Origin of the sequence: Extibacter sp. GGCC_0201 (assembly GCF_017566055.1) — a bacterium.
Taxonomy (GTDB): Bacteria; Bacillota; Clostridia; order Lachnospirales; family Lachnospiraceae; genus Extibacter.
In genome coordinates this window covers 57672-115342 of the sequence record NZ_JABFCH010000010.1, presented here as the reverse complement: position 1 = coordinate 115342, position 57671 = coordinate 57672, and the positions used below count along the sequence as shown (strand labels likewise).

General features: G+C 50.3%; 58 protein-coding genes (2 of these 58 cut by a window edge). 16 read left to right on the top strand and 42 right to left on the bottom strand.

The annotated features are described in order from the left end of the window. The 3 genes from HJV72_RS09060 to HJV72_RS09050 form a co-directional block, all read left to right on the top strand. On the top strand, positions 1-1111 hold the 3' portion of the coding sequence (locus HJV72_RS09060) for an ATP-binding protein (protein WP_208070394.1). The gene continues 158 nt to the left of window position 1, outside the view; only the last 1111 of its 1269 coding nucleotides appear in the window; its start codon lies beyond the left edge, outside the window; the stop codon is at positions 1109-1111. After that, complete coding sequence (locus tag HJV72_RS09055) at positions 1112-1966, top strand: DNA-binding domain-containing protein (RefSeq protein ID WP_208070393.1); 855 nt, start codon at positions 1112-1114, stop codon at positions 1964-1966. A gap of 198 nt (positions 1967-2164) precedes the next feature. Further along, the gene (locus HJV72_RS09050) at positions 2165-3214 is read left to right on the top strand and encodes a PTS sugar transporter subunit IIC (RefSeq protein ID WP_208070391.1); all 1050 of its coding nucleotides are present in this window, start codon (positions 2165-2167) and stop codon (positions 3212-3214) included. Positions 3215-3290: 76 nt separating this feature from the next. On the opposite strand, the gene HJV72_RS09045 is transcribed toward HJV72_RS09050, so the two are convergent. The 9 genes from HJV72_RS09045 to mtaB all read right to left on the bottom strand — a co-directional run bounded on the left by HJV72_RS09045 (position 3291) and on the right by mtaB (position 11048). After that, the gene (locus HJV72_RS09045; protein WP_208070388.1) at positions 3291-4442 is read right to left on the bottom strand and encodes a double-cubane-cluster-containing anaerobic reductase; all 1152 of its coding nucleotides are present in this window, start codon (positions 4440-4442) and stop codon (positions 3291-3293) included. A gap of 160 nt (positions 4443-4602) precedes the next feature. Next, positions 4603-5829, bottom strand: coding sequence for a peptidase U32 family protein (locus HJV72_RS09040; protein WP_208070386.1), 1227 nt, complete (start codon positions 5827-5829; stop codon positions 4603-4605). Next, complete coding sequence (locus tag HJV72_RS09035) at positions 5813-6481, bottom strand: O-methyltransferase (RefSeq protein WP_208070384.1); 669 nt, start codon at positions 6479-6481, stop codon at positions 5813-5815. Before HJV72_RS09035 ends, HJV72_RS09040 begins: the two co-directional genes overlap by 17 nt. Positions 6482-6571: 90 nt before the next feature. Next, positions 6572-8239, bottom strand: coding sequence for a ribonuclease J (locus HJV72_RS09030; protein WP_132274107.1), 1668 nt, complete (start codon positions 8237-8239; stop codon positions 6572-6574). A gap of 2 nt (positions 8240-8241) precedes the next feature. Continuing rightward, positions 8242-8721, bottom strand: a complete 480-nt coding sequence (locus HJV72_RS09025; protein ID WP_066577978.1) for a Fur family transcriptional regulator — start codon at positions 8719-8721, stop codon at positions 8242-8244. Positions 8722-8727: 6 nt separating this feature from the next. Further along, complete coding sequence (locus HJV72_RS09020) at positions 8728-8988, bottom strand: DUF1292 domain-containing protein (protein WP_066577981.1); 261 nt, start codon at positions 8986-8988, stop codon at positions 8728-8730. A gap of 18 nt (positions 8989-9006) precedes the next feature. After that, positions 9007-9438, bottom strand: a complete 432-nt coding sequence (ruvX, locus tag HJV72_RS09015; RefSeq protein ID WP_066581550.1) for a Holliday junction resolvase RuvX — start codon at positions 9436-9438, stop codon at positions 9007-9009. 5 nt (positions 9439-9443) lie between these two features. Then, the gene (locus HJV72_RS09010; protein WP_006442140.1) at positions 9444-9707 is read right to left on the bottom strand and encodes an IreB family regulatory phosphoprotein; all 264 of its coding nucleotides are present in this window, start codon (positions 9705-9707) and stop codon (positions 9444-9446) included. 57 nt (positions 9708-9764) lie between these two features. Beyond that, positions 9765-11048, bottom strand: a complete 1284-nt coding sequence (gene mtaB, locus HJV72_RS09005; RefSeq protein ID WP_208070382.1) for a tRNA (N(6)-L-threonylcarbamoyladenosine(37)-C(2))-methylthiotransferase MtaB — start codon at positions 11046-11048, stop codon at positions 9765-9767. A 198-nt stretch (positions 11049-11246) separates the two neighbouring features. On the opposite strand from mtaB, the gene HJV72_RS09000 reads away from it, so the two are divergent. Then, entirely contained in the window at positions 11247-11480 is a 234-nt protein-coding gene (locus tag HJV72_RS09000; RefSeq protein WP_049727516.1) for an HPr family phosphocarrier protein, read from the top strand. A gap of 147 nt (positions 11481-11627) precedes the next feature. Here HJV72_RS09000 and thiI read toward each other — a convergent pair whose 3' ends face one another. The 13 genes from thiI to HJV72_RS08935 all read right to left on the bottom strand — a co-directional run bounded on the left by thiI (position 11628) and on the right by HJV72_RS08935 (position 25912). Next, entirely contained in the window at positions 11628-12809 is a 1182-nt protein-coding gene (gene thiI, locus HJV72_RS08995; RefSeq protein WP_208070381.1) for a tRNA uracil 4-sulfurtransferase ThiI, read from the bottom strand. Positions 12810-12891: 82 nt separating this feature from the next. Further along, a complete protein-coding gene (locus HJV72_RS08990; protein WP_208070380.1) occupies positions 12892-14052 on the bottom strand; it encodes a cysteine desulfurase family protein in 1161 nt (386 codons plus the stop codon). Between the two features lie 43 nt (positions 14053-14095). Continuing rightward, complete coding sequence (locus HJV72_RS08985; RefSeq protein WP_208070379.1) at positions 14096-14833, bottom strand: 16S rRNA (uracil(1498)-N(3))-methyltransferase; 738 nt, start codon at positions 14831-14833, stop codon at positions 14096-14098. A 1-nt stretch (position 14834) separates the two neighbouring features. Further along, on the bottom strand, positions 14835-15797 hold the full coding sequence (gene prmA, locus HJV72_RS08980) for a 50S ribosomal protein L11 methyltransferase (RefSeq protein ID WP_208070378.1): 963 nt from the start codon (positions 15795-15797) through the stop codon (positions 14835-14837). Positions 15798-15807: 10 nt separating this feature from the next. Then, positions 15808-16374 carry a manganese efflux pump MntP gene (locus HJV72_RS08975; RefSeq protein ID WP_208070377.1) on the bottom strand — a complete coding sequence of 189 codons (567 nt, stop codon included), beginning with the start codon at positions 16372-16374 and terminating at the stop codon, positions 15808-15810. A gap of 329 nt (positions 16375-16703) precedes the next feature. After that, complete coding sequence (locus tag HJV72_RS08970; protein WP_243765594.1) at positions 16704-17585, bottom strand: glycoside hydrolase family 25 protein; 882 nt, start codon at positions 17583-17585, stop codon at positions 16704-16706. Then, positions 17578-19644, bottom strand: a complete 2067-nt coding sequence (locus HJV72_RS08965; RefSeq protein ID WP_208070375.1) for a GGDEF/HDGYP domain-containing response regulator — start codon at positions 19642-19644, stop codon at positions 17578-17580. Before HJV72_RS08965 ends, HJV72_RS08970 begins: the two co-directional genes overlap by 8 nt. A 71-nt stretch (positions 19645-19715) precedes the next feature. Further along, entirely contained in the window at positions 19716-21212 is a 1497-nt protein-coding gene (locus tag HJV72_RS08960) for an AAA family ATPase (RefSeq protein ID WP_208070366.1), read from the bottom strand. Continuing rightward, entirely contained in the window at positions 21209-22522 is a 1314-nt protein-coding gene (locus tag HJV72_RS08955) for a vWA domain-containing protein (protein ID WP_208070417.1), read from the bottom strand. Before HJV72_RS08955 ends, HJV72_RS08960 begins: the two co-directional genes overlap by 4 nt. A gap of 22 nt (positions 22523-22544) precedes the next feature. Continuing rightward, positions 22545-23516: a leucine-rich repeat protein gene (locus HJV72_RS08950; protein ID WP_208070365.1), complete on the bottom strand. Its 972-nt coding sequence runs from the start codon at positions 23514-23516 to the stop codon at positions 22545-22547. A gap of 123 nt (positions 23517-23639) precedes the next feature. After that, positions 23640-24455, bottom strand: a complete 816-nt coding sequence (locus HJV72_RS08945; protein ID WP_208070363.1) for an alpha/beta fold hydrolase — start codon at positions 24453-24455, stop codon at positions 23640-23642. A 73-nt stretch (positions 24456-24528) separates the two neighbouring features. Next, positions 24529-25134 (bottom strand): YdcF family protein, encoded by a 606-nt coding sequence (locus tag HJV72_RS08940; RefSeq protein WP_208070361.1) that lies wholly within the window; start codon positions 25132-25134, stop codon positions 24529-24531. After that, complete coding sequence (locus HJV72_RS08935) at positions 25121-25912, bottom strand: Cof-type HAD-IIB family hydrolase (RefSeq protein WP_208070359.1); 792 nt, start codon at positions 25910-25912, stop codon at positions 25121-25123. Before HJV72_RS08935 ends, HJV72_RS08940 begins: the two co-directional genes overlap by 14 nt. A gap of 210 nt (positions 25913-26122) precedes the next feature. Here HJV72_RS08935 and HJV72_RS08930 point away from each other — a divergent pair, with 210 nt between their 5' ends. After that, a complete protein-coding gene (locus tag HJV72_RS08930; RefSeq protein ID WP_208070358.1) occupies positions 26123-26746 on the top strand; it encodes a DedA family protein in 624 nt (207 codons plus the stop codon). 43 nt (positions 26747-26789) lie between these two features. Here the strand turns inward: HJV72_RS08930 and HJV72_RS08925 are convergent, their stop codons facing one another. Continuing rightward, positions 26790-27374, bottom strand: a complete 585-nt coding sequence (locus tag HJV72_RS08925; RefSeq protein ID WP_243765593.1) for a TetR/AcrR family transcriptional regulator — start codon at positions 27372-27374, stop codon at positions 26790-26792. Positions 27375-27559: 185 nt separating this feature from the next. Between HJV72_RS08925 and HJV72_RS08920 the strand changes: the two genes are divergently transcribed. After that, positions 27560-28585: an NAD-dependent epimerase/dehydratase family protein gene (locus HJV72_RS08920; protein WP_208070356.1), complete on the top strand. Its 1026-nt coding sequence runs from the start codon at positions 27560-27562 to the stop codon at positions 28583-28585. Here the strand turns inward: HJV72_RS08920 and HJV72_RS08915 are convergent. From HJV72_RS08915 to HJV72_RS08880, 8 genes are all read right to left on the bottom strand, one after another. Next, positions 28570-29703, bottom strand: a complete 1134-nt coding sequence (locus HJV72_RS08915; RefSeq protein ID WP_208070353.1) for a glycosyl hydrolase family 18 protein — start codon at positions 29701-29703, stop codon at positions 28570-28572. The two genes, HJV72_RS08920 and HJV72_RS08915, sit on opposite strands and share 16 nt — an antisense overlap. A 61-nt stretch (positions 29704-29764) precedes the next feature. Next, on the bottom strand, positions 29765-30346 hold the full coding sequence (locus HJV72_RS08910; protein WP_208070351.1) for a helix-turn-helix domain-containing protein: 582 nt from the start codon (positions 30344-30346) through the stop codon (positions 29765-29767). A 143-nt stretch (positions 30347-30489) separates the two neighbouring features. Further along, positions 30490-33483 (bottom strand): hybrid sensor histidine kinase/response regulator, encoded by a 2994-nt coding sequence (locus HJV72_RS08905; RefSeq protein WP_330618906.1) that lies wholly within the window; start codon positions 33481-33483, stop codon positions 30490-30492. Positions 33484-33503: 20 nt separating this feature from the next. After that, positions 33504-35924 (bottom strand): ATP-binding protein, encoded by a 2421-nt coding sequence (locus HJV72_RS08900; RefSeq protein WP_208070349.1) that lies wholly within the window; start codon positions 35922-35924, stop codon positions 33504-33506. 84 nt (positions 35925-36008) lie between these two features. Continuing rightward, on the bottom strand, positions 36009-36755 hold the full coding sequence (locus tag HJV72_RS08895; RefSeq protein ID WP_208070347.1) for an ATP-binding cassette domain-containing protein: 747 nt from the start codon (positions 36753-36755) through the stop codon (positions 36009-36011). Between the two features lie 9 nt (positions 36756-36764). Then, entirely contained in the window at positions 36765-38303 is a 1539-nt protein-coding gene (locus HJV72_RS08890; RefSeq protein ID WP_208070346.1) for an ABC transporter permease/substrate-binding protein, read from the bottom strand. After that, positions 38304-38915: a 4Fe-4S binding protein gene (locus tag HJV72_RS08885; RefSeq protein WP_208070344.1), complete on the bottom strand. Its 612-nt coding sequence runs from the start codon at positions 38913-38915 to the stop codon at positions 38304-38306. Positions 38916-38928: 13 nt separating this feature from the next. Next, the gene (locus HJV72_RS08880) at positions 38929-39774 is read right to left on the bottom strand and encodes an SIR2 family NAD-dependent protein deacylase (RefSeq protein ID WP_208070342.1); all 846 of its coding nucleotides are present in this window, start codon (positions 39772-39774) and stop codon (positions 38929-38931) included. A gap of 208 nt (positions 39775-39982) precedes the next feature. Between HJV72_RS08880 and HJV72_RS08875 the strand changes: the two genes are divergently transcribed. After that, positions 39983-40300: a winged helix-turn-helix transcriptional regulator gene (locus HJV72_RS08875; RefSeq protein WP_208070340.1), complete on the top strand. Its 318-nt coding sequence runs from the start codon at positions 39983-39985 to the stop codon at positions 40298-40300. Positions 40301-40386: 86 nt separating this feature from the next. Here the strand turns inward: HJV72_RS08875 and HJV72_RS08870 are convergent, their stop codons facing one another. Further along, the gene (locus tag HJV72_RS08870; protein ID WP_208070338.1) at positions 40387-40974 is read right to left on the bottom strand and encodes an NAD(P)H-dependent oxidoreductase; all 588 of its coding nucleotides are present in this window, start codon (positions 40972-40974) and stop codon (positions 40387-40389) included. Positions 40975-41136: 162 nt separating this feature from the next. On the opposite strand from HJV72_RS08870, the gene HJV72_RS08865 reads away from it, so the two are divergent. From HJV72_RS08865 to HJV72_RS08845, 5 genes are all read left to right on the top strand, one after another. Beyond that, positions 41137-41523, top strand: a complete 387-nt coding sequence (locus HJV72_RS08865; protein ID WP_208070336.1) for a BlaI/MecI/CopY family transcriptional regulator — start codon at positions 41137-41139, stop codon at positions 41521-41523. Between the two features lies 1 nt (position 41524). Beyond that, complete coding sequence (locus HJV72_RS08860) at positions 41525-43318, top strand: BlaR1 family beta-lactam sensor/signal transducer (protein ID WP_208070335.1); 1794 nt, start codon at positions 41525-41527, stop codon at positions 43316-43318. A 152-nt stretch (positions 43319-43470) separates the two neighbouring features. Continuing rightward, positions 43471-44025, top strand: coding sequence for a TetR/AcrR family transcriptional regulator (locus tag HJV72_RS08855; RefSeq protein ID WP_208070334.1), 555 nt, complete (start codon positions 43471-43473; stop codon positions 44023-44025). 65 nt (positions 44026-44090) lie between these two features. Further along, entirely contained in the window at positions 44091-44771 is a 681-nt protein-coding gene (locus HJV72_RS08850) for a hypothetical protein (RefSeq protein ID WP_208070333.1), read from the top strand. Continuing rightward, positions 44768-45196 carry a DUF2871 domain-containing protein gene (locus HJV72_RS08845; RefSeq protein ID WP_208070332.1) on the top strand — a complete coding sequence of 143 codons (429 nt, stop codon included), beginning with the start codon at positions 44768-44770 and terminating at the stop codon, positions 45194-45196. The genes HJV72_RS08850 and HJV72_RS08845 overlap by 4 nt, the downstream gene beginning before the upstream one ends. Before the next feature lie 8 nt (positions 45197-45204). Here HJV72_RS08845 and HJV72_RS08840 read toward each other — a convergent pair whose 3' ends face one another. Together HJV72_RS08840 and HJV72_RS08835 are read right to left on the bottom strand one after the other, a co-directional pair. Beyond that, a complete protein-coding gene (locus tag HJV72_RS08840; RefSeq protein WP_208070331.1) occupies positions 45205-46380 on the bottom strand; it encodes a DUF6070 family protein in 1176 nt (391 codons plus the stop codon). A 73-nt stretch (positions 46381-46453) separates the two neighbouring features. After that, on the bottom strand, positions 46454-48559 hold the full coding sequence (locus HJV72_RS08835) for a penicillin-binding transpeptidase domain-containing protein (protein WP_208070330.1): 2106 nt from the start codon (positions 48557-48559) through the stop codon (positions 46454-46456). A 176-nt stretch (positions 48560-48735) separates the two neighbouring features. On the opposite strand from HJV72_RS08835, the gene HJV72_RS08830 reads away from it, so the two are divergent. Then, on the top strand, positions 48736-49818 hold the full coding sequence (locus HJV72_RS08830; protein ID WP_208070329.1) for a GGDEF domain-containing protein: 1083 nt from the start codon (positions 48736-48738) through the stop codon (positions 49816-49818). A gap of 39 nt (positions 49819-49857) precedes the next feature. Here HJV72_RS08830 and HJV72_RS08825 read toward each other — a convergent pair whose 3' ends face one another. Next, complete coding sequence (locus tag HJV72_RS08825; RefSeq protein WP_208070327.1) at positions 49858-50850, bottom strand: DnaJ C-terminal domain-containing protein; 993 nt, start codon at positions 50848-50850, stop codon at positions 49858-49860. 177 nt (positions 50851-51027) lie between these two features. Here HJV72_RS08825 and HJV72_RS08820 point away from each other — a divergent pair, with 177 nt between their 5' ends. After that, the gene (locus tag HJV72_RS08820; protein ID WP_208070325.1) at positions 51028-51591 is read left to right on the top strand and encodes a YdeI/OmpD-associated family protein; all 564 of its coding nucleotides are present in this window, start codon (positions 51028-51030) and stop codon (positions 51589-51591) included. Between the two features lie 32 nt (positions 51592-51623). Here the strand turns inward: HJV72_RS08820 and HJV72_RS08815 are convergent, their stop codons facing one another. The 3 genes from HJV72_RS08815 to HJV72_RS08805 form a co-directional block, all read right to left on the bottom strand. Beyond that, on the bottom strand, positions 51624-52202 hold the full coding sequence (locus HJV72_RS08815; RefSeq protein ID WP_208070411.1) for a DNA-3-methyladenine glycosylase I: 579 nt from the start codon (positions 52200-52202) through the stop codon (positions 51624-51626). Positions 52203-52249: 47 nt separating this feature from the next. After that, on the bottom strand, positions 52250-53302 hold the full coding sequence (gene rsmH, locus HJV72_RS08810; protein ID WP_208070323.1) for a 16S rRNA (cytosine(1402)-N(4))-methyltransferase RsmH: 1053 nt from the start codon (positions 53300-53302) through the stop codon (positions 52250-52252). A gap of 97 nt (positions 53303-53399) precedes the next feature. Continuing rightward, complete coding sequence (locus HJV72_RS08805; protein WP_208070321.1) at positions 53400-53687, bottom strand: hypothetical protein; 288 nt, start codon at positions 53685-53687, stop codon at positions 53400-53402. Positions 53688-53950: 263 nt separating this feature from the next. Here HJV72_RS08805 and HJV72_RS08800 point away from each other — a divergent pair, with 263 nt between their 5' ends. After that, a complete protein-coding gene (locus HJV72_RS08800; protein ID WP_198146140.1) occupies positions 53951-54121 on the top strand; it encodes a hypothetical protein in 171 nt (56 codons plus the stop codon). 196 nt (positions 54122-54317) lie between these two features. Next, complete coding sequence (locus HJV72_RS08795) at positions 54318-55445, top strand: zinc-dependent alcohol dehydrogenase (RefSeq protein ID WP_208070319.1); 1128 nt, start codon at positions 54318-54320, stop codon at positions 55443-55445. Between the two features lie 123 nt (positions 55446-55568). On the opposite strand, the gene HJV72_RS08790 is transcribed toward HJV72_RS08795, so the two are convergent. The 4 genes in view from HJV72_RS08790 to HJV72_RS08775 are tightly spaced (at most 44 nt apart) and all read right to left on the bottom strand, a layout consistent with a single transcriptional unit that may run on beyond the window. After that, entirely contained in the window at positions 55569-56330 is a 762-nt protein-coding gene (locus HJV72_RS08790; protein ID WP_208070316.1) for an EFR1 family ferrodoxin, read from the bottom strand. Positions 56331-56346: 16 nt separating this feature from the next. Beyond that, positions 56347-56622: a DUF3795 domain-containing protein gene (locus HJV72_RS08785; protein ID WP_334299338.1), complete on the bottom strand. Its 276-nt coding sequence runs from the start codon at positions 56620-56622 to the stop codon at positions 56347-56349. 42 nt (positions 56623-56664) lie between these two features. After that, on the bottom strand, positions 56665-57072 hold the full coding sequence (locus HJV72_RS08780; protein ID WP_117771011.1) for a DUF3795 domain-containing protein: 408 nt from the start codon (positions 57070-57072) through the stop codon (positions 56665-56667). A 44-nt stretch (positions 57073-57116) separates the two neighbouring features. After that, positions 57117-57671, bottom strand: partial view of a class I SAM-dependent methyltransferase gene (locus HJV72_RS08775; protein WP_243765592.1) — the 3' portion only. Its footprint extends 57 nt past the window's final position; only the last 555 of its 612 coding nucleotides appear in the window; the start codon falls outside the window, past its right edge; the stop codon is at positions 57117-57119.

Genomic DNA, 57671 nt, shown 5'->3' with positions numbered 1-57671 from the left:
CGTAACCGTGTTCGGGGCCGCGGGAGTATTTGCATCCAGGCTGCTGCTCGTCTGGCTGCAGAATGGCCGCCTGTCAGGTGCGGTTCGGTCTTATTATCCGGAAGTCATCTTCTATCTCTGTTACGGGCTGGCATTCTATCTTTACACCCGCAGGCTCGGGGGCAGCCGTCTTGACCGGAACCGGGCTATCCTGCCGCTCTTTGTCATAGATTATGGTGCCAATCTGATAGAACTTCTGCTCCGCATCCGCCTCGAAGCATTTACACCGAAGGCTCAGGCAAGCATACTGCTGGCCGCCGCCGCACGCACTGCAGTCATATGGTGCGTCCTGACCGTGTTTGCGCATTACAGGCTGCTTCTGCTCAAGCAGGAGCATGAGGAACGCTACAAGCGGCTTGTCCTGCTTATCTCCAAGCTGGACGGCGAGGTCATGTGGATGAAGAAGAACACCACGCTTATCGAAGATACGATGAACACTTCCTACCGCCTTTACGAACGGTTAAAGGAGAGGGACGAAAGCAGTCCGCTTGCCAGATCTGCGCTTAAGGTAGCCAAAGACATCCACGAAGTCAAGAAGGAATATCTGCTCATCATGAGGGGCATATCAGAGGCGCTTGATGAAGAGCTGGAGGGAGACGGCATGTACCTGGATGAGCTGCTGGAACTTCTGAGGGATACGATGATTCGGTCTGCTGCGGAGCATGAGAAGAAGCTGACGTTGGAAACGGACTGCCGCGACCGTGTCTACACGAACCGGCACTATGCCCTTATGTCCATCTTCCGGAACCTGTTCGTCAATGCGCTGGAAGCGGCTGAAGAGGAGGAAGTACATATATATGTGAAGGAACAGGCAGAGGAGGACATGTTCGTCTTTACCGTTACGGATGACGGACCCGGCGTCCGTGAGGAAGACCAGTCTGAAATATTCAAGACCGGCTTTTCTACTAAGATAAACTTTTCTACTGGTGAAGTAAACCGGGGGCTTGGGCTGAATCTCGTCAAGGATCTGGTGGAAGGCCAGTTCGGTGGTACGCTTGCACTCTCATCCATTCCCGGAAGTACGACATTCACCATAAGAATTTCTCAAGAAAAAATGAAGGTGGTTGTATAGATGAAATTTTATTTGATTGATGATGACAGGAACATACTGAATATACTGAAGCTGATTATAGCCAACCGGAAGCTCGGCACCGTGTGCGGGACATCGTTAAGCGGCTATGATGCGCTGGAAGACGTGCGCCTGCTTGCCCCCGACATTATAATCGTGGATCTGCTCATGGCTGACATGGACGGTATCACTTTTGTCAGAAAAGCGAACGAATTCCTCTCAGAGACGGCTTTTATCATGCTGTCCCAGGTGTCTTCCAAAGATATGATAGGCTCGGCATATGAAGCAGGCATCGAATACTTCATACAGAAGCCGGTGAACAGCGTAGAAGTGGAAAATGTCATTGCAAAGGTGAGCCGGCAGCTTTCCATGCAGCGGACGATACAAAAGATGCAGAGCATATTTATGGATGAGATGACGTCCAACTCTCCTGAACCGGAACGGACGGCATCTTCTGCCGCTGCTTCGAGAACGGTGCTGACGAATATCCTTCAGCGGCTTGGCATCAGCGGAGATATCGGAAGCCGGGATATCATCATGGCGGTGGAATATCTGCTGGAACACGATGGACAGATCAACGACATGACGCTTGGGGAGCTGTGCAAAAGGTTCAGCGATTCGCCGAAGTCCATGGAACAGCGCATCCGCCGGGCGGCCAACACAGGGATGGTAAACCTTGCCCATCTTGGCATTGAGGATTATGGCAATGACATTTTTACTGAGTATTCCAATACGCTTTACAATTTTGAACAGGTGCGAAGAGAGATGGACTATATCCGGGGAAAGAGCGACCGGCATGGCAATGTCAAGATCAAGAACTTCTTGAATGCGCTTGTCGTATACAGCCAGAATCAGTAGGAAGAATCTATGGGCAGAATTAACAGTATCATTATGGCCATTTTGTGAATTATCACAAAATTCTGTGTGGTACTGTTTTTTTTATGTCAATTTTGATACCATCTGTAACTTTTTGAAACCCGGCTTGTATATTGGTTTCATCAATAAGAGAACGGAATTATAAATGAAATCATCATTACGAATTGAGAGGTAAAAAGTATGTTTACAATCGCATCGGGAATAGGTTTATTGCTCGTCACTCTTGCCGGTTTCTCGCTCTTCAGCCTGAAGATGCCTAAGGGGCAACTCGCCATGTCTGGCATGGCCAATGCCGCTATCGCCACGTTTCTCGTAGAAGCCGTACATAAATATATCACCGGCGATCTGCTCGGCCTGGACTTTTTCCGCAGCCTTGGAGAGACAGCCGGAGGGCTGGGCGGTGTCGCCGCTGCCGCTATGGTACCAATCTGCATGGGGGCCAATCCTGTGCTTGCTATCGTCGCCGGCGTTGCCGTCGGAGGATACGGCATCCTTCCTGGATTTATTGCGGGCTATATAATCGGACTCATAGCCCCGGTTATTGAAAAGAAGCTGCCGGAAGGGCTGAACCTTATCGGGGGCGCGCTCCTGATCGCACCTGCCGCCCGCCTCATCGTCATGGCCGTCAACCCTGCCGTCAACACAGTCCTTTCCACTATCGGCGGCACGATATCCGCCGCAACGGAACAGTCTCCCATCGTCATGGGATTCCTGCTTGGCGGCATCATTAAGATGATATGCACATCACCTCTGAGTTCCATGGCGCTGACTGCCATGCTCGGCCTTGACGGGCTGGCGATGGGCATAGCCGCCATTGCATGCGTAGGAGGCTCTTTCACCAACGGGCTTATCTTCTCCCGGCTGAAGCTTGGAGACAGGAGCAATGTCATAGCCGTCATGCTGGAACCGCTCACACAGGCAGATATCATAACATCCAATCCGCTTCCTATCTACTGCTCTAATTTCTTCGGCGGAGGATTCGCCGGGATATCAGCAGCAGTGTTCCATATTGTGAATAATGCACCAGGGACAGCATCCCCGATTCCGGGACTTTTAGCGCCGTTCGCATTCAATCCTGCTACACATGTCATCGGTGCTCTAGCATTCGCTGTCATCGGCGGATGTCTGGCCGGCATCGTCGGCAGCAGGGTCTTTCGTCAGAAAATAAAAGTCCCGGCTGTTCCTGCAAATGACGAAAGGGGTCAGACCCCTGTCGCCACAGGGGTCTGACCCCTTTCAAAATTCATACAATATTCAGACATTTTAAAAGACCGCCTGCGGGCGGTCTTTCCATTTCCTATCATGTCTACAGCATTTCGATAAATGCCGCGATTCTCGTATTCAGCTGGCCGATATCTGCCTGTGAATAGTCTGTCTCTACGCTGATATATGGTATGTTCTTCTTTTCATTTACGAACCTTCTGATGCCGAGCGTCTCTACATTGTATGTATGGCAGGCCTGGAGCACCATCTCCACCACGCCGTCGACTCTGTATTCATCGATGAGCCTTCCAAGGAGTTCCAGACGGTTTGGATTTGGCGTCATGACAGAGCATCCGATATTCAGATATCTTCTGGCCAGTGCATCGTAGATATCCGGATTGTCCTCGTCGACGAGCTTATCGATGGACTTCGCACCGGTACAGTTCTCATATGTCACTACGATTCCTCCGTTTTCCTCAATCGCCTTAATCACCTTTTCAGACGCGCCGCCTATCGGACATCCGGTCACGAGGATACGTGGCTTCTTCTCTTCCATCTTGCCTTCTGCGTATTCTTTATTGATTTTATCCACCAATGCGTCCACCTCGCCCGGAATGGCGGCGCGGTCGAACTTGAAGGTACTGCCGTACAGGACCTTGAACAAGTCCTGGCCTTTTATGGGAGCAGGATCGTTCTTCATCACTTCATAGAGCTTCTTCAGAGAACGCCTTCCGGCGTTGTTCACCTTCACCGCATCCCGAATCTGCTCTTCTGTTATCTCTGTCTCGAACTTCGCTTCCAGATATTCTTTGAACCGGACAATCTCGCTTTTCCACAGCTTAAGCGCTTCCTCCCCCTGGGTATTTGGCAGTTCCATCAAGAACACGTCCTTGAATTCTTTCATGTATTCATACATTTTCTTCTTGCCGTCGCACGTCGTCTCACCAACGACTACATCAGAGAAGTAAAAGAAGGGACATTTATCCGTCTTCGCAAATCCATAGCTGGACTTGATGAGCGGACATAAGTTCTTCGGCAGGTCCTTCTCCGCCTCTGGTATCGTCTCATCTGACGTGGAGCACAGGCCCACGGTTGCAGCCCCCATCGCCATGGCGATTTCCTGTGGAAAATATGTACAATAGGCGCCTACGATCGGCACGCCTTTATCCTTCAGCTCCTTCACACCCAGGAAAGAATTTTTACGCTGTTCGGCAAATTCCTCAAATACTTCCGGCAATTCCTTGATTATCTCCATCTTGTCCTCCTATGGTTCTCACTCGATTTTAATCAGAATGTAAATGCATCCTACAGTTATCCTATCACCGCACGTCAAATGCCGCCAATAAAAAAGGTAAATAAAAAGCCCGTCTTATAGGGAATCCCTATAAGACGGGCCGGCGATACAGATTTACTTCTTATGGTTCTGCTCTTCTTAATATGTCATACATATCTGCTCTGCTTCCCAAGTCCACGTACAGCACCTGTTTGGGATGCGGCGCACTTTCCTGTTCATTTCCCTCTTCATCTACAAGCCGCCTGACCGTTACCTCCACATTTTCCCCGTTCGGCTTCATAATCTCAACCACCTCGCCTACAGAGAATTTGTTCCGCTGCTCAATACGGTACATCCCGTCCTTCCCGCCGCTGATGATGCCAAGATACGTATATTCCTTCACATAAGTGTTGCTGTCGTATATCTGGCTCTCATCGCCCGGTTTGCCGAAATAGAACCCGGTCGTAAACTGCCGGTACGTGCAGTTGGATATCTGGTCAAGATACCATGGCATGTTTTTCCGGTACAGCTTAGGATCCTCCGCATAATCGTCGAGCGCTTTCCGGTAGGTCCGGGCTACCGTGGCAACATACAGCGCTGTTTTCATCCGGCCTTCTATCTTAAGGCTGTCGATGCCGGCATCGATCAATTCCGGGATATGTTCAATCATGCACAGATCTTTGGAATTGAAAATGTACGTGCCCCGCTCATTTTCATACACAGGCATATACTCGCCCGGACGCGTCTCCTCCACGATAGAATATTTCCACCGGCACGGATGTGTACAGGCTCCCCTGTTGGCGTCCCGCCCTGTAAAATAATTACTCAGAAGGCAGCGGCCGGAATAAGAGATGCACATTGCCCCGTGCACGAAGCTCTCTATCTCCATCTCTTCTGGGATATGTTCCCGTATCTCTTTGATTTCAGCCAGGGATAGCTCTCGTGCCGACACGACACGCTTCGCCCCCTGTTTCCACCAGAACAGATACGTGCCGTAATTCGTGTTGTTCGCCTGCGTACTTATATGCCGCTCAATCTCAGGACATATCTCGCCTGCGATTTCAAAGACCGCAGGGTCGGCGATAATGAATGCATCCGGACCTATTTCCTTCAGTTCTTTAAAATATTCCCGCACTCCGGGCAGATCCTCATTATGTGCGAGTATATTAGCCGTCACGTATACTTTTACATCGTGGGCGTGGGCGAAACAGATTCCCTCTCTCATGTCTTCCATGGAGAAATTCTTTGCCTTGGCCCTGAGTCCAAAGGCTTCACCTCCGATGTACACCGCATCCGCTCCAAATATTACTGCTGTCTTCAACACTTCCAGGCTGCTCGCCGGAATCAACAATTCAGGATGTCTGGCCATCTTTCTTCTCTCCTCGTTTTATGCTCAGCGCCACACCGTCCCCAAGAGGGAGGATTGATGTGAGCAAATCTTCTCTATGTTTTAATTCATATAAATATTCCCGCATGCGGCTGTGAATCGTACGGTTGCGCCTCTCCACCGCGAACCGCGACTCGATGATATCGCCGTCCTGCAATACATTATCGGACATCAGGACTCCCCCGTCTGTAAGCAGACGGAGAGCCTCCGGCATATAATAGATGTACTGCCCTTTTGCCGCATCCATAAAAATAAAATCAAACGGGCCCTCAAGCCCCCTCATAACCTCCAGGGCATCTCCTTCTATCAGCGTTATCCTATTCTCCTGTCCTGCACGCCTGAAATTGCCGCGTGCAATCGGAATCCGCTTCTTATAGTTCTCTATGGTCGTAATATGGCAATCCTCAGGCGCATACTTGCTCATGAGAAGCGCAGAGAATCCTACTGCCGTACCCACTTCAAGTATCCGCTTCGGCCGGCACATAGTAATAATCACTTTCAGGAAGCTCTGCGTCTCCTTCCGTATAATCGGTACGAAAGTATCCACAGCCTCCTGTTCAATCTCTTCCAGCAGCGGCGCTTCCGGCATCTCCAGGCTGCGGATATACGTAACCATACGTTCGTCGACAATCATTCAGGTACACCCCTTCATCCATTCTGGTACACCACAAAGATCAATTTGGGACGTAACCCTTTTGAATAAGATCACGTCCCAAAACACACTTTATACATCCATTATAATCGGAAGTATCATCGGCCTTCTCTTTGTTTTCTTCCAGATATATTCATTCATCGTATCGCGGATTACAAGCTTAATCTTGCTCCAGTCCGCATTCTTCTGATGTGCCAGGCAGTCCTCTACCGCATTGGTTACTACTTTTCTCGCCTCTTCCATTAGCTTTTCCGACTCACGCACATACACGAAGCCGCGGGATACGATATCCGGTCCGGCCATCAGCTGATTGCTTCCTTTTTCCAGTGTCAGCACTACGATGAGGATACCATCCTCCGCCAGATGCTGCCTGTCACGGAGCACGATGTTGCCTACATCACCTACTCCAAGGCCGTCCACGAGAATCTCGCCTGTATGAACCTTATCCGCCACTTTGGCTTCTTTGCTGTTCAGCTCAAGCACCTCACCTGACTGCAGGATAAAGATGTTGTCCTTCGGGATACCGAGCGTCTGGGCTATCGCCGCATTTGCTTTCAGATGGCGGTACTCGCCGTGCACCGGAATTGCATATTTTGGTTTTACGAGCGAATATATAAGCTTCAGCTCTTCCTGGCAGGCATGTCCCGATACATGGGCATCCTGGAAGATGACATTGGCACCTTTAGCGGACAGTTCATTGATGACCTTTGATACGGACTTCTCATTACCCGGTATCGGATTCGAACTGAAGATTACCGTATCTCCCGGCATGATCGTCACTTTCTTGTGCACGTCCGCCGCCATCCTGGACAGTGCCGCCATGGACTCTCCCTGGCTTCCTGTCGTGATGAGGACCGTCTTCTCAGGCGGATAGTTGCGAAGCTGGTCGATCTCTATGAGCGTCTTGTCCGGCACGCTCAAGTAGCCTAGCTCCTGGGCGACAGCGATGATATTGACCATGCTGCGGCCTTCCACCACGACCTTCCTGTCATACTTGCAAGCCGAATTGATAATCTGCTGCACACGGTCTACATTGGATGCAAACGTGGCTATGATTATCCTCGTATTCTGGTGCTCCGCAAATATATGGTCAAAGGCATGTCCCACCGTGCGCTCAGACTGGGTAAATCCAGGCCGCTCTGCATTCGTGCTGTCTGACATGAGCGCCAGCACGCCTTTCTTTCCAATCTCCGCAAACCGCTGCAGGTCGATGGCATCGCCGAACACCGGCGTATAATCCACCTTAAAGTCGCCGGTGTGCACCACGATGCCGGCCGGTGAGTATATCGCCAGAGCCGCCGCATCCTGGATGCTGTGGTTCGTCTTGATAAATTCAATCCTGAACTGTCCAAGGTTGATGGACTGTCCGTGCTTCACCACTTTTCTTCTCGTGCTTCTGAGCAGGTTGTGCTCTGTAAACTTCTTCTCTATAATCCCCATCGTAAGCTTCGTCGCATATATCGGAAGATTCATCTCCTTCAATACATAAGACAGCGCACCGATATGGTCCTCATGGCCATGGGTGATTACGAATCCCTTCACTTTCTGGATATTGTCTTTCAGATAAGTGACATCCGGGATGACGAGATCGATTCCGAGCATGTCATCCTCCGGGAATGCCAGACCGCAGTCCACGACAATAATACTGTCTTCATACTCAAAGGCAGTAATGTTCATTCCAATCTTTTCCAATCCTCCGAGTGGAATGATACGCAGTTTTCCATTGTTTTCTTTTTTCAAATTTACACCTCCACGTGCTTTTCCGTACTATTTTGCCTCTCCAGGCATTCTTTGCATTGTCCATAGAACTTTAATTCGTGGTCTAACACGTGAAATCCCGTCGCCTCTTCTATATGGCCCTCCAGTTCTTCCAGAAGGTCATCTTTGAAGGGCAGTACCTTTCCACAAGTCTTGCATATCAGGTGATGATGGTGATGTTTGGCTTCCCCGAGAAAAAGCTCGCCAATTTCATAACGCGCACATCCATCATCCAGATTGATACGATCCACCAATTGCATTTCCAGCAACAACTGCACTGTCCGGTAAATAGTCGCCAATCCTATATCAGGATAGTCTTCCTTCACCAGTTCGTAAATGTCTTCCGCAGCCATGTGTTTATCACGATGTTCTGCGAGCACCTCTAATACAAGCAACCTTTGATTGGTTACCTTAAGACCCTTTTCTTTCAGTAATTCCTTAAATTTCTCTTGACTGACTGACATAGTATACTACCTTTCAATAACAACATCCTCCAGCAGCTCCTCAAACACTTTTGATACAGCGCCAATCTCCACATCATCTTCTACGATTTCATAGATGCTGTCTGAACCGTCTTCCTCTGATGTATCTTTTAATATCAGACATTCTGCATCATCTTCTTCCGAATCAGTCACAAGAATGTATGAAACTCCATTGACTTTTGTCTGCTCCAGCACGAAAAATTCTGCTTCTTCCTGCATTTCTTCAGACATGAACTTGATTTTCTCCATAAAAACACCTCACACAGACTATTCTTGTCCCACATATATGGAATCCAGATATCCCTGCAATATAAAAACAGCCGCAATCTTATCGATATACTTCTTGCGGTCCTCACGTCTTACCTTATTTTCAATTAAAGTCCGTTCCGCTTCTACCGTAGTCAGACGCTCATCCCACATCACGACCTCAAGGCCGGTCCGCTTTTTAAGCATCTCACCAAACTTCAATGACTGTTCCGCACGTTTTCCAATATCATTATTCATATGCTTCGGAAGCCCAAGCACGATACGCTCCACTTCATACTCTCGGATAAGCTCCTCTATCCGGGCACATGTCCTGCGCAGCTTGTTCTCTTCCTTGCGAAAAATCGTCTCAATACCCTGGGCCGTAAGCCCCAAGGGGTCGCTGACAGCCACGCCGACCGTCTTCTCGCCGTAATCCAGTCCCATAATTCTCATAGACATTATACCCATCCGTTGTGCTCGATATACGTCTTAAGCATCTCTTCTACGAGTTCGTCCCGTTCCATCTTCATAATCAGGCTTCTCGCACCGTTATGGCTTGTTATATATGTCGGGTCTCCTGACATAATATATCCAACGATCTGATTGACCGGATTATAACCTTTTTCACTTAATGCTTTGTACACAATCTCAAGAATATCTTTTGCTTGAATCTGTGGACCGCTTTCTACCTGAAAAAACTGGGTGTTGCTTAAATCCTTCATATACTCACGTCCTCCAAAAATACTTCTATTTCATTCTAAACCATAGCACCCGAAAATTCAATGAATTATTTGCAAAGGGCTCTCAATTTCTACATTTATGACCTTATTCGTAAGATTTTCTGACCCTTTTCGTCCAATTTTGACATATTCCTTCGTATGTCCTGTCACATAAAGCTCCCCACCGCGCATGACAGTTTCTTCCACCAGCACTTCTGCCGTCGTTCCTATGAGCCTTTCCTCATATGCCGCCTGTTTTCTGCGGCTCAGTTCGAGCAGCACGCTGCTCCGGGCAGCCTTTACCTCATCCGGCACCTGGTTATCCATAGCGGCAGCCTTCGTTCCTTCCCGTCTGGAATACTTGAATACATGTGTCTCGTAGAAATCCACCTTGTCGATGAAAGCCCTGGACGCTTCAAACTCTGCATCCGTCTCGCCCGGAAAGCCGACGATCACATCCGTCGTCAGTGCAGGATGATGGAAATAGTTACGAAGCATCGCACATTTCTCATAATACTCTTCTGCCGTGTAGCAGCGGTTCATGCGCCTCAGCGTGTCATTGCAGCCGCTCTGCAGCGACAGGTGGAAGTGGGGACAGAATTTCGGAAGCCCGGCAAGTGCCTGGACAAGCTCCTCTGTTATGATCCTCGGTTCCAGGGAGCCGAGCCGTATACGCCTGAGCCCCTCCGTCTCATGTACAGCCTCGACCAGCGCCAGAAGCGTATCTCCCGTGTCCACTCCATAGGAGCTGAGATGTATCCCGGTTAGCACCACCTCTTTATAGCCGCTTTCTGCAAGCCTCCTCACTTCTGCCAGCACGCTCTCCCGTTTCCTGCTCCTGACACGTCCTCTCGCGTACGGTATGATGCAGTAAGAGCAGAACTGGTTGCACCCGTCCTGTACTTTGATGTAAGCCCTCGTATGTTCCGCGGTGCTGCTCAGATTCAGATCCTCATACTCATCGGTGTGGCTGATGTCCACCAGGCCTTCTCCTGTCTCCCATCTGCCTTCTTCGTATTCCTTCAGGATCTGTATCAGATCCTTCTTGCGGTTATTTCCTATCACGACATCGATACAGTCGTCCGCTTCCTCGCCCCGTGCCTGCACGTAGCACCCCGCGGCCACGACAACTGCATCCGGGTTCATCTTCCTCGCCCGGTGGAGCATCTGCCTTGATTTGCGGTCAGCCATATTGGTGACAGTACATGTATTGATAATGTATATATCTGCCCCTTCTTCAAACGGCACTATCTCGTATCCGTGCTGCTTAAGAAGTTCCTGCATCGCCTCTGTCTCATAGGCATTGACTTTGCATCCCAGATTATGCAGCGCTACTTTTTTCATACTGATTCTCCTACTCCTTCAAATGTCCCTGGCTGGCGTAAGGCGCACGCGCCTTACGCCGAATCAGAGTATACAAATTGTTGTAACTTTTAACGAATTTTTTCCAATTTCTTTGGCAGTTTGTTCCTTGACTTTTATACCTTGTACTCTTAAGATGTTTATAGAACATGTAAAGAAAGCCAAGGAGGGTTAAGTCCAATGAAAACAGTTCAAATCTCTTTAAATTCGATTGACAAAGTAAAGTCTTTTGTAAATGAAATCACTAAATTTGATTATGATTTTGATTTAGTATCCGGAAGGTATGTCATCGATGCAAAGTCAATCATGGGAATCTTCAGCCTCGATTTATCAAAGCCAATCGACCTGAACATTCATGCAGACAACGATGTAGATACCGTTTTAGAAATCCTGAAACCATATATCGTAGACTAAATGATAAAAACATAGAGAAATCAATGTGCCTGCACCGCTTTTATGAGCGGGCAGGCTTTTTTCATTATACAGAAGACTTCTTGTCCCTGTAGCGCCCTGCCGCAGCCGGATAATCGCGCCTTAGTACGTTCTTCGTTCAGTTTTGACTTATTTCACCTCAATAATTTCCACCGTCGCAAGCGCCCGGTCTACAAGCTCATCTATTTTGCCGGACAGCTTTTCTTCTGAACGCCGGATTACCTCTACATTCGGCTTTGTCACCGGATGCTTGGCTACGAAGATTGTACAGCAGTCCTCAAAGGGCTGTATGGACGTCTCAAATGTATCAATTTTCTCCGCAATATCTACAATCTCCTGCTTGTCGAACCCGATGACCGGCCGGTAGACCGGAAGCGTACATACATCATTTGTGGCTGCAAGGCTCTGCATCGTCTGGCTGGCCACCTGTCCTATGCTCTCCCCGGTAATCAGTCCGAGGCATCCATCCTTCCGCGCAAAATGCTCTGCAATCCGCATCATATACCGCCTCATGATTATCGTCAGCTCATCGTGAGGGCACTGGTCATAGATATAGAGCTGGATATCGGTAAAGTTCACTACATGGAGCTTCACCGGTCCTGCATATCTGGATACGATCTTCGCCAAATCCACGACCTTCTGTTTGGCACGCTCGCTCGTGTACGGCGGAGCATGGAAATAAGTGGCTTCAATACCGACGCCCCGTTTCGCTATCATATAGCCGGCCACCGGACTGTCGATACCTCCGGAGAGAAGCAGCATCGCTTTCCCGTTCGTCCCTACCGGCATTCCGCCCGGTCCCGGTATGATTCTGGAATACACATAGATAGAATCCCGCACCTCGATGTTCAGCATCACATCCGGGTGATGCACATCCACGCGGATATCAGGAAACGTCTCCAGAACCGCCTCTCCGATGTCACAGTTGATCTCCATGGACGTCCTTGGGTAAGTCTTTCTGGCACGTCTGGCCTCCACCTTGAACGTCATCTTCTTGTCTGGATACAGCTCGTCCATATACGCAACCACATCCTTCTTCAGTTCGTCAAAGCCCTTGTCCTCCATACGCACGACCGGACATATGCCGACGATGCCGAACACCCGCTTCAAATGATCCACCGTCTCCTCATAATCATACTCGCCTTCGCAGTCCACATAAATCCTCGCCTGTGACTTGTGAACATAGAATTCGCCGTCCACATCACGCAGGGCATACCGTACCTGCCGCACAAGGGCATCCTCAAATAAATACCGGTTTTTCCCTTTAATTCCAATTTCTCCGTATTTTAACAAAAATGTATGAAATCTCATCTTATTTTCTGAATCCTCTCTAAATTTCGAAAGGGGTCAGACCCCTGGCGCAGCAGGGGTCTGACCCCTTTCATATTTTTCGTTATTGTCTGATATATTTCCTCAGCATTGGTACTACATTATATAGTGTGTCCAGCGTATAGTCAATCTCTTCTTCTGTCGTGAACTCGGACATGCTGAATCTGAGCGTGGCATCCAGATATTCCTGTCCTGCCCCGATGCCTTTGAGCACCCCGCTGATTCCTGGGTGGTTGGAAGAGCATGCGGAACCGGATGACACGTATATCCCCTTTTCTTCCAGCGCGTGCAGCAGCACTTCGCTGCGGACTCCGGCAAACCCGACACTGATGATATGGGGAGCGGATGTCTCATCATATAGTCCGTGGATGGTCGTATTGTCAATCTTGCGGACCCCATCGATGAAATGTGCCTTCAGGTTCCGCATGGACGCCACTTTCCCAGCGAGATCCGTATAAATCGTCTCGGCAGCCAGCCCAAGGCCTGCTATTCCAGGCACATTCTCCGTTCCGGAGCGGATATTCTTCTGCTGCTCTCCGCCATATATGACCGGCTTTATCTTCACATGTTCCCCGACATAGAGCGCCCCGATTCCCTTCGGACCATGTATCTTGTGCCCGCTGATGGAACACATATCCACTTTCATGCGCTTCGGGTAGATACGGTACTTGCCGAAGCCCTGCACCGCGTCCACATGGAACAGTATGTTGCGGTTATACGCCTTGACGATGCTTGCAGCCTCATCAATCGGCTGCACGGATCCGACTTCGTTGTTGACATACATGACTGACACGAGAATTGTCTCATCGCACAAAGCTTCCTTCAGAGCATCCAGGCGGATTCTTCCATACTTGTCAACCGGCAGAAACGTCACCCGGAATCCTTCCTCTTCTTCAAGGAAACGCATTGTATTGATAATGGCCGGATGTTCTATGGATGAGGTAATCAGATGCTTCCCCGCCCGGCTGTTGGCTCTCGCGGCACCTATAAGCGCCAGGTTGTCGCTCTCCGTTCCGCCGGACGTGAAGAATATCTCCTTTTCCTGAACTTTCCACAGCTTCGCCAGTCTTTCCTTGGCCTGTTTTATATACTTCTCTGCCGCCACGCCTTTCGCATGCATGGAGGATGGATTGCCGTAGTCATCGCACATCACCTTGCGCACAAGGTCCCCCACGCATTCATAAGCTCTCGTAGTTGCAGAATTGTCCAAATATATTTCTCTCATAATTCCACTTCCTGCTTTTTATTCTCAATAATAGATTATGTCATTACCCCTCAAGATGGAACATAAGTACTGACAAAGTTGTTAACCCTGCCGTCTCTGTCCTTAAAATCCGCCTTCCGAGAGTAATCGGTCTGGCTCCCGCTTCTATAGCCGCCTCGACCTCTTCTCTCTCAAAACCGCCCTCCGGTCCAATGAACACACCGACGGACTGTCCTGGTACGATCGAGGCTATCGCCTTTTTCGTCTCCTGCATGTCCTCCGCAAGTTCATAAGGTATGAGCAATACGTCCAGGCCGGATGCCTGTAAAAGCGCCTCCTTGAAACCAGCTACCTGTGCAACCTTCGGTATATACCCCCGCCCGGCCTGCTTGGAAGCGCTCTCGGCAATGCTCTGCCACCGCTGCACCTTCTTCACGGCCTTCTTCTCATCCAGCTTCACTACGGAACGCTTTGTCACGACGGGCACGACCTCCGAGACGCCTAGCTCTACCGCCTTCTGAACGACCAGCTCCATCTTGTCCTGCTTCGGCAGCCCTTGGAACAGGCAGATTCTGGACGGCAGTTCCGTGTCTGCCGCCTGTTCTTCACATATGCGCAAGACAGCCTGTCCCTCCTCATACCGCTCCACGGTACATACGTACTTCCGGTTATCACCGTCGCTTACGGCTACCATCTCGCCCGGCTTCATACGCAGGACATTCTTCATATGGTTGACGTCCCTGCCCTCCACATAGATATCGCCGTCTCTGACCTGGGACGGCGTCACAAAAAAATGCTGCATCCTACTTCTCCCGACTCTTTCTCGCTGTGACAGATACCCACTCGCCCTGATGGTTGATTTCCAGCACGGCAAGCCCCGCGGCTTCCACGGCTTCAACCACTGCCGCTTCCTTCTCTTCGATAATTCCGCTCATGATATAGATTCCACCAGGCTTCAGATGCGGAAGGATAACCGGCGTGAGCGGAATGAGCACATCCGCCAGGATATTGGCCGCAGCGATATCGTACCGCCCATAGCCAACCTTCTCCTGTATCCGGCTGTCACCAATAATATTTCCAATCATGACTTCATACTGTTCTCTGCCGATTCCGTTCGCCTCCATATTCTCATGGGTGGCGTCGATGGCACATGGATCCAGATCCGTCCCTACTGAATACGCGGCACCGAACTTGAGCGCCAGCATCCCGAGGATGCCGCTTCCACAGCCCACATCCAGAATCTGCGTATCCGGCTCCACATATTTCCTGAGCTGTCTGATACATAGCTGCGTTGTTTCATGCATGCCTGTCCCGAACGCCGTACCCGGATCGATATGGATGACCAGTCTGCCGCTGTCCTTCTCCTCCACCTCTTCCCAAGACGGAATCACAAGGATGTCATCTATCGTAAACTGATGGAAATACTGCTTCCAGTTGTTCACCCAGTCTACATCCTCGGTCTGTGATTCCTCTATGATACAGGCTCCCACATCCACATAGCCTTTCATTTGTTCCAGTTCTTTTCGCACCTGTCCGAGGATCGTCCCCGCATCTTCTTCCTCATCGAGGTAGAAGGTCAGATACGCCGTCCCGTCATCTTCCGGAATATCCGGAAGGATATCCACAAACATCTGCTCCTTGTCCTCTTGCGTAAGCGGTATCCTGTCCTCAATCTGCACGCCCTGGATGCCCAGGTCTATCAGCATGCTGCTCACGATATCTTCCGCTTCGGTCGTCGTCTTTAAACGAAATCGATTCCACTTCATATACATTCTCCTATAATATTCCCAGATGAGACAGCAGGATTTTGAATCCCATAAGGATAAGGATTACCCCGCCTGCCAGCTCTGCCCTGGATTTATATTTCGTTCCGAATACATTGCCTATTTTAACACCTGCGACAGATATTGTAAATGTTATCAAGCCAATAAAACTCACTGCCGGTGCAATCGAGACATGGAGAAATGCAAATGTAACCCCGACGGCAAGCGCGTCGATGCTCGTCGCCACCGCCAGCACGAGCATCGTGCGCACATCAAGCGATTCATCTGCATCCTCGCAGCTGTCACACCCGCCGCGTGCTTCCCGCACCATATTCACTCCGATAATACCGAGCAGGATAAACGCAATCCAATGATCGACCGACGTTATGACATCTTTGAACTGGACCCCAAGCAAGTATCCCGCAAACGGCATGACCGCCTGGAACACTCCAAAATACAAACCGACGACGCCCGCCTTCGTCCACGTACATTTTTTCATGGCGAGACCCTTACAGACAGAGACTGCGAACGCATCCATCGAAAGCCCCACTGCGATAAAAAACAATTCATACAATGCCATCTTTTCTCTCTCCTTATTTTATCTTCAGTATCAGAATATAGAATGTGCCAAGGCACATTCTCGCGTCTCCGTCGGTCGCCTGCGACATCTTCAGCTTACGCCGGAGTACGCATTCCCCGGAGGGTTTTTGCTTTATAGGACGTAATTTACTATAAAGTAAAAAAAGACCCATCCGTGGCGTATCCACGGATAAGTCTCATTATTTAAAGTAATGCCAGATGTATCTCATCAGCATGTTGACAATACTACGCCAAGCGCCAACTACTCCCTTACCGATAGTTGATATTATACTGGCCGTACAAGGTCTTGTCAACAGAAAACGCCAACTGTTAATCATTCTCAAAATACACGTTCAAATCCACGCTGCCGTCTATCCCGGACACCTTCCCGGTCTCTGTGTACTGCCACATGGAAAACTCATACGGGCACTGGGGTACAGGTTCATAATCCGCATACCATTTGTCATAGTCCGCAAGCCGCTCCAGCTCCAGCGTGAAAGCCATCCATTTCATATTGGCATATATCATGCTGTCATAGCCTGCCTCTTCTATCCGGTCGCAGAATACGATACAGTTATCTGTAAATTGCCTCCTGTCCAGCCCGTCCGTCCGGGCCGTATCATCCTTTATCTCTTCCGTGTCAAACGCCACCGGATATGTAATGTCATACTCTCCAATCCGCCCCAGTACGAACTGCGCCTCCTCAAGCGCCTCTTCCCCGGATACTGCCTGGGAAAAGAAATAGACCCCCACATCAAGCCCTGCCCCGAGGGCACCGTCCATATGCGACCGGAACATCTTATCCTCCACAAGCTTTCCGGCACTGCCGTATCCCCGGTATCCGACCCTCACCATGGCAAATTCTATCCCCGCCGCGCTGACCTTGCTCCAATCCACCGGCTGCTGGAATTCAGAGACATCAATCCCGATTCTGGACGTCCTCGATCCATCCTTATCCGTATAATACTTGAAGCCGTCCTCTTCCTTCAGCCGTCCGTAATCATAGCTGCATAGCGGCAGACCTTCGATGCAGGCCGCCTCATACTCCGTGCCTTTTACATCGACAAACTTATAGGTGCTCCCGGCTGTGTCCTCCTGTACGGCGCCTTCCGTCTCCACGGAATTGCCGCTTCCTTGTCCGGAGCTGTCTGCGGAACAGCCAGATAGAAGCAGCACCGCTGCCAGCATGCCAAGGGCCTTAATCCTAGTCATCGATTTCATGATCCATCGGAGATATGACAGAGATGCAGCTCTCCATGGATTCGTCATAGAACTTAAACTGGTTCCTTCCCTCCTGCTTGGAAGAATATAGCGCCTGGTCGGCACATTGGAACAGCTTTTCATATGTAGTCCCGTCTTTTGGATATATGGCAACCCCCATGCTGATGGATATCTTGAAATTATAATAATAGTCCGCAAGTGAATTAAAGATACGGTTGACGATATAAGAAAAATCGTCCCTGTACCCGGCAAAAATGAGGAATTCATCCCCGCCGACTCTGGCCGCTATATCCTCGCTTCTGATATTCTGGAGTATCTTCTTGGCCACGAACTTCAGCACACGGTCTCCAAACAGATGCCCGTGCTGGTCGTTTGCATTCTTGAAAAAGTCGAGGTCGAACAGAATCAGGCCGTATTTGCAGTCCATATCTTCCTTCAGCATGGACGTAATTATCTTCTGGGCATTCGTGTGGTTATAAAGCGAAGTAAGCATATCCTGAGCTGCGGCCTGCTTCAGCATGTTCATCTCCAGCCGCTCCTCATGCACATCGATCATCTTGCCGATGGAGCCGCTGTAGATCTTCTTCTCTTCGTCGCTCCAAAGAGCGCGGGCAATCAGCTTGCACCAGCGCTCCCTGCCCTGGATGCGCAGCTGGTATATACCGCTGACGACAGGATGTGCCGGGGTGGCGCTTCTAAGATTCCGCTGAATCTCGCACAAATCTTCGTGGTCTATTATCTCGTCTATCATGGCATTTTCCATAGGATGCAGCGCTATCTCGTCTGTTCCGAGATAATTGGCACCCCATTCGGACAGCATGATCATATCTGTCTCCGCATTGAATTCAAATTGTATCTCCTGGGACATGGAGGCAAAGAACTGGTATTTTATCCGCTCCTGCTCCAGCAGGTTCAGCGTGCGGTCCGAAGCCGTAATCCCGCCTGCCTCCAGCAGTTCCGATGTGATATTCCTCATCTCATTGTGCATCGTCTTGCCGAGCGAACGCACCTTCAGCTCTCTGGATATATGATCCCCCTCTTCTATCAGGCATTCCAGCAGTATCGGGTTGAATGCGCCGCATTCCCCGTGCAAAATCATCTCCATTGCCTTCTCATGCGCATACGCAGGCTTATAGACACGTACGCTCGTAAGGGCATCGTACACGTCGGCGAGGGATACGACCTGGGCGGCTATCGGAATCTCTTCTCCCTTCAGTCCATCGGGATACCCTTTCCCGTCAAACCGTTCATGATGCCAGCGGCATATTTCATACGCCACCTTTACAAGCCCTTCATTCTGATGGTTGGGCACGCTTCTGAGCATCTCTGCACCGATGGCGGAATGCGTCTTCATAATCTCGAATTCTTCCTTCGTCAGCTTGCCGGGTTTGTTCAATATCTCTTCTGCAATGGATATCTTACCGATATCATGCAGAGCGGACGCATTCGTGATGAGGGCGATGGCCGCGCTGCTTAAGTTGTACTCCTCCGTATGGCGCACGAGCGCCCTGAGAAGTATCTCGGTAATAATACGGATATGCATGACGTGAAGCCCGCTCTCGCCGTTACGGAATTCGACAATCGTACTGAGAATCTCTACCATGAGATAGTTGTTCTTCTCTTTTTCCAGAATCTGATCCGTCACCATGCCCTGCAGCATCTTCTGCTTCGCATACAGCATAATCGTATTGCTGACCCTGCGCCGGACCGTCTTCACATCAAACGGCCTGCTTATATAGTCTGTCGCGCCAAGGTCATAGGCCTGGTCGATATAGGCTGACGACGTCTCCGCCGATATCATGATGACAGGAATATGCTCAATCCATTTCCCTTTATTCATCATCGCAAGCACTTCAAAGCCATCCATCACCGGCATCACGATATCCAGAAGAATGATTGCGATGTCATTATCATTTTTCTGCAGATACTGCACCGCTTCCAGGCCGTTCACTGCCTCCGCTATCTCATATTCGTCACCGAGCATATCCGACAGCAGCGACCTGTTCATCTCCGTATCATCTACTATTAATATTTTGTGTCTTTTGTCCATACCCCTACCTTGCCACATCAAATAGAATTCCAGTTACAGTTTCCTCTATCATATCACATTCCCGTTTATTTTCAAAGGTTAATCATATTCTCTTCCACTTCGTCCAGACGGCTCATGATATCCTCATGCTGCTCATCAAACAGAAGCCGTTTATTATACCGGTAATACTTGTCACAGCCATGTTCCTTCAGATACTGGATGCTGTAGTAATTCGTGTTAAGTTCTGCGATGAAAGCCACCATCTCCTGGCTGTCCCCGAAGGCATCCTCCATAAAATCAAAGGCATAATCCAGCGCCTTTCCGGCTCTTGCGGCCGCCTCTTCCCTCATGCCGGTCTCCTTTTGGAACTCTTCCTTCACCCTGCCAAATACTTCCTCCTGAGGCAGATGTCCTTTTCTGACCGTCTGTCCGTATGATTCCAGCGTATGGAGCACCTTTCTGTATATCTCCTCTTCCCGCCTGCCAAGCTGCTCTGCCTTTCTGAGCCTGTCATGCTCTTCTTGGGCGGCGGCAGTGACGGCCGCAAGCGTGTCTCCCTCTTTCATCCTGAGCAGATAGCCGTGCAGGAGCGTCACATACCGGTCCGCCATGACATAGTCCCGGAACAGTTCCCCAAGCTTACCTGTGAGGATGCCGACGACACTGAGGCGTTCGTCAAAAGGAGCGTACCTGAGCTGCTCCAGCACATCTTTGCCATACTGCCCGTCAAGCACTCTCTGGAGTCCGTAATCTTTCTTATACTTTTCAAACAATTCCAGATAGTTCGCAAAGTCTTTGGCTATCTTCCAGTGCTGGATATACTGGTATATCACTTCCCTGTCCGCTTTTTTCCCAATCACGTCATACGTCTTGATCAGCTGGGACAGATCTTCCCATCCTCTTGCGGTGGCAAACATCTTGCCGTCCACCGTCGTCTCTATCTTGTAGAAATGCTCCTTTTTCAATTCCAGATACGCGAGGACCGCCGGATGAATCTCAGCCGTATAGGCATACTCTTTCCAGACTTCAAAGTTCTCCTCCACATCGATCTTCTTGATCCGGTCCAGCGTGACCACGTCAAAGTCTCTGACCGACTTGTTGTATTCCGGCGGATTCCCCGCCGCCACGATGATCCATCCTTCCGGCACCTTCTGGTTGCCGAACATCTTGCACTGGAGAAACTGGAGCATCGTCGGCGCCAATGTCTCAGACACGCAGTTTATCTCGTCGATGAACAGGACGCCTTCGTGCATTCCCGTCTGCTCGATCTTGTCATACACCGCAGATATGATTTCGCTCATCGTATACTCGGTCACAGAGTATTTCCTGCCCCCGTACTCTTTTTCCTGGATGAAAGGAAGGCCAATCGCGCTCTGCCTCGTGTGATGCGTAATCGTATAGGCGACAAGCCCGATACCACATTCTCTTGCAATCTGTTCCATAATCTGCGTCTTGCCGATACCCGGCGGTCCCATGAGCAGTATCGGCCTCTGCCGGATAGCAGGTATCATATACTCGCCGAAATCATCCTTTTTCAGATAGGCCTCTATCGAATCTTTGATCTCTCTTTTCGCACGTTTTATATTCATTTGCTGTCTCCTTCTATGTCTTCCCGTGCCAGTACAAGCTTCATCGCCCACGGCGGCACGTCTGTGTCTTCATAATCCTCGCTGAAAAATACAAAAGCAGTCTCATATGGCGGCATCTTCGACGGATACGTCCCTCTGCCGTCTGTAAAGTACAAAAGCCCTCTCAGACGGCTGAACGCCTGCTCCTTCAATAGCTGGTCCACATAAGTGAACGCCGGCCTGAAGTCCGTCCCTCCCTCACCGTACAGGGTCAGATTGTCCATATAACGCTTAAGCTCTTCCTCCTTCGTTATCCGCTCATCTGTCTGCACCGTGTCATCACACTGGATGATATGGATGTTTACTTTGCGGAAGAAGCTTTCACTCTCGCTGAGCACTGCGTATGTCTCTTCCAGGAACTTCTTCACCAGCTCCCCGGAACACGACATCGACGTGTCAATGACAATCACGAACTCTTCCACCTTCTGTACTTCGCGCCATTCCTGCGGCTCTATGAGCGGCATGTTGCCGTACAGCTCAAGTCCGTATGTGTAGAACACATAATCAAATGAATCCGGATCCACCGCCATCTCTTCCTTCAGAACAGAAAATTTGCGCAAGAACTGGCGGTAGTCGGCCCGCTGGCGGTTCTCCACCTTCACCTGGTCTATGAGATGTCCGGATTCTGCCGAAGCCTCTTTAGAGAACGTCTCCATATCTGTCTCCATCTGTTCGCTGATATCCTGCCACTTGTTCTGTATCTCCTGCTGTTGCTTCTTGTCCTCCTCGTCCGGCCAGCGGCTGTGGCTGTCAATCCTGAACTCTTCTTCCAGCCTCAGAAGCTCCCTCCCGTCCATTTCCCGCTCTGTCAGGACACTGTACACTTTCTCGGCCGTCAGCACCTTCATCTTTGCTTCCAGCCTCCGGTATACCTCTCTGCGCAGGACGGAACGCCTTCTTAAGATACAGCGGTGCCGCATTCCATCTATAATATACTCTGTCACGATGTCGCATGCAAGGTTATAATATCTGGAATCCCTTCCTTTTCTTCCAGTCATATGCCGGAAGATGCAGTGCAGCACCATGTGAAGGTAGATACGGTTGACGAGTATCCTCTCTTCCCTGTACATGCCTCCCAGAAAACGGGGATTGAAATATATCGCGAATCCGTCTGTACCCGTAGTCTCAATATTATCGTCCATGATATAGGAAAAGCTGCTGAGGGCCACGTCGAGAAAACGCATCTTCATATACAGCTCGTTTCTGGACGTAAAGAGAATCTGACGTCCCACGTTCTCGAGCTGTTCTGTAATCTTCTGCCTGTCATCCATATTGCCTGTCCCCTCTTTCCTGCTATAATTCAAACCGCTTTCTCTTACCAGCCGGCAGCTTCTGCCTGACGTCCATCAGCACACCGACCAGCTCCGTCCGCCCAAGCCGCGACGCTATCGTGACAGCTTCCTCAAGCGCCCCGGATGTCCAGCAGCCTTCCTGAGACAGGAACCTGATCTCATCGAACGCTTCGTGCTCTGCCACATATCTTCCCACTGCCTCCATATGCCCCCTGAGATAGCACAAGTATAAAGCTCTGGCCGCCACCGACAGCCGGTAAGGATACATGAGCCTGCCGAAGGCAAGTTCAACTACCGTCTCTTCTTTTTCCTCCGCGACTGCATAAGGAAGAACCTCGTCATATTTCTTATAATCCACCTCATGGCTGTAAAAGCATTGCCTGTAATATCCGCCGGATCCGTGATGGTGCGTCACCAGCAGCCTTGCCGGCGTATTCTCGACCGCTTCCTCATAATGCTCCGGAAAGAGCAGCCGGGCCACCTGTACCTTATTGTCCGCTCCATGATGATGCAGTACCGCACGCACAGTATAGCGGATCTCATCCACGACAGACTTAAGGGCAGACTTCTCTCCCCTGTAAAAATGGATCTCCACTTCGCCGAGACGGCATCCGGTAAATGCTCCCCCGCCAATCTCGAGCAGGCTGTCGGAGAGTATGAGCTTCTTCAGATTCCTGCACCGGTAAAATGCATACCTGCCAATCTCGCGGACTTGTCCAGGAAGGCGTATCTCTTCCACCTCTTCCGCGCAGATTCTGTGCCGTTCACTGAGATACCCGGCCTCGGGGCTTAAATATACGCTGTCCTCCTGCGATTCGGCCACGGAAAACGCGTAAGGCCCAATCCCGTATACCGCGTGGCCTTCTATCTCATCGGGAATATATAATTTTCCGTCTATGCCATAACAGCCCGTCAGCACCACCCTATCTCTGTCTTTCTTATAGTGGATCTCCGGGCACAGCTGTTCTCCCATAATTTCCTCCTCTTATCTGCGGCCTGTCCAGGAATGCCCTGCTTTGAACCGGGCAAATACGGACAGGATGCAGCCATGCCGACCCATAAAATGAATCCTCACCGCTGCATGCTGTCCGCCTGTCTAAAGCTTTCCTACTTCTTTTATAAATATACAGTTAAATTCCTCCAGCTGGTCATACACGATTCCGTGCCCGCTCTGATCAAGCTGATAAAGCTTAGATCCTTCGATGCACCTATGCTGTATTTTCACAAGATCGTTGGATACGACCGTGTCTTTCGTCCCATGGATAATCGTTGTCGGTACCCGCACCGCGTCAAGGTCTTTTCTGCCGTCTTCATCCCGGAGGGAATATGCCGTCTCAATCGTGGCGATGCCGGACGCGGACAGCGCGATGAGCTCGAACCAGTCCTTTACCGCCTCGCTCTGGCAGCTTGCAAAGAGCTGCTCATGGCTGAAATTTCTCGCCAGCTGCGGACGGTCTGTCTTGGCCATGCATATGAGCCCGTCTACATATTCTTTCGTCAGTCCATACGGGAAACCGGCCCTTCTCGTCCAGCACGGCGCTGCCGCCGCAAGAAGCATCAGCTTCTTCACGCCGTAAGAACGGTAATTCTTCATATAACGCAGTACGATGGCGCCACCCATGGAAAAGCCGGTCAATACGAAACGATAAAGCTTAAGCGCCCGGACAACCCTGTACACATCATCTGCAAGCGTGTCGTAGTCATAACCGCATGCCGGGGAGTCCGAATTTCCAAAGCCTCTGATATCCATGAGCACCACTCTGTAGTTATTCTGTACAAGAAGCGGAATCTGATACTCATACATCTCGTGGGATAACGGCCAGCCGTGCAGTAAGAATACGGTCTCCGTACATTCCGGATTATATACATACACGGCCAGCTTCACCCCGTCCTTCGCTTTCACGTAAAACATTTAGAATCCTCGAAACTGTCTTTTACATCAATATATGTCAATCCGCATCCCGCCGTGCACGGATGCCTCCTCTTTACCAGTACCCTCTGAACAGGTTGCTGTACATATTCCACCATGTCTTCATATAGAGCAAGGCTCTACACAGCCACGTCTGTTTTGCAGGGTTATCCGCTTCGCACATGACATAGTTAAGATGGAACTTTCTCGCATAATGATCCGCTTTCCTCAGATGCCATCTACTCGTCACGACGATGCAGTCCTTAAGGCCATGCTTATCCATGACCTCTTTGGAATACATCATATTATGATAGGTGCTTACAGACTGCGCCTCCGTATACAGGACGTCCTGCGCGGCTCCCAGCTCAAGCGCGTACTTTTTCATGACCTCCGCCTCTACGTGGGAATTGGCCACTGCTCCCCCGCTCAGAAGGAGGCAGGCCGCCTTCCCTTCCCGCAGCAAATACACGCCCTTTTCCACTCTTGACTTCATGACCGGGGAAGGGGATCCGTCCTCTTCCGCGTAATAGCCGCACACGATTGCACAGTCATAGGTATCCTTTTTCCATCTTTTATCCGGCCTGCGGAACACCATGCAGAATACAAGTACGTTCAAAAGCAAAAAGCCGAACGCTGCATGCATGAGTATCTTCGTCCGCATCCGCACATCATATAAGTCCATAATGCTCCATAGCGCTGCTGATTCCGCCCTCTTCCACTTTTCCTGTGACATGCTCCGTATACGGCTCCAGAACGGCATCGTGCACCTCCATAGCCACCGCGTGGTCTGCAAATTCGAACATGGACAGGTCATTGCTGCTGTCGCCGAACACGTATACCTGATCCTTTTCAAGCCCAAGGCGTTCCATGATAACCTGTATGCCTGTCGCTTTGCTGTATCTCTTCTGCACACACTCGTAGATGCCCTGCCCACGGTCTATCGCCTCCATATCCGCACTTATAAAGTCCAGAAACGCCTGCTTATCGCTCCGGCTGTCCGTATACACAAGCAGCTTGTCATATATAAAGTTCTTTTCCTCCATGGCGCACTCGACGCCAAGGCCTTCAAGAGCAAAGTATCTCCGCATGCTCTCTATCTGCTCGAAACGAGATATCCTGTTGGAGAAGTAGACGTCTTCCGTCCCTTCGCACAGGCCCTCCAGATTGCATCTCTTTATACAGTCGATGATCTCGATTCCCCTGTCTTTTGGAATATGATTTTCAAGAAGCACCTCATCTTGATACAATATGTAAGTGCCGCATCCGCACAGATATCCGTCCAGCTGCATCCGGACCGTCTCCGGCGGCAGGCTCCCGTATGTCCTGCCTGTATTGATAAAGGCAAGATGCCCGTTCTTCCTCGCAGCGCCAAGTGCGTCCAGCGTGCTCTCAGGTATCTCCCTTGTCTTCTCGCTCAGCAAAGTTCCGTCGATATCAAAAAATAATGCGGCCTGTCTCATCCTTGCACCTCTCTCTTCGTTCACCTAAATATTATACTTTTATTACCCTGGCTGGACATCAGCAGTCCAACAAGTATATAGTATCATCCTCCTGCGGGAATGTCACGGTGCTTTTTGCCGTCCGGACCTTCCATGTCAAAAGAAATTGTCATTGTCCTTGCTTCCCTTATCATATATATGGGATAGATTAATCAATGGCAGGTCAATTATATGCAGGAATTTGTTATACAGGTCATGAATCAGTTTGGTTACCTAGGCATCTGTTTTCTCATCATCGTAGAAAATATATTTCCACCGATTCCCTCTGAAGTCATCCTCTTCTTTGGCGGATTTATGACTACCTGCACGGATATGACCATCCCGGGAGTCGTACTGTTCTCCACCCTCGGTTCTACCACCGGGGCAATGATACTGTACGAAGCCGGATGTCTGCTCACACCTCCGAGGCTGGAGGCGCTGCTTCGTACAAAGGCTCTCAAGAGGCTTGGCTTTGAAAAGAAAGACGTGGAAAAGACAACCGGCTGGTTTGAAAAGCATGGGCAGAAGGCCATATTGTTCGGAAGATGCGTGCCGATCATACGGAGCCTTATATCCGTTCCCGCAGGCATGGCAGGTATAAAGCTGCCGCTCTTCCTCCTCTATACGGTAGTCGGAAGCACCGTCTGGAACATATTCCTCGTATCGCTCGGCGCCTTTATGGGCTCCTCCTGGAATACGATCTCGTCATACCTGAAGGCCTATTCGAACCTGACCCGCATCCTTCTCTTGCTGGTGGGGGCAGTGCTGTGCTGGCGCTATCTTCGCAAAGCTTCCCGGAGAAAAAATGAAAAGTAATACAGACAGCAGCCAGGGAGGCTGGCCGGCGTAATACTGCCGGCTAGCCTCCCTGATTCTTCAGACATCCGATCCCGAACATCATGATATCCTCTGTCAAGGCCGCGATATCCCGGGCGCTGCCAGCCATTCCTTCTGCCAGCCACTTTTCCAGCACACCGATGCACCCCGCGCTGACGAACGCATAGAAATACTCTATCTGCCTGGGCGTCGCTTCCTCAAAATAACGGGTGTACGTCTCCACACACTTCTCCTGCCCCATCTGGATCAGACGGGCAGCAAATTCTTTATCTCCATAAGGTCCAAGCGTCACCGTACATATATCCGCGTTGTCCTTCAGACACTGGAACACCCCTGTCGTAATATAGAGCGGCGTCAGCTCTCCGCTGCCGGTGCTCAGAAGCGGTTCCAGCGCCTTTCTGAAATCTGCCGTCATCTCATCTTCCATCTTCTCAAGCAGATCATATATATCCGTGTAGTGGGCATAGAACGTGCCTCTGTTGATACCGGCTTTCAGGCACAGCTCCTTCACCGTGATGCTCTGGATGGGCTTCTCCCCGAGAAGAGCCGTAAATGCTTTACGGATAAGCATCCTCGTGACTTTAACGCGGTAATCGTTCCTGCTCAATCTGGTGTCCCCTTTTCCCTGTACTTTCCTGGAATCTGTCCAATATCAGACACAGCTGGCCACATATGTCCGGTTACACGTCATCCGGGCCAAAGCTGTCGATTGTCTGTAACTATGTAATATATTATAATACATATATGAAAGATAATCAACACCGTGTCTATATTTCCAAGGAGGTGTCCCACATGAAAAAAGTCTATATCATAACCGGCGCCAACGGCCATCTCGGCAGGGCCATCATACGTCTGCTGCTTAAAACCGATTCTGAAATCAGAGGCCTCGTCTTGCCCGGAGACACGGAGCGGCTGTTTGATAACGTCTGCTATACGACAGGAGATGTCACAGATGCAGAAAGTCTTATCCCGCTGTTTAAGAATACCGCCGGTGCAGAAGTATTCGTCATCCATGCAGCCGGCATCGTCGACATATCGTGGGAACTTGTGGAAAAGGTGTATAGGGTGAACGTCAAGGGCACAGAAAATATCATCTCCCTCTGCATGGAATATAAGGTAAGAAGGCTCCTCTATGTAAGCTCCGTCCATGCGATACCGGAAAAGGACAGTCCGGACGTGCTCCGGGAAGTGGCCCGGTTCTCGCCGGAAGAGGTACGCGGCGGGTATGCCCGTTCTAAGGCAGAGGCGTCGCAGAAAGTCCTAAGCGCGGCAGAAAAAGGGCTGGACACTGTTATCGTCCATCCCTCAGGCATACTTGGTCCCGACGCCCTCTCCGGCAGCTATCTCATGCAGCTTGTGGAAGACTACCTGGACGGCCTGCTTCCTGCATGCGTCAGAGGTGGATATGATTTTGTAGACGTGCGGGATGTGGCAGAAGGATGCCTGCTTGCACTGGAAAAAGGAGGAGCAGGGGAATGCTACATACTGTCCAACCGACACTATGAAATATGTGATATCATACGTATCCTGCGGGAGACAGCAGGCGGACGCCGCCTTCCCGTCCTGCCCATATGGATGGCAAGAGCAGTCTGCCCGGCCATAGGACGATGGTTCCGTATGAAGCACAGGCGCCCTCTGTATACGAGGTACTCTCTTTATACCTTGCAGAGCAATGACCGCTTTTCCCACGATAAGGCAACCGCCTGCCTCGGATATATGCCGCGGGATATCCGCTCTACCCTTGAGGATACTGTCTGCTGGCTTCGGAACAAGGAATACCTGTCATCTGAACAGGAAAGTCCTTATTTCAGTATATAGAAATTATCCCGCAGCAGAAGCCAGTTGGCCCTGAACCACTGCATAATCTGCCAGTAGCCGCATCCGCGCAGTCCGAATTCCGTTATCAGGCCGAACTTGGCCTGGAGGCTTCTCACATCTTCGAACCAGACCTCATGCTCCGTGCCATTCTCCACATAGTTAAAGTATGGGCTCCGGGCGCTCTCGTCAAACTCAATGGGGACTCCTTTTGCTATGGCGAGCTGGACGGCCTGCACGTTCCCAATCGTTTGAGCCCGTGTCACTCCCCTTTCATACGGAAGGGACCAGTCATACCCATAGTTGGGAATCCCAAGATTGATCTTAGAGGCAGAGATCTCCGTCACCGCATATTCCACTACGTCCCGCACCTGTGGCAGCGGCGCGACCGCCATCGGAGGCCCATAAGTGTATCCCCACTCATAAGTCATGAGAAGCACATGGTCTGCAGCCTCACCCAGAGCCCGGTAGTCTTTGCCTTCATATAGAAGGCCTCTCTGTTCTGCCGACGACTTCGGCGCCAGTGCGATAGAAAGCCAGTAGCCGGCAGCACGCATGGCTTCCGCGGCCTTCCAGACGAACGCTGTAAAAGCGTTACGGTCATCCGGCAGTATATATTCAAAATCAATATCAAGGCCTCTGTATCCTTTCTCTCTCATGGTCTCAAGGAGGTTAGAAATAAGGGCGTCTGCTGCATACTCGTTGTACACGACTGCACTGATGAGGCTGTTGTTGAAGCGGCCGTCCGGTCCGAGCGGGGTCAGTGTCAGGACTGCTTCTGTCCCATACCTCTCCGCCTCCTGTATCATCCACCTCTCATCCAGAAGCGGGGGGACAAGTTCCCCGTCTGCCGTAAATCCATAGGAAAATATCGGCAGTTCGGACAAAAACGGCAAGGTCTGCTGAAGGACCCATCTGCTGATAAACGGATACGCATATCCGCTCACATATATGCTCCTTCGCGGACTCCTTGCCCCCGTCTGGATGAGCAGCGCCTGCCCGATGGCAAGCCGGTACGGGTATATGATCTGATTGTCATATATGAGCCGCCAGACATCCACGCCGTACGCCGCCGCGATACTGTCAACATCGTCTCCTTCCATTACTACATATATCTCCATATCGTCCTCTATATAACTGTCTGTTGCTTCTAGTATATGCACAGCTTACATGAAGCTTGCGCTACACTTTCTTCCTGTACAGGCCATGCCTGTTGCAGCAGGCATAGAGATAACCGTGTCCCCGTCTTGTAAACCGGGCCTGCGCACTCTGTTCCGGATACAGCTTGACAAACTGTACATGATTCTCGGTAACGTAAGCGAGAAAAGAGATAAAATGTGTCTTGCTCATCTCATGTTCTATGGTAATATAATAATCCCCGTCGGCCAGCTCCACCTGCATCGCATGCCCTTCGTCATCCCCTTCCGTCTCCAGCTGTGGCAGCAGGATACCGCAGCAGCTGTAAGAACCGTTTCCTGTTGCCTGTATCACATTGCCGCAGAGAGGGCATACGTAGAAAGATACTTTCTTCATATTCCCGGAGCGGTTCCTGTTCTCGGCGTATTCCCCGTTCAGCAGCTCTGCCAGGGATACGCCAAGCGATGCGGCAAGCTCTGTAATGATGCCGGCATCAGGCAGACCTTTTCCAGTCTCCCATTTAGAAATCGTCTTGTCGCTGACACATACAAGCTGCGCCAGCTGCTTCTGCGTATATCCTTTTCTTTCTCTTAATTCTCTTATTGTATTTCCTGTTACATAACCCATGCTGTTCTCCTCTTTCTATCTGTAGATAATATCATGTGACATACTTATCATATCCCCTGGCACAGGATCCATCAACCTACGGAACGTAGAGATGCCGCCACGATAAGCACTATCATGGCGGCATCTTCTAATTGTCAATCATATCAATGGGTCAGCTGATACATGATATGCAGCAGCCGGTTGATTTCCAGCGGCTTTGTCACATGTTCGTCCATACCGGCCTGCTTTGCCCTGTATGCATCATCGACAAATGCGTTGGCCGTAAGGGCTATGATAGGAATGTCGGCAGCATCCGGCCTCTCTCCTGCATCTCCCAGGCTTCGCACCGCCCGGGCGGCGCTGTATCCGTCCATGACCGGCATCTGGATATCCATCAGGATGAGGGTATACGTTCCGGGAGGCTTTGCAAGGAACATTTCCACGGCTTCCTTTCCATTGTCCGCACAGTCTGTCTCTATGCCATTCATAGACAGCAGGTCCACGACAATCTCCTGGTTGAGGTGATTGTCTTCTGCCAGAAGTATACGTGTGCCGGGCGCAAATTCATATCCCGCGTAGGTTCTCCCGTCCTCCCTGGCGGCTTCCGCCATGCTTTCATCCTGTACAAGCTTCAGATATACCGTGATGACAAACTTTGTCCCTTCATTCAGCCGGCTGTCTACCTGAATCGTACCATTCATCATCTGTACGAGATTAAGGGTTATAGACAGGCCGAGGCCAGTTCCCTGTATCTGGCTGACACGTTCATCCTCCGCCCGCTCAAATGGCAGGAACAGCTTGTCAAGAAATTCCGGGGACATACCGATTCCGTCATCTTCCACGACAAACTCGAAGCATCCCACCCCGCTTCCTCCGGACAGCTTCTCTTCAAGGGCAACCGTGATATGTCCGCCTTCCGGCGTATATTTCACGGCATTGGAAAGCAGATTGATCAGTATCTGTTTCAAACGGACGGTGTCTCCGAACACGGCTTCGTGCTTTCCTTCCTTTCTCACGACCTGATAATGCTGATTCTTCTGCTCCACATCCGGCCGGATAATGTCCGATACTTCCTTCAGAAAACGGTCCAGCACGATGACATCTTCGCTGAGGCTCATATTCCCGGACTCTATCTTGGACATATCCAGCACCTCGTTAATCAGGCCGAGAAGATGCCTGCCGGAAAGGTCGATCTTAGACATGCAGTCTTTTATTCTTTCATCATTGCCAAGGCTGTTTCGGGCAATTGCCGCCATCCCCATAATCGCGTTCATCGGCGTCCGTATGTCATGACTCATCCTGGACAGGAACTCCGATTTCGCCTTGTCTGCACGGTTCACAGAAGCATACGCTTCCTCAAGCGCACGCTTGGCCTTTTTCTCTTCTTCGTAGTGTTCCAGCTCTTTCTGCTTTTCCGAACTGATATTGCGGAATGCGAATATAGCAGTATCCATGCCACCTTTGCCTGCAGCCGTCAGATGGACTTCCATCCGGAACCAGCAGGCAGACTTTCTATGCCTGAACTCCACTTCCAGATGCCCCGAATGTCCGGCAAGACTCCTGAAGATGCTCTCCCGGTCACAGAGGCCGGCAACTTTCTCCCGGTCAGCCTCATCGACATCTCTTATTATATAGCTGCACAAGGCACCTGAATAGCTGCCGCTGCGGGGAAGGCCGCCCCCTTTGTCCGCCTCGGGCAGACGTACGGCGTAGTAGCTGTCTTCCTGCAGATTCACATAGAAGATGCAGACATACACATCATTGATCGCCTGAAGCGCCGACTGGTTCATCTGCAGACGTTCGCTGCTCTCCGACAGCTTCGACTTCATCTTATGTATATTATGCAGCGCGCCCACGACCCGGAGCGGCCTTTCATCTTCCCTCATCAGCCTGCTGTTCACCCGGTGCCAGACGAATTCCCCCGGCAGGCCTTCCGGTGTAGTACAGCGCACCTCAAACACTTCCGTGCGGCCGTTGCATATGTTATCGACAACTGTTGCGACATCGTCCGGGTGTACAATCTCGTGTCTCTTAAGAACCTTTGAATAATCCTTTATCTCATTGCGCAGGACTCCCCGTCCGGTTCTGGGCTCGTAGCTGATGAACGTATCCGAGTCCATCAGGTATTCAAACATGATGGCAGAACTGGCCTCCATGGCCAGCCGGTACATCTCATGTTCCCGGTCCAGCCTCTGCTGCAGAATCTTACGCTGCGTGGCATCAACCATCGTGCGCTGAAGGATATCCTCTCCTTCCGGCGTCACTCCGACAATCATGCTTGTTGCGTCCATCCAGTGGACAGAGCCGTCCCTCCACCGCACGCGGTATTCACAGTCCCGGCGGTCTCCCACCCTCTCGAGCATATTGTATGCATTCTCCAGAATTTTCCTGTCTTCTTCTACCACCGCTCCCATCATGCCGTCATGCCAGTCATCTTTACCGGCCTCCATACTTTCATATCCCATAAGCGCTATGACTGCTCTGTTCAGAGAGATAAGGCGGAAGCTTCTGTCCCGGGACCTGACAAACCGTATGATTCCACACGGCACCGTTGCGTAGATGCTTGATAGAAGATTCGTCTGCTCTCTCAGGCGCTGCGCGTCCACCTCAGACCGGGTTATATCAAGATACAGGCTGTTTACCATCCATCTGCCATCTGCATCCTTCGATTTCTTTCCGCTGTCCATCACCCATTTGAGGCTTCCGTCCTTGCAGCGCACCCTGTACTTGGTAGAATATGTCAAGCCGCCGTCCTTAAATGCCTCCGCACAGTCCGCCAATGCTTTCGGAAGATCCGGAGGGTACACATTACCCACAGCGGATCCACCCGTCGCTTCCATAAATTCATCTATCGTATATCCGAATAACGCAGCCGCCTCCTTGCTTACAAATGCAAAGGAATAGGTATCATCGTCATTGCTGATTTTAAGTCCGCCCGCGATAGAGGACATGATTACCTCAAGCTGGCGGTTTCTCTGCCTGATCTCTTCTTCAAGGCTGGATAACTGTTCCTGGATGTACGCATAAGACTGCTTTTTGATTTTATCCGGAAACTTATCATCGCCTACCATCTCCTGGTACGGATTCGAACAATCACTATGGGCACATTCCAGTCCCTCTTCCATACGTCGCCCGCTTAATCTGTCTTCTCGTTTCACGCTGTCCCCCCTGCAATTGGTTATTCATTCATACCTGCACCGCCGTCCGGCTCTTTTCCGTTGCGCACACGCCACGCAGTGCAGTCTGCCAATGTTTTTTTCAGCTGTTCCATCGATATCGGCTTGGCAAGGTGTCCGTTCATACCGGCCTGGCGGGCATGTCTGACGTCCTCTGCAAATGCATCGGCAGTCAATGCGATGACAGGCAGCTCTTCAATCCGCTCCATCCCGCAGCCGCGTATCTGCCTTACGGCCTCATATCCATTCATGACCGGCATCTGTACATCCATAAAGACAATGTCATAATAAAGCGGCGGGTGTGACTGCACTGCTTCTAACGCCTGCCTGCCATTTTCCGCACTTTCCACCTGCGTCCCAAGCAGTTCCAGCATCTCTGTCGCAATCTGCCTGTTCAGCTCATTGTCTTCCACGAGCAGCACCTTGAGCCCGGCAAAGGATTCCATATCCTGGTACGCGTCTGCCGGTTTTGCAAAAGCAGAACCGTCACTCTTTGCCAGATACAAGGTTATCGTAAACTTTGACCCCTTTCCATGCTCGCTTTCAATCTGGATATCCCCGCCCATCATAGCTACCAGATTTCCGACAATCGTCATTCCAAGACCCGTTCCCGCAACCTTGCTGACTCTGCTGTCGTCCGCCCGGCTGAACGGTTCATAGATATGTTCCATATATTCCGGTTCCATGCCGATTCCGTTGTCCTCGATAATGAACTGGTAGGTGCCTATCTCGTTCTCTTCCCTTTTAAGCTCCCGCACGAAAAGCGAGATGGCCCCCCCTTCTTCCGTATATTTGGACGCATTAGACAGGACATTCTCCAGGATCTGACTGAGCCTTCCTTCATCTGCAGTAACCTTGGAATGCATATCCTTCTCCACATCGATGGACAGCGTCTGCTTCCGCTTCTTAGTCGACACCCGTATCATATCTGCTGCCTCATCCACCAGTTCATGCAGGTCAAGCTTCCGTTCCGTCAGCTCAAATGTTCCGCTCTCTATCTTGCTCACATCCAGCACTTCATTGATGAGTTCCAGCAGCCGCCCGCCGGAACCGGCAATCGTCTTCAGATACTCCCTTACCTTCTCCTCATCCCCCGTGTTCATCAGTGCAAGCTCCGTCATGCCGATAATGGCATTCATCGGCGTCCGGATGTCATGGCTCATCCTGGAAAGAAAATCGCTTTTGGCCTGGCTGGCCTTCTCTGCTTTATCCAGCGCTTCTTCCAATATCTGCTTCGTCCGGCGTTCCTTCTCTATCGTCTCTTCCTGTATCCGCCGTTCCTCATCTATATTTCTCGAAAGCGTAATCTCAATCAGGTCGTCCGTATAAGGGCTCTCCACCCTCACGACCTGGGTGAAATTCCAGTGGTATTCCCCGTCTTCTCCAAGATGGGGCACCTCCATGGACACAATCCGTTCCCCGTGCAGATACGTGCTGATCAGGGCGCTGCGCCGGAACTTGCTGATAAACTCATCCCGATAATCCGGATGGACACCGGCAAGTTCAAATGCAATCAGCTCGTCAAAGCAGCCGTCGTCGTCCGGCCTCCTGACATGTGACCGTTCATATTCAAGCATGTGATATGTATTCTGAGTCAGATTGACCGCGATGAGCATCTGGTAGGCCGCCCTTGCAGCCGTAGCCAGCTGGCTGATCTCTACATTGAGCTGCTGCTCCAGCAATGCTTCGTCATGTACATCGTGATATACGAGTACGCACCAGCAGTCTTCCCCGTCTGCCTGGCCTATCCTTGCCGCCGCAAACTCCGCTATACGGTAGCTGCCGTCCTGGGACAGGCGCCTGAGCCGCCTGGTAAGGCGCTTCTTGCCTCTTCCGAATGCCGCAAGCATCGCCTCCCGGGAAAAGCATGCATTGAACGGTTCCAGATCGTCCGGATGGATGACCTTATCCGCATAATTACGGTTTTCCACACCAAAACTGCCCTGTTCCGGTATATCTGTCCAAAGTGTATCTTTCTGGCAGTTGACATAATAGTCGTCTGTCAGATTCGCGATGATACACTCGTCAAATACCGTCACAAGGCTCTGTGCATACATATGCTGGATATTTCTCATATCCTGTTCTTCCTCAAGTTTCAACCTGTGAGGAGCAGCTGTCACTACGATTGCACGTATGTTTCCATCCCATATGATTCGGCTGGCAGTCACGTCAACTGTCGTATGGAGCAGCGGATCTGGACAGACGATATGTATGGACTTCCTGTCCCCCAGGCTTTCCAGCGGGCAGCAGCCACACACTTCAGGCCATACATCATGGCACTTGGCGCCTGTTACGGCCCTTCCGCGTCCGGTCTCCCGGCAGCGCTCGTTAAAGTACAGCAGCTTGTGCGTCTCTTCTTCTATGACATACACGCTCATATCGGTCAACGCATCGAGTAAAGCAGCCAGATTGTCGGCAGACATAGACTCATCTCCTTATCCCTGTCAGTTTCCGTCTAATAAGATATGTCTATTATACACGTTGAGGTGGAAAATAGAAAGGGCTTTCTAAGGGCAGGGTTCTTGCCGTTCTTTTTCCACCAGCCTGCCGACAAATTCCGTTCCCGGACTATAAAGCAGCTCCCTGGGCGTCCCGTACTGCTGTATCTTGCCCTGATCCATCACCAGCACTTTCGTGCCGAGCTTCAAAGCTTCTGATATATCATGGGTCACAAAAAGTATGGTAATCCCCGTCTTCTCATGAATCTGCTTCAGTTCTGTCTGCAATTGTCCTCTTGTTATCTCGTCAACAGCCCCGAACGGCTCATCCATCAGCAGTATATCCGGAGACGCCGCCAATGCTCTTGCGATACCGACTCTTTGCTGCTGTCCCCCGGACAGCTCCGACGGATACCGTCCTCTCAGCTCTTCCTCAAGGCCGACAATCCCCATCCATCTGCTCACGGCCTCTTTCGTCTTCTTTTTATTCTTCCTGTTCAGCAGATTCGGCACATACGATATGTTCTGTTCCACTGTCATATGGGGGAACAGCACGCTTCCCTGAAGCGCATAGCCGATATTCCTGCGAAGCTCTATCATATTTTCATTCCGTATGTCCCTTCCATTGACGATGACCGATCCTCCGGTGGGCGACACAAGCCCGTTTGCCATCTTCAGTATGGTCGTCTTCCCGCAGCCGGAGGAACCTATAATCGTGACAAATTCCCCCTGTTCTACGGCCATGCTGAAGCCTTCTATAATCACCTTGTCACCGTAGGCCTTCTTGATATCCCGGTATTCTATCGCTTTATTCATTATGACCTCCTACCTGAGCAGCCCTGCATCTTCTAAGAACTGTTCCGCCACCTCTTTGGGCTCCATCCCCTGAGCTTCCACCTTATTGTTGAGCTCAGACATCCTGGCATCTGTGAGTATGCCTGTCACCTTTTCCAGCACCTCCAGCAGTTCAGGATGGTCTTTCACCACTTCGGAACGTACGACATTGCCACACAGATAGGATGGATAGAACTTCCTGTCATCCTTAAGCACCGTCACATCTGACGTGCTGAGCTGTCCGTCTGTCGTAAATATGATCATCGCGTCAATCCTGCCCTGGTTCACTGCCTGGTATTTGAGCCCTATATCCATGTCCATCGTATTGCCGAACCGGAATCCGTATGCCTCGCATAACGCGTCATAGCCGTCCTCCCGCTCGAAGAAATCATATTCTGCCCCAAAAGTGAGCTGCTCCGCCACCTCCTGCAAGTCGGAACATGTCTTCAGATCATACTCATCGGCCACCTCTTTTCTGACAGCAAGTCCATACGTATTGTTGAATCCGTACATGCCTTCCCACTGCATTTCGTACTTTTCTTTGTACTCTTTTTCCATCTCATCAAACATGTCCTCGGTATATAGTCCCTCTTCTTTCAGCACCATGTTCCAGCCTGTACCGGTATATTCCGGATAGATATCAAATTCTCCCTTCTCCATCGCGGGCTGGATATTGGAAGTCCCGCCGCCGACCCCTTGTGTCACCTCTGCCTCCAGGTCCGTGTCCTGCTCAATCAGGATATGGAGCATCTCTCCCAGGATATACTGTTCCGTCATCGGTTTGGTCGCAATCTGTATCGTCTCTTTTTTATTGTAATCAGCGAGCCCTGCTGCTATCAGGACGATGCACAGCAGGCCAGCCGTCATCTTGACAGCTCCGTTCTTCTTTTTTGCCTTAGCTCCGGTCCTCTGCATGCTCTTTTCCACGATACCGAGGATAAAGTCTACGGCAAGAGCAAGAATAGCGATAAGCAGGCTCCCCGCCATCGTCATAGCCGCATTGTTCGTAGTGATGCCGCGGTAGATGGCCACGCCCAGCCCGCCCGCTCCGATAAAGGAAGCGATACCTGCCAGCGCTATCGTCATAGTTACCATGTTCCGTATGCCTGACATGATGACCGGCATTGCCAGCGGAAGCTTAATCTTATAGAGCATCTGGAATCTCGTACTGCCCATTCCTCTTGACGCCTCCAGTATACCCGCGTCCACATTCGTAATGCCCGTGTGGGTAGCCCGCACCATCGGCAGCAGCGCATAGATCGTGAGCGCGATGACCGCCGTGACATTCCCCACGCCGGAGAAAGGGATAAGGAATCCAAGCATAGATATGGACGGAATCGTATATAGAAAGCCAATCACTCCAAGCGTCGGTTTTGCGGCCCTGTCATATTCGCTGATCAGTATCCCGGCTATCCCGCCCAATAGGATAGCCGTCAGAATTGCGACGAGCGATATCTCCAAATGTTCAAGCAGCAGCTTCGCAAAGAACCCTCTCCGCTCTGCAAGCATAATCCAAATGTTCTGCATCATCTACAGCTCCCTCCCTGCGACTGCCTCCGACGGACAGCGCTCATAACAAAGACCACAGTGCAGGCAGTGTTCCTGCACGATTTCATACGGTGTCTTCCCAAGTATGCACTGCTGCGGACAGACATCCAGACAGACGCCGCATCCGGTACACTTATCGGTAATGTAATATCCTCTCCCGGTATTCTTATGCTCTCCGAACGTAAATGTCTTCCGGCAGATGTGCGGCTGCCCCAAATCAAAGAATTCCAGTTCCCCGTCTTCAATACGGAATGCTTCCAGTATGTACCTGCTCTCCCCGGGATATACGTCTTTCATGGAAGGATTTGCTTCAAATATCCTGTCTATCTTCTCCTTCTGGTCCTCCACCCTGCATGCCAGACCATTGAGCCTTACCATCTGGTACTTCTTGTTCATGCCCGTAACCGCGACATCCGGGACCCTTAAAAGCTCTTTGTAGAAATTCTTTCCCCTTGCCGTACAGAAGTAAAGCCTTCCCTCTTCCACAAGCATCACATCTATCATCCTCACCTGTGGCTTTCCCTTTGCATCTACCGTTGCGAACGCGACGTCTTTAATCTCTCTCAGCATGTTAAGACAATCCTGTACATCCATAACCGCACCTCCCTCATTCTACTGTTCTTTCCTCCATAAGCCGCCCAACCGCTTCTGCCAGATCTATGTCCATGCACAGTGCCCTTTCCCTGATTTCCAAGGGTGCCCACGCCTGGCCTTTGTTCACGCAGATATAAAAAGCATGTTCATACTTTGCCGTCATCTGCCAGAACGGATACTTGATGATGCCTGGCGTGTTCATACCAACGCCTAGTTCCAGAAATAGTATCCTTTTCCCGCTGTACCTTCTGATAAACCGTTCGTACCTTCCACACGCCGCATGCCATGCTTCGTCCTCGATGAAATACCCGTCACAACGAAGATGCACTTCCATATCTCCGCCGCATACCGGGCATCTCGGGATAAGGGCGGCTGGTATCCTTAAGCCATGCTGCTGCCGAATCATCTCACGTACCTGCCGCTCATTGTCATACAGCCTGCTATGGCATGCCTTCGCACATTGGAACTGTCCGTAATCGCCCTGGACCGCAAAGATTTTCTCCTCCTCAAAGCCCGCCTCGTAAAACTGGTGGTCCACATTGGTCGTTATGACGAAGTATTCCTTCTCTTCCACCAGCCTGCGTATATCCATATACAGACGGGACGGCTTCTGGTCATAACGGTTGCAGTAGATATGCCGGCTCCAGTATGCCCACTTTTCCTCCTTTGTCGGAAACGGATAGAAGCCCGCGCTGTACATGTCTGTCATGCCGTACCTGTCTATAAATTCCGCAAAATTCTTCCGGAACCTTTCTCCCGAATAGTCATATCCCGCCGCCGTAGAAAGGCCGCTTCCGCCTCCTATGGCAACGGCATCCGCTTCCTTGATCATATCGTAAAGTCTTCTCACGGCTTCCATCCTGTCACCTCCGCCCATTATCACTTGCTTGCCACGTCTCTTCGTACCTGTCTATATCTTATTCCATTTCTTTTCACAATGGAAGTACGCACTTCAAAGTGTCATAGATTCTGTTCTGATACCTTGTTTCTAAAATATACCTTGCGGTTCCTCCCCACATGTCCTATATTGGATATAGGACGATAACGATTCTATGGAGGTGGGAAGTATGTCGAACGATATCCCGGAATGTCCTGTGGAAATGACATTAAAATTGATTGGCGACAAATGGAAAGTGCTTATCATCCGAGACCTTCTAAGCGGTACGAAGCGCTTCAGCGAACTGATGAGATCTGTCACCGGCATCTCACAGAAAGTGCTCACCGGCCATCTGCGCGCCATGGAAGCCGACGGCCTCCTGACCCGCAAAGTCTATCCAGAAGTGCCGCCCCGCGTGGAATATACGCTTACCGAGACCGGATACAGCCTGGAGCCGATACTGGATGCCATGACAATATGGGGCAGCAGGTATAAATCTTCACGTTAGACGATAGAAGCAGGCACTGTACCTTGTCGGGTACAATGCCTGCTTCTAAACATATGGAAAGTATGGCTGTCCGGGATGACATCCCCTTACCACTGCTTCGCCTCCTTTACGGTCCTCTCCACTGCATCGCGCCATTGCCGTTCCCTGTCAATCTCCTGTATATCCATGCCTTCCGCGCAGACATACCGGAATCCGGGGATGCCGAGCATACTGCATACTGCCTGCAGATATATGCTTCCAGGCTCCTTTTCTCCTACAAAGCCGCCCGCGGTCTGTATATACATAAGTTTTTCGGCGGAACAGCGTCCAACCTGCCTGGCTCCCTCGTACGCAAATGTAATCCCATTCACGCAGATGTGCTCGATATATACCTTAAGCATAGACGGAAATGACAGATCCCAGTACGGAGCTCCGATAAGTATCCGGTCCGCACCGGCAAACTGTCTCGCATAATTGAACATACAGTGACTGAGTTCCCCCGTCTTGACAAGTTCGTCACGCCGTATGGTGTCCTCTTCAGTCAGAGGTGCCATGCCTTCTTCTTTCAACACGATGGTTTCTACCTCACAGTCCGGGTGGCTTTTCTCCCATTCATCTAAAAAAATACGGCAGAGCCTTCGTGTCCTGGACGCCATGTCTTCCTTCGTACAACTGTCTACAAATAATACGTTCACGTTTACCTCCAAAATATGTGTTCTGCTCCTATGTTACCATCTCCCGCCTGTTATTTCAAATACATATTGGAGCAGTACGGGAACGCCCGCAATTATTGACAATACCCTGCAAAAACGATATAATCTATCTATTACAATCGTAAGATTTAAGGAGGAGTTGTTATGGCGCCACTGCCCCAGATATCCGAAGCCGAATATGAAGTGATGAAGATCGTATGGAAGCATGCCCCCGTCAGTACGAACGAGATAACGGAACGGCTGACCGCGGTTACGGACTGGAGCCCGAAGACAGTCCAGACACTGATCAAGCGGCTCGTGAACAAAGGCGCCCTCACTTATGAGAAGCAGAGCCGGGTCTTCGTCTATACCCCGCTTGTAAAAGAGCAGGAATATGTGAACGAGGAGAGCAGCTCTTTTCTGAAACGTTTCTACAACGGCGATATCACCGCGATGCTCTCTGCCTACATTGAAGATGACAGACTTTCGGAAGCAGACATCGCTTCTCTTCGCTCCCTTCTTTCCAACAGTTCCAGAAAAGGAGGGAGATGATATGGATTTCATCGTCCGCTTTCTCATATGCAATGCTTTTATTGCTGCCATCATCGTCATCCTCCTGGCAGTCCGGCAAGTATTGAAAGGGCTGTTGTCTGCCCGCCGGAAGTACCAGCTCTGGTTCCTTCTGCTCGCCCTTCTCGCCGTACCGTTTCTCCCTGTAGATATGCCCCGGTTCCGGCAGATACTTTCACGGTTCATCACAGCGGGAACCCGTCCGGCATCCGGCGCGTCCACTGCTTATGAAGCCACCGGTACGGTCCCTCCGGGTGCCGGTTCTGGCTGGCTCAATGACTTCAGCATCTCTGTGAGCCGGAAGGCGCCTGCCGCAGCAGAAATGCTGCTGCTTGTCATATGGATCGGGGGCATGATTGCCATGCTCATCATGCTGACCATATCTTTCCTACGGCTGAACGAAATCCGTCGGTCTTCTGCAGCGCTCCAGAATACTCATATTCTTGCACTCTACCGCAGCTGCCTGCGTGAGGCAGGCATCAGCAGGGACATTCCGCTGCGGACAGCCGTGTTCTTAACATCTCCTGTCATCGCGGGCTTTATTAGGCCCTGCATCTATCTTCCGCCCCATCTCATATCGGAGGAGCATCCGGACGATATCCGGTACATGCTGCTGCACGAGCTTCAGCATTACAGGCATAAGGACGCACTCGTCAACAATCTGATGAATGCTGCCAAAGTTCTGTATTGGTTCAACCCGTTCGTATGGTTTGCATTCAAAGAGATGCAGGGCGACCGGGAGGCGGCATGTGATTCCGCCGTACTGCAGATGCTGGACCGTGCGGAATATGAAAAATACGGCCATACGCTTATCAACTATGCCGAGAAGATATCTCTCGCTCCCTTTCCCATAGCCTCAGGCATCGGGGGAAGTCCGAAGCAGCTCAGGAAAAGGATTCTGAACATCGCCTCATACCGCCCTGAATCTGCATCAAAACGGATACTGGGACTGTGTATCTACTGTCTCACCGCGCTGGCCCTTTTCGGTACCGCCCCTGCACTATCTACCTACGCGTCCGGTAAGGACTACTATGATTTCGATACAAAAGAGGCACAGATATCATACCCCGACCTGTCCTCTTATTTTGGCGGGTATGACGGAACCTTCGTGCTCTATGACACAGCGGCAGACTCCTGGCTCATATATGAAGAAGCGCATGCAGCTCTTCGCGTATCGCCCAACTCGACCTATAAGATCTACGCCGCTTTGCTCGGCCTGGAGACAGGTATCATCTCCCCCCAAAAGTCCCAGATGGAATGGGATGGGACGGCCTATCCCTTTGATGAATGGAATCAGGACCAGGATCTTCATTCAGCCATGCGCAGCTCTGTAAACTGGTATTTCCAGACTATCGACAGACAGGCCGGCGCCGGGGCGGTGCATGCTTTCCTAACGCAGATGCACTATGGGAATGAGGACAACAGCGGGGGAACCGATTCCTACTGGCTGGAATCTTCCCTTAAGATCTCATCCATCGAACAGGTAGAACTTTTAAGGCATCTGTATGCATATGATCTTCCGGCAGACAAGTCAAACATAGATGCGGTAAAGAATGCCCTTCTTCTGTCACAAGACGGCAGCACGGCGTTGTACGGCAAGACCGGAACCGGACGCGTGGACGGGAAAGATGTAAACGGCTCGTTCGTCGGATGGGTGGAGCTTCCAGGCCGTACATGCATCTTCGCTGTCAATATCCAGGGAGATTCCGAAGCTACGGGAGCTGCCGCCTCACGGACGGCGCAGTCCATACTGTCTGACATGCAGCTCCTCGACTGACACGGGTTTCCTGCTTATCCAACGTACAACACGGTGCAGGTATATGCGGCCTGCCAAGATGCCAAAAATATCTCCAACATCTTGACAGGCCATATTGTTTGGATTATAATGAACAATGTTCATATTCATTTTATGAAAGGAGAAGATGACCGATGAATAAAGTCGTGACGTCTAAAGAAGCCATACTTGCCGCATCCCGGAGCATTGTAATGGAAAAGGGCATATCTGCCGTCAACATGCGCTCCGTAGCGGATGCCTGCAGCATAGCGGTAGGGTCTCTGTACAACTACTTTCCGTCCAAGGCGGAACTGCTCAGCGCCGCCGTAGAAGATGTGTGGCGCGATATCTTTCATATGGGCGATTGTACGAAGTTCGATTCCTTCTCCGACTGCCTGATCTGGCTGTTTGAGCGCGTGCAGAAAGGGTGCGCCCGGTATCCGGGATTTTTCACCTTCCATTCCGTCAGCTTTGCGGCTGGAGAGAAAGAAAGGGGACGGCTCGTAATGCAGCAGTATTTCGGGCACATAAAAGAGAGCCTGGCGCAGGTATTGAAAAATGACGGAAACGTTCGTCCTGACGCGTTCGGTACCGGCCTGACCGCGGAAGTATTTGTAGATTTCATCTTTACCGTATTTACATCTATGCTGCTAAACGGACAGGACAATTACAGGCCGCTGCTAGAAATCGTTTCCCGCTGCATATACTGACCTGCACCCTTGTATACTGACGCTATCATCGCTGTTTGAAAATAACGAAAAGGAGGTGCCTGACAATGCAGGCAATAATGGAAACATCATTCGATGCAGTCTACCTTATTACAGTAATCACCCTCGGAATACTTATGATTCGCAGAAGCCGGGGGACAAAGCAGTATCTGCTCTTCGGCGTCATGGCTGTGACGCTCGGGGCCGGCGACGCATTTCATCTCGTTCCCCGTGCCGTGGCACTCTGTACGACAGGGCTCGACCAATATACTGCCGTACTCGGCATCGGAAAATTTATCACGTCTATAACCATGACCATATTTTACATACTGCTCTACTATGTATGGCGGCTTCGCTACCGCATAACGGGACATATGGCGCTGACCGTCTCTGTCTATGCGCTTGCACTGCTGCGCATTATACTCTGCCTGTTTCCGCAGAACGGCTGGACATCTGCCGATGCTCCGCTTAGCTGGGGCATCGGGCGCAACATCCCATTCGCCCTGATGGGGCTGCTTATCATCGTCCTCTTCTACAGATCTGCAGGAGCGCATAACGACAGGCCGTTCCGGCTGATGTGGCTGACGATAGTCTTAAGCTTCGCTTTTTACATTCCTGTCGTGCTTTTTGCCGATACCGTACCTGCTGTAGGAATGCTGATGATTCCTAAGACATGCGCTTATGTGTGGACCGTGCTCATTGGCTATATTGACATGAACAGACATCTGAAAGGAGTTGATACGATATGAAGAAATTATGGCGTATTTCATTTATTTATCTTCTGGCCGGCATAGCCTCTGGCGTATTCTACCGCGAGTATACAAAATATATGGCTTTTGACGGCAGGACCACGCTGGCATTCACCCATGTGCACCTGATCGTACTCGGCACGCTGCTCTTCCTGGTCCTGATGCTGTTCTGCAAGGATTCCTGTCTCCTGCAGAGCCGCAAATTCAAAGTCTTCCTGATTCTATATAACATTGCCCTGCCTCTTATGGCAGTCATGCTCCTGGTCCGCGGAATCACGCAGGTCCAGGCACTGCCGCTGAGCAGAGGGGCAGATGCGGCTATTTCGGGAATTGCCGGCATATCACATATCATGATAACCGCGGCCCTGGTTGTCCTTATGCTCGCAATAAAAAACTGCTTCGTCGATTCGAAGCCGCACAGCTGACCGGCCTGCTATCCGTTCCCTCCATAGTATTCCTGCCACTGCTCCTCTGTCAGTCTCTCCATATACCATTCCGGTTCCACATTGTCATCTGATGGTACGACATGGTTTGATACATATTGATATCCGCCCCCGTTAAGCGGTCTGACGACCACCTCATGGCGGAACGCTCTTTCCAGGCTTTTCTTGGGCCAGACCGCATTGACGGTCAGCTTGAGCGTTCCGTCCCCATTCTCTTTATAGGACACCACTTCAGGAAACGGGACATCCGGCGTCGTTCCCTTGTCGTACAGGCCCCGCGGCCTGTACTGGTAAGTGTGCGTCTCTTCATGGTACGTCGTCCTCTGTCGGATCGTCTGACTGTCCATCTGGAAGAAGTCGAGGAACGCAGCTTCAAATTCCTCTTCCGGCACTTCATAGGTCCTGCCCGTAAAGGCAAATTCGTAAGGTGCTTTCTCCCCTGTCTTCATCGTGTACAGCTTCTCATAGAGATCATACAGGTTCAGATTCCCGTAATCATCTTCATTCCAGTCGATCGTAAACATATTGTTCTGATGATATCCGATTGGAAGCAGATACTTCCGGTTCAGCTCCCTGCACGAATCATCGAGCGGCTGCAGCCGTACGGCCACCCGTCCGCTGCCGGCACCGGTAAGGTTGTTGCGCTCAAAGAACAGGTACCCCCCTTCATCACAGACCCATGTCTTCGTCCTGTACTCTTCCTTATAGTCTGACTTTGGCACAGCTCCCTCCCAGTAGAGCGAACTCTTTACTACATCCACATTGCCGTCCGCTGTCTTAAGATCATAACGCGTAAATCCTCCTCCGTCATTGACGATGAACAGCGATACCCTCGCTTCTTTCTTCTCTTCAACCTTTCTTGCGAACGTCCTTACCTTATCCGGATTCTGCATATTGACCTGATTACCATAATCGCTTGCCGCATATCCTTCTTTTCCGATATGCTCTACAATGAGGCGTGTCGTCTCAAGTGTTCCGTCTGTGCCTTCTTTCACAGCTTTTTTGTATATATCACGATATCCTTTCGCTATCTGAATCGACTCTTCAAAGGGCACCCCTGCGCCTTCTTCCTTCCGGCTTCCCTCATCCGGGCCGGAAGACCTGCCGCAGCCTCCTGTCAGCAGCACCAGGAATGCGCATAATGCTATGACTCCTCTTCGGTACATATGTCTTCCTCCTTATTCTTACAACTGTAATATTTAAAAGCATACTACTTCCCGGACAGAAGCAGTATGAATCTCAATGTGTCAGGTACGCATCCAGCACATCTTTATCCTTGCCGACAACATAGCCGCTCCCCCCGATGTCTTTCACATCCTCGACCATGCTTACGACCAGTATCGGCCTATCGTACTCTTTATCCGGCGTCAATACGGCAAACCATCCGAGTTCCGTTCCGGCAGTATCTTCTTTTGAATCCTTGATTTCCGCTGTGCCGGTCTTACCTGCCAGGATGATATCCTCTCTGTGAGCCGCGTATCCGGTGCCGTTGGAATCATTTACGACCTTTTTCATCCCTTCCAGCACCCGGCCCGCTGTCTCGGGTGTGCATGCGCCTTGTATCCAGATCTCTTTCTTTGGCTCCTCCTCATACCGCAGATATGGCTTGATCATATTGCCGTCATTGCAGAAGGACGTATAGATGCCTGCCAGATGCAGCGGATTGACGAGCACCTGCCCCTGGCCGTAACCGCTGTCGGCAAGCTGAATCTCCGTCTCAATCTTCTCTGTGTTAGAATATTGTGAGACGGACATTGATATCTCAAAGGGCAGTTCCTTTCCAAAACCGATTTTCTGCAGGGATTCCTGTAATTCTTCCGCCCCGATTTTCAAAGCGGCTTTTGCAAAATAGATATTATCCGAATAAATCAGTGCGTTTTCCAGCACTGCAGGTGAATATTCATGGAGCGTCGTCACGTGATAAGACCCCCATGACGCGTCCTTCTGCCAGCTAAGCCCTTCATTTCCAAAGTCTTCCTCCGGATCTATCGCCCCCGAATCCAGACCGATGAAAGCGGTGACCGGCTTAAACGTAGAGCCCGGGCTCCAGACCTGGCGGAAACGGTTGTACAGCGGTTTCTTCTCATCCTCATTGAGCCCTGCCCATTCCTCATCCGTCATCCCTGTTATAAAACCATTGCTGTCATAGGAAGGCGTACTGACAAGCGCCAGCACTTCTCCTGTATATGGGTTCATGGCGACGGAACAGCTTTTATCTTCTGCAAACTGTTCATACAGGGCAGACTGGAGCTCAGCGTCCACCGTAAGCTTTATGTCCTGTCCGTCCTCTGCCATAACGTTTGCAAGCACTTTCTTCAGATTTCCTTCACTATCCATCATATTGATACTATATCCGTCATTTCCTTTCAACTCCTTCTCATACAGTCCTTCTATTCCGCTCCTTCCGATTACGCTGTTCGATGTATATCCCTCCCCGGCATGCTCCTTGAGATCTTCTGCCGTTACGCTCTGGACATAGCCTGTCAGATGTGCGGCCGCTTCTTTCAGCGGATATTCCCGCACTTCCACGTCAGTAATCATGACGCCGGGTATTGCAAGGAGCTTTTCCTGCCTCCTGGCTTCCACTGCCGCATCATCATCCGGATCCACTGCCAGCAGATCCAATTCGCTCACTTTAGCGACCGTCTTGACCGGGACAAAGGAATCTTCCTTCACCCATTGTGCATCCAGCTTATTCTCTACCTCCTCCGGCTCAAGAGCGAGCAGTTCTGCTATCTCTTCCACCGCACGTTCTCTGTCCTCCAGCTTGCCAGGTACGATTCCTACGGAAGAAGCTGTCCCCTTTCCTGCAAGGACACGGTCGTTCCGGTCCAGAATCTGCCCTCGTTCCGCCTGCGTTACAGACACCTTGATCTTGTCATCCGCTTCGAGGCCGGGGAAGATAAGGCTGTCCTCCCATACAAGGCGGTAGCCGTCTCCTTCTTTTACAAACGTGGCCTCATTATCAAAACCAATCTTCCCGGCAACGGTGTCAAATGAAGCATGGTACTTTACCGTCCTCTTGCCTTCGTCATACTCTGTTACTTTGACGGCCATGTCTTCTGTCCCAATCCCCTCATATATGGCGGAATTGCGTGTTATGAACTCTTCTTCGCTTATATCCCGCGCCGTCTCCTTATCCAGCATCTCATACATTTTCCCATATTCCTTTTCAGGGATATGTTTCATGTATTCGGCCAGAAGTTCCTGAGGCGTCTCCCTGCCCCTGTCGGAGCAGAAATATATAACGGCAGAAATGGCACAGGCTGTTAAGATTATCCCCGCAGCGGCCGATAGTATCAGTATAGGTTTACTTGTTTTGTGTGTGTTGTTTCTGTAGCGCATACTTCCCTCCCTGAAAGTAAGATTTCAGAACTGTTATATAGTAATGCCTGATTTTATTATCTTTATATGCTCTTTTCTAAATCTTACACTTGTAGTATTTTCGTGTCAAGTTTTTTCGCATCCATTCCATCATATGGACGCGCTTATATTATCTGTATGAATAAAGGGGGATTTACATGAATTATCTGAAGAAGTTTTTCAGAGGGCTGCTGGAAGAAATGTTTGTAAATATGACAAACAGGCTCTGTGTGCAGCTTCGCCTGTTCTGTATTGCCGGCGCGGGCATCTCTGTTATTATGACTGTCTTAAATATGATAAAGGCAGAATACCGCCTGGGCCTTGAGACCGGCATCAGTGCAGCCGTCTGTATCGTCATCTATCTGTATGCGAAAAAAACCGGCAGATATCTGGCGGGTTCCCTCTGTATGGCCTTTATTCTGCTCGGTATGTTTACGCTCTACGTCGTAGGCGGGCTTGTGGAAGGCTTTGCCGCCCTCTGGTTCTGCCTGTACCCGTTCATCTGCTTCTTTATCCTGCAGATGAAGCCTGCCATCCTGTTCAGCAGTATCGGCCTGTCTGTACTCATCGCCTTTCTATGGACTCCGCTGCACCATACCCTGCCCCCGGTATACACGCAAAATTTTCTGCTTCGGTTTCCGTTTCTCTACGTCGGCAACTTTGTATTTTCACTTGCCCTGAACGGATTTTATGTCTATACGTACGGCAGGCTCCTGCAGCTGAATCAGAAGTTTGAATACCTGTCCAACCAGGATGGGCTCACGAAACTGTCAAACCGCATATATCTGGAGCAGTACAAGCAGAATCTGTTGGAAACGGGAAGTGCCGAACTTCATGCGCTGATGCTGGACGTGGACTACTTCAAACAGTATAACGACACGTATGGACACATGGCAGGCGATGAAGTGCTCAAGTCTGTCGCGGACGTCATCCGCAGGCTTTCCGCCGGATTCAAGTCCATAGCCGTGCGTTACGGCGGAGAAGAGTTTTTAGTCGTGCTGCAGGAAGCCGGCATAGAAGAAGTGACTGCATTTGCGCAGAAGCTGCTGCATGAAATCCACAATCTGAAGATTCCACACGTCGCTGGAGACGGGTATGTCAGTGTCAGCATCGGTATCAGCAGCAGGTACGTAAGCAGCGAGGAGCAGTTTATGAATCTGCTGAATAAGGCTGACAAAGCACTCTACTGCGCAAAGCAGAGCGGAAGAAACTGCCTGTCAGACGGGCAGCCGGCAACATAGCCGCGCACACCCGGATGCTAATAATCACCGTTACACTGGCTATGCCGCGCTGTTACTATTCTTTCCGCGCCCTTCTGATCTGCACGCCTGCTCATACTCCTTCAGCTTCTGTCTGGCCTCCTGGCTTAAGTTCTTCGGGACTTCAATCTGTACCGTAACATACTGGTCGCCGTGAAGATCGTGGTTCTTCATAGATACGACTCCTTTGCCTTTGAGACGTATCTTTGTCCCTGACTGGGTCCCTTCCCGAATCTTGCAGATTACATCTCCATAGAGTGTCTGCACACGAACCTCGCCGCCGAAGACGGCAGTCGTAAACGGTACGGATACTGTCGTATATACATCCTGGCCTTTCCGCTCAAACCCGTTTTTCTCTCCTACTACCACTTTTAAAAGCAGATCGCCGCATCTGCCTCCATTAAGGCCCTGCATGCCCTTGCCTCTGAGCCGGATGCTCTTGCCGCTCTCTATGCCCGCCGGTATATGGACCTGGAGAGACTGTACCGCCCCGCCGCCTTTCTCCATGTCCTGTAAGCTGATAATCTTGTCACAGCCAAAGACCGCGTCATCAAAGCTAACGGTCACTTCTGCCCGTATATCTGCACCTTTCGTCCGGAAGTCCGCCCGTCCGAAGCCATTGGGACCAGCGCCGTCATAGGCGTAGCCTCCTGTTCTGCCGCCGCGGAAGATATCTCCGAATATGTCACCAAAGATGTCGTCCATATTGCCGTTCTCAAAATGATACTCCCTATATGCGCCGCCAGTGTCTGCAGCGGCGCCTGTGCCCGTCCCTGCCCCGCTTCCATCGAAAGCGGCATGGCCGAACTGGTCATAGAGCTTACGCTTCTTTGGATTGCTTAATATCGTATATGCTTCTGTTATCTCCTTAAATCTCTGTTCCGCCTGTGCGTCACCGGCATTCGTGTCAGGATGGCACTTTTTCGCCAGCCTCCTGTATGCCTTTTTTATCGCATCATCTTCTGCATTCCTATCAATTCCAAGAATATCATAATAGTCTTTTTTTACTGCCATTGTCATCACCTCACTGCCTTGTCTGCAGTTATTCCATTTGTTCTATATGTAATATAACATTTATTTTCCTGCAAGTCAATTGTATTTTTAAAGAAGATACTTCTTCCTCTTACGTCAGGCGGCATGGTATAATTAGCAGACCACTATTTCACTTCTTATAATACAGGAGGGGCAATTATGATTGAACCACTACATTTTAAAACCCGCGATGAGTTCAGATGCTGGCTTAGAGATAACTGCACGTCAAGCGAAGGGGTATGGCTGCTGTTTGGAAAGACGCGTCAGCTTGTGACGGTAAAAGCCGGCGAGGCGCTGGAAGAGGCGCTCTGCTTTGGCTGGATTGACGGACTGATGAAGCGCATTGATGACGTATCCTATGTAAAATACTTTTCTGCACGCAGAAGCGATAGCAAATGGTCTCCCAAGAATAAGGCGTTAGCAGAAGATCTGATTCAGCGTGGTTTGATGACCGACTATGGCCTGGCGAAAATTGAAGAGGCAAAGAAAAACGGCAGATGGGACAAGCCGGCCGGCCCAGCAGCTGTCGCCGAGGAACAGATTGCGATGGTGGCCGGCCTGCTGAAAGAGTATAGACAGGCATATTCTAATTTCCAGGGGATGTCTCCGTCTGTTCAGAAGACCTATACGAGAGCATACCTGGATGCCAAAACCGAGGCAGGACGCTCCAAACGTCTTGCTTGGATGGTGGACCGCCTGGAGAAGAATTTAAAACCGATGTGATATCCTTAAGCCCCGTCCATCAGAGCATTTTATCAAATGTCCGGAACGCGCCCTGCCACGTCCTCGTAACGGAAGCACTCCTTCACGTGGTCATTGATAATCCCGCACGCCTGAAGATGGGAGTATACGGTGATGGAGCCGAGATACTTGAATCCCCGCTTCTTCAGGTCCCGGCTGACTTCATCAGACAGCCCGTTTCTTGCCGGCAGCTCTCCGCTTTCATGCCCCTCATAGAAGATGGTCTTCCCGTCCGAAAACCTCCAAAGATATGCGCTGAAAGAGCCGAACTCTTCCCGCACCTTCTGAAAGCAGCGGGCGTTGTGGATTACTGCCTCTATTTTACGCCTGGACCTTATCATCCCTTCTGTCTGCATAATCCTTTCGATATCGTCCTCACCATATAGGGCTACTTTCTCGTAGTCAAATCCGTCAAAACAGTCGCGGAAGATTTCCCTTTTCTGTATCATCATATTCCAGTTCAGTCCGCACTGCATCACTTCCATCATTAAAAATTCAAACTGCCTGCCGTCATCATGAAGCGGTATGCCCCACTCCTCATCGTGGTATTTTACCATCTTCTCATTACAAAGGCACCATTTACAACGTTCCATCCCGTCTCCTTTTCTCTCGTGTATATTAAGCCGTATGTCTCCGTCTGTCAGTCCGCCCGGACTGCCCACCGCATCTTCGTCGAGCGGGCACGTCCATTCTGCCTGCACTCCTCCTGGGACGGCCGTATGACCTCACGCGATATCTCTTTGTATGCTCCGCGTCTTTCCATTTCTCTGAACGATTTCTTTACGAGCCGGTCCTCACCCGAATGGAATGTCAGGATAGCCACCCGGCCGCCCGGTGCGAGTACATCCGGCAGCTTTTCCAGGAAAGTGTACAATGTCTCGAACTCGCTATTGACATCGATACGAAGTGCCTGGAACGTTCTCTGGCTTGATTTCTTTACTGCCTCGTTCCGTTCTCTATCCGGCAGAAAAGCAAGCGCCTCCCCGATGGTCTCATAGAGCTGTGTCGTCGTGTCGATTGTCCCGCCCCTTTTGATCTTCCTCGTGACTGCTCCCGCAATCTCAGCGCTGTAAGGCTCATCGGCATTCTCCGTCAGCATCCCCTCCAGCTCTTCCTGCGTCATCTCCCTGAGCCTCTGGGCGGCGCTTTTGCCCTTCTGAGGATTCATGCGCAAATCCAGCGGGCCTTCCGCCTTAAAGGTGAACCCACGGTCCGGGTTGTCGATCTGCATAGAAGAGACGCCCAAGTCCGCAAGCACAAAGTCAAATAATCCGGCTTCACGGGATATCTCGTCGACATCGGCAAAGTTCTGCTGCCGGATTGTGAGGATATCCGGCCCGTAGCCCATGTCTTCCAGCCGCCTTGCTGTCTTCGACGACTCAATCGGATCTACATCCAAAGCGTACAGATGGCCCTGGCCTTTGAGGCATTCCAGCATCTTCGCGCTGTGTCCGCCGTATCCCAGGGTCGCGTCAAGCCCCTTTTGCCCGGGCTGTATCTGAAGGAAATCCAGAATCTCCCTGACACAGATAGGGATGTGCATGCCGGCGGGCGTACTGCCCTTCTGGATAACTCTGGATACGGTATCTGCATATCTCTCCGGCTGATGCTCCTTATATTTCTCCTCGTATCTCTTTGGATATGCGCCCGAATATCGCGGGCGGCGCTTGTACTTCTTCTCTTGTTTTTCCATTATTACCATCCTCTGAATCTGCTGCCGTATGTCGTCACTGTCCCTATATCTTATCATATATCGGTTCGGTTTGCCAATTGCAAAGGTAACGGCGTGCCTACTCCTTGGTCAAGTCAAACTGTTTTAATATCTCATATGCATCAATCATACCTGCCATATAGGCATTCACGCGGTAATCGTACTCGGTTTCATCTTTTCTGGAAACCAAGGTCTCCACCACAGTCCTCTGCTCTTCTGTCAAGTCCAGCTCCTTCATCGCTTTGTGCGCTTCCCTCTCTTCTTCAAGCCTGTCCTGGAATCCTCTGTCATTCTCCAGCAAATCGTCCAATGTCCGGTTCTTCATACTGTCAGCAGCCAGTTTGACCAGTTCTTTAATATTACTCATATAACTCTCCTCTGGTAAAATTTGTTGTTTTTATACTACTATCTTGCCCTGTGAAAGCGTTCTTATCCTGATACTTTTTCTATGTTCACATTATATTATGCCGTCATATTGACGTCAACATAATTCAACCGTCTTTCCGACCGCATGATACCGTCACTATATTGTATTTATTTACATTTTACGCCGTCACCTAGACGTCAGTTCCGAATATTGCCGTCAATTAGACGGTATAATAACCACAAATTCTTTTTGGAGGTTCTATTATGCCATCTGATATTGTAAAATTTACGGTCAGGACAGACGCCCAGCTGCTCAAGATGTTCCGCTATGTCGCGGAATATAATGCACGTTCTGCCAACCGGGAATTAGAAGTCTTAATGAAAAAGCATGTCGCAGAGTTCGAGAATAAGCATGGAAAGATAGAGTTAGAATAAATGAAGGAGATTGCCGTAATGTATGGCAGTCTCCTTTTCCGTTATCCATCCGCATTGTCCGAAGTACCACAAGACTGCGCCGGCCATGAAAAGAGCAGCCCTTTATGTATGAGATGTATACTTACGACAGATTTGCAGGGTATAAATCTGCTTTATCTACAGATAATATTTTCAAATATTAACAGGAGGTATTGCAATGAAAGCTGTCGTATTTGATGGACTGCAGAAGGTCGAATGCAGAACGGTAGAGGATCCGAAGATAGAAAAAGAGGACGACATTATAGTTAAGGTCACTTCCGCCGCTATCTGCGGCTCAGATCTGCATCTGGTGCATGGCCTGGTAAAAGGGATGTATGACGGATATGTCCTTGGCCATGAAACAATGGGTATCGTGGAAGAAGTCGGAAAGGAAGTTAAAAATCTCAAAAAAGGTGACCGGGTAGTAATCCCTTTCCCCGTCGCATGCGGACACTGCGAATATTGTGATAAAGGAGAATACAGCCAGTGTGATAATTCTAATGACTATGCGGAATCGGGCGGATTGTTCGGCTATAGCAAATATCATGGGAATTACGCCGGCGGCCAGGCAGAGTATATCCGGGTTCCATATGCCAATGTAGGACCGAAAAAAGTACCCGATGAACTGACGGATGAGCAGGTCCTATTCGTCACAGATGTCCTGCCCACTTCCTATTGGGGCACAGAAATCGCTGACGTGAAGGCTGGGGATACCGTTGCCGTATTAGGGTGTGGCCCTATAGGTTTGATGACGATCAAGTGGTGTATCCAGAAAGGGGCCGGCAGAATCATCGCTGTCGACCGTGTAGGCTACCGCCTGGAGCATGCAAGGGGTTATGGCGTAGAGGCCCTTAATTTTGAAGAATTTGAACAGGTAGGGGAGCATATAAAAGAAATCACGCACGGAGGGGCTCATTCCGTAATCGATTGCGTGGGACTGGACGGCAAGACCTCGGTCATGGAAAAGATAGAAACTGCGCTCAAATTGCAGGGAGGTTCAAAGTCAGCGATAGAGACGGCTTCCCAGTGCATCCGGAAAACCGGCACGGTAGCGTTCGTCGGAGTCTATGGCAATAAATATAACAACTTCCCTCTTGGAAACTTCTTTTCCAAGAATATCTCTTTAAAGATGGGTCAGTGCCCTGCCACAAGATACGTTGATCTGATGCTGGAGAAGATCCAAAAGGGAGAATTTGACGCGACAGACATCATAACCCATAAGCTTTCTCTGGAAGAAGGAAGCCATGCATACAGCATCTTTGATAAAAAAGAGGAGGACTGTATCAAAGTCATTTTGAAGCCGTAAGGCTCATCGTATACTGTCCGCCCTAATGCGAGGGTTCTGCAAGGCGGCAAAATGGCTATTTCTGTATCACATAACGGCTTTTTTCAGATTCAGCCAGTGCAAAACCGCAGGATAGCAATGTTCTTATATATATTTCTCTATTAAGCATTGTTCATACAGTTTCTTACCCAACAGCGTAATTGCCTGCTTTGGGCAATGATTCACGCACCGGTAGCACATGGTGCACCTTCCCTGCTGCCGGGCTTTTTTTGACTGTAGCGATATATTCTCCATCGGACAGGCGGATGCGCATATTCCGCATCCGATGCATTTCTCTCTGTCAATATGCAGCTTATCCGAATACTTCTTAGTCTTGTTATAAAAGTACAATCTCTGACCGAATAAGCCTGCCATATGATACCAAAAACCGAGCCCTTCCCTCGCAGGCGTGCCTTGCCTTAAACTTTCTGCCGTATCCTTTATCTTATTCTCCGCTTCTTTGACAAGCAGATGATTTTGTTCCTTCGTCCTTTTCAGCGCCTTCTCATCACCGATACAATCCGGCATTTTCAGATGAAGCCCGCCTGAAATACAAGCTCCGTATCTTGCAAGCAGCCTTGCAGAACACCCAGCTCCATCCCCACTGAATAATCCCATGGTCGCAATAATGAATATCTTCTTTCCTGAGAATATGGATTGGTTGCTGTCTATGAAATCATATACTATTTTGGGCAGATTGCTAAAATACACCGGATACCCAAATACGATTTCTTCATGTTGCTTTATCGCAGCGGCCGCCTGCCCGCCTTCCATGGAAAATGCCTTCGCACTGCCTTCATAGCAGGCCAGAAACCTCTCCACGCAGAATCTTGTATTGCCTGTACCGCTGAAATATATACCAACCATTTGAACCCTTCTTCCTTTATTCTCTCTCCTGACCTCCAGAAGTTAAATTTATGATCTGCATCGAAAAATCGGCTGCATTTTCTTCCGGTGTTTTCGTCGGGTCATCACGCTCATAGCGGCTGCATGGCAACTCCTCACACTGTCCGCAATGCTCGTATTTTCTTTGATTGTTACAGCATTCATAAATATCACAACAGCTTTCCCCCGTATACTCCAGCCAGTATACCTTTCCTTTTATCTCCCGGCATCCCTGGCACTCTGCTGGATAATACTCACACTCAGAGCATATCATACCGCAACAGCTCATCTTTTTTTCCATATTCATTTCCCCTCATTACAATTTATACTGGCACTCACTGCACTCCGCATCATGGATTGATATAATCCCACCACATTCTGGACACGTATACCGCTCTTTTTGCTGTTCTAAAAATGCGGCCAGTCCATAATCCTTAACCATCCGGCTGTTTTCCTTCAGGCTGGCGCGGTAACGGGTATTATAGCTTTTCTCCAACCGTGTTATCTGCTTACACGGATATTCGGAACATTCAAAACAATATGTAATCTGCTGCTTTGTCACACAATCTTTTATCCTGCACTTTCTACAGTGCTCCGGTTTACCCCTGTCACATTTCAAGCATCCTGCACATGGCTTTTTATGATAGCAGTGCTTATAACATACGAGACAGTTCATTCCGCAGGGCGCAAACATAGCAGGTTCTATCTTTTCTGGCATCTTCATATCCAATCGCTCCTATTACCATTTTACGTACGGCAAAATGGCGTTCATTTTCTTGCTGTGAAAAATAACACGCTGCCTGTCGTGTACGATTCCATATCAGTAAATCCAGCCAATTCAAAGAATAACCGAATTTCTTTTTGGTCATACACTCTCACATCGCCCGTTTTTGAAAATGAATACACCACCACATTGGCAAGCCACCGTACCACGGGTGAGAAATGCGGTTCGGCAATAAAGACTCTTCCGTTCTTCTTTAATACCCGCATACATTCATTGGCAAACTCCTGGGGCGTCTCAAAATGATGGAAGGCGCATGACACCGTTATGACATCCATACTCTCGTTTTCAAAACCAAGAGGAGTGCAGGGACTCACCGCAAAAGTACAATTCGGATATCTTTCTCTGGCAACGGTAATCATGCTCTGCGAAATGTCTACGCCAAATGCATTGACTCTAGCCTTTTTGGAAAGTTCTCCAAGCAGGCGGCCGTTACCGCAGGCAACATCCAAGATATTATCCCCTTCCCTGAGCACGGCCTTCTTAATAATCTCCTCTTTATGTGGTCTTGTATACCTTCCCTCAGGGGCATTATCATATTC

What these genes read in the sequence shown, in the direction of transcription:
- HJV72_RS08860 (WP_208070335.1), top strand. Translation starts at nt 41,525, where the DNA reads ATGGATTTCATCGTCCGCTTTCTCATATGCAATGCTTTTATTGCTGCC.
- HJV72_RS09040 (WP_208070386.1), bottom strand. Translation starts at nt 5,829, where the DNA reads ATGGCCAGACATCCTGAATTGTTGATTCCGGCGAGCAGCCTGGAAGTG.
- mtaB (WP_208070382.1), bottom strand. Translation starts at nt 11,048, where the DNA reads ATGAAAAAAGTAGCGCTGCATAATCTGGGATGCAAAGTCAATGCCTAT.
- HJV72_RS08855 (WP_208070334.1), top strand. Translation starts at nt 43,471, where the DNA reads ATGAATAAAGTCGTGACGTCTAAAGAAGCCATACTTGCCGCATCCCGG.
- HJV72_RS08845 (WP_208070332.1), top strand. Translation starts at nt 44,768, where the DNA reads ATGAAGAAATTATGGCGTATTTCATTTATTTATCTTCTGGCCGGCATA.
- thiI (WP_208070381.1), bottom strand. Translation starts at nt 12,809, where the DNA reads ATGAGATTTCATACATTTTTGTTAAAATACGGAGAAATTGGAATTAAA.
- HJV72_RS09045 (WP_208070388.1), bottom strand. Translation starts at nt 4,442, where the DNA reads ATGGAGATAATCAAGGAATTGCCGGAAGTATTTGAGGAATTTGCCGAA.
- HJV72_RS09000 (WP_049727516.1), top strand. Translation starts at nt 11,247, where the DNA reads ATGAAAACAGTTCAAATCTCTTTAAATTCGATTGACAAAGTAAAGTCT.
- ruvX (WP_066581550.1), bottom strand. Translation starts at nt 9,438, where the DNA reads ATGAGAATTATGGGACTGGATTACGGCGAGAAGACGGTCGGCGTGGCT.
- HJV72_RS08915 (WP_208070353.1), bottom strand. Translation starts at nt 29,703, where the DNA reads ATGGAGATATATGTAGTAATGGAAGGAGACGATGTTGACAGTATCGCG.
- HJV72_RS08990 (WP_208070380.1), bottom strand. Translation starts at nt 14,052, where the DNA reads ATGAGAGAAATATATTTGGACAATTCTGCAACTACGAGAGCTTATGAA.
- HJV72_RS08970 (WP_243765594.1), bottom strand. Translation starts at nt 17,585, where the DNA reads ATGACTAGGATTAAGGCCCTTGGCATGCTGGCAGCGGTGCTGCTTCTA.
- HJV72_RS08930 (WP_208070358.1), top strand. Translation starts at nt 26,123, where the DNA reads ATGCAGGAATTTGTTATACAGGTCATGAATCAGTTTGGTTACCTAGGC.
- HJV72_RS08805 (WP_208070321.1), bottom strand. Translation starts at nt 53,687, where the DNA reads ATGAGTAATATTAAAGAACTGGTCAAACTGGCTGCTGACAGTATGAAG.
- HJV72_RS08850 (WP_208070333.1), top strand. Translation starts at nt 44,091, where the DNA reads ATGCAGGCAATAATGGAAACATCATTCGATGCAGTCTACCTTATTACA.
- HJV72_RS08895 (WP_208070347.1), bottom strand. Translation starts at nt 36,755, where the DNA reads ATGAATAAAGCGATAGAATACCGGGATATCAAGAAGGCCTACGGTGAC.
- HJV72_RS08950 (WP_208070365.1), bottom strand. Translation starts at nt 23,516, where the DNA reads ATGGGAGAACAGCTGTGCCCGGAGATCCACTATAAGAAAGACAGAGAT.
- HJV72_RS09020 (WP_066577981.1), bottom strand. Translation starts at nt 8,988, where the DNA reads ATGGAGAAAATCAAGTTCATGTCTGAAGAAATGCAGGAAGAAGCAGAA.
- HJV72_RS08955 (WP_208070417.1), bottom strand. Translation starts at nt 22,522, where the DNA reads ATGGATGACAGGCAGAAGATTACAGAACAGCTCGAGAACGTGGGACGT.
- HJV72_RS08800 (WP_198146140.1), top strand. Translation starts at nt 53,951, where the DNA reads ATGCCATCTGATATTGTAAAATTTACGGTCAGGACAGACGCCCAGCTG.
- HJV72_RS08920 (WP_208070356.1), top strand. Translation starts at nt 27,560, where the DNA reads ATGAAAAAAGTCTATATCATAACCGGCGCCAACGGCCATCTCGGCAGG.
- HJV72_RS08960 (WP_208070366.1), bottom strand. Translation starts at nt 21,212, where the DNA reads ATGAATATAAAACGTGCGAAAAGAGAGATCAAAGATTCGATAGAGGCC.
- HJV72_RS08815 (WP_208070411.1), bottom strand. Translation starts at nt 52,202, where the DNA reads ATGGAACGTTGTAAATGGTGCCTTTGTAATGAGAAGATGGTAAAATAC.
- HJV72_RS08910 (WP_208070351.1), bottom strand. Translation starts at nt 30,346, where the DNA reads ATGGGTTATGTAACAGGAAATACAATAAGAGAATTAAGAGAAAGAAAA.
- HJV72_RS09055 (WP_208070393.1), top strand. Translation starts at nt 1,112, where the DNA reads ATGAAATTTTATTTGATTGATGATGACAGGAACATACTGAATATACTG.
- HJV72_RS09010 (WP_006442140.1), bottom strand. Translation starts at nt 9,707, where the DNA reads ATGAAGGATTTAAGCAACACCCAGTTTTTTCAGGTAGAAAGCGGTCCA.
- HJV72_RS09050 (WP_208070391.1), top strand. Translation starts at nt 2,165, where the DNA reads ATGTTTACAATCGCATCGGGAATAGGTTTATTGCTCGTCACTCTTGCC.
- HJV72_RS08945 (WP_208070363.1), bottom strand. Translation starts at nt 24,455, where the DNA reads ATGTTTTACGTGAAAGCGAAGGACGGGGTGAAGCTGGCCGTGTATGTA.
- HJV72_RS08840 (WP_208070331.1), bottom strand. Translation starts at nt 46,380, where the DNA reads ATGTACCGAAGAGGAGTCATAGCATTATGCGCATTCCTGGTGCTGCTG.
- HJV72_RS09025 (WP_066577978.1), bottom strand. Translation starts at nt 8,721, where the DNA reads ATGTCAGTCAGTCAAGAGAAATTTAAGGAATTACTGAAAGAAAAGGGT.
- HJV72_RS08875 (WP_208070340.1), top strand. Translation starts at nt 39,983, where the DNA reads ATGTCGAACGATATCCCGGAATGTCCTGTGGAAATGACATTAAAATTG.
- HJV72_RS09035 (WP_208070384.1), bottom strand. Translation starts at nt 6,481, where the DNA reads ATGATTGTCGACGAACGTATGGTTACGTATATCCGCAGCCTGGAGATG.
- HJV72_RS08975 (WP_208070377.1), bottom strand. Translation starts at nt 16,374, where the DNA reads ATGGCATTGTATGAATTGTTTTTTATCGCAGTGGGGCTTTCGATGGAT.
- HJV72_RS08985 (WP_208070379.1), bottom strand. Translation starts at nt 14,833, where the DNA reads ATGCAGCATTTTTTTGTGACGCCGTCCCAGGTCAGAGACGGCGATATC.
- HJV72_RS08880 (WP_208070342.1), bottom strand. Translation starts at nt 39,774, where the DNA reads ATGGAAGCCGTGAGAAGACTTTACGATATGATCAAGGAAGCGGATGCC.
- HJV72_RS08830 (WP_208070329.1), top strand. Translation starts at nt 48,736, where the DNA reads ATGAATTATCTGAAGAAGTTTTTCAGAGGGCTGCTGGAAGAAATGTTT.
- HJV72_RS08820 (WP_208070325.1), top strand. Translation starts at nt 51,028, where the DNA reads ATGATTGAACCACTACATTTTAAAACCCGCGATGAGTTCAGATGCTGG.
- HJV72_RS08900 (WP_208070349.1), bottom strand. Translation starts at nt 35,924, where the DNA reads ATGTCTGCCGACAATCTGGCTGCTTTACTCGATGCGTTGACCGATATG.
- HJV72_RS08780 (WP_117771011.1), bottom strand. Translation starts at nt 57,072, where the DNA reads ATGAAGATGCCAGAAAAGATAGAACCTGCTATGTTTGCGCCCTGCGGA.
- HJV72_RS08890 (WP_208070346.1), bottom strand. Translation starts at nt 38,303, where the DNA reads ATGATGCAGAACATTTGGATTATGCTTGCAGAGCGGAGAGGGTTCTTT.
- rsmH (WP_208070323.1), bottom strand. Translation starts at nt 53,302, where the DNA reads ATGGAAAAACAAGAGAAGAAGTACAAGCGCCGCCCGCGATATTCGGGC.
- HJV72_RS08865 (WP_208070336.1), top strand. Translation starts at nt 41,137, where the DNA reads ATGGCGCCACTGCCCCAGATATCCGAAGCCGAATATGAAGTGATGAAG.
- HJV72_RS08835 (WP_208070330.1), bottom strand. Translation starts at nt 48,559, where the DNA reads ATGCGCTACAGAAACAACACACACAAAACAAGTAAACCTATACTGATA.
- HJV72_RS08965 (WP_208070375.1), bottom strand. Translation starts at nt 19,644, where the DNA reads ATGGACAAAAGACACAAAATATTAATAGTAGATGATACGGAGATGAAC.
- HJV72_RS08940 (WP_208070361.1), bottom strand. Translation starts at nt 25,134, where the DNA reads ATGGACTTATATGATGTGCGGATGCGGACGAAGATACTCATGCATGCA.
- HJV72_RS08935 (WP_208070359.1), bottom strand. Translation starts at nt 25,912, where the DNA reads ATGAGACAGGCCGCATTATTTTTTGATATCGACGGAACTTTGCTGAGC.
- HJV72_RS08825 (WP_208070327.1), bottom strand. Translation starts at nt 50,850, where the DNA reads ATGGCAGTAAAAAAAGACTATTATGATATTCTTGGAATTGATAGGAAT.
- HJV72_RS08885 (WP_208070344.1), bottom strand. Translation starts at nt 38,915, where the DNA reads ATGGATGTACAGGATTGTCTTAACATGCTGAGAGAGATTAAAGACGTC.
- HJV72_RS08790 (WP_208070316.1), bottom strand. Translation starts at nt 56,330, where the DNA reads ATGGTTGGTATATATTTCAGCGGTACAGGCAATACAAGATTCTGCGTG.
- HJV72_RS08785 (WP_334299338.1), bottom strand. Translation starts at nt 56,622, where the DNA reads ATGATATGCTCTGAGTGTGAGTATTATCCAGCAGAGTGCCAGGGATGC.
- prmA (WP_208070378.1), bottom strand. Translation starts at nt 15,797, where the DNA reads ATGAAGTGGAATCGATTTCGTTTAAAGACGACGACCGAAGCGGAAGAT.
- HJV72_RS08795 (WP_208070319.1), top strand. Translation starts at nt 54,318, where the DNA reads ATGAAAGCTGTCGTATTTGATGGACTGCAGAAGGTCGAATGCAGAACG.